The organism is Ignavibacteriota bacterium, from assembly GCA_016713565.1.
In the GTDB taxonomy this organism is placed as follows: Bacteria; Bacteroidota; Ignavibacteria; order Ignavibacteriales; family Melioribacteraceae.
This window is the reverse complement of record JADJOX010000008.1, coordinates 1-57,671: the sequence shown is the minus strand read 5'-3', so window position 1 is coordinate 57,671 and position 57,671 is coordinate 1. Positions and strand designations below refer to the sequence as shown.

The following is a 57,671-nucleotide window of genomic DNA, read 5'->3' as shown; positions in this document are numbered from 1 at the left end:
CTAAGTTTCAATATTTTATAAATTAAAAAACAAATCATTTTTATTTATCTCATTATTTATTCAGCTTATTTCAATAGAATCATTTTTTTTGTAATAACCGATTTATCTGTAATAAGCCGGTAAAAATATATACCGCTCGTAATTCCGTTAATTTTAAACTGTGTTCTATAATTACCCGGATTTAGTTTTTTATCTACTAATACTTCTATAAGTTTTCCTAAATTATCATAAACTTCCAATCTTACTTTACTTGTTCTCGGTATAGTATATTCTATAATAGTAGAAGGGTTAAATGGATTCGGAAAATTAGTCATACTCAATTCAACAATTCTTGGAATTAATTTTTTAGTTGATAATATTACGTTATTAAAAAAAGAAACACCCTTATCGGTTGCTATCCAAAGGTTATTATTTTTATCGACAGAGATATCAAAGATATTATTGCTAATTAATCCATCGGTTTCTGTATAAGTCTGCCAAGTAGATTTATCCGCAGACATTTTGGAAATCCCTTTTCTCGTACCAAACCACATTGCGCGATTTTTATCCCGCACAATTGCCCTTACATAATTCTCGGCAATTCCGCTAGTATAGGTATTGTAAATCCACCAATAATTGATGTCTTTAGTATCAGTTCCAAAATGTGTGGAAACACCTTGAGTTGTGCCATACCAGCGTAAAGTATCATCGGTAACATATATTGTTAAAACCGTATCGGATGCCAATCCGCTCCATGTGGTTATTATATTTGAAGCTGATGATATTCCGTCGACGCCTTTATATTTAAGCCTGTTAACTCCACCTCCCGAAGTTCCAATATATACCCAATCATCGGGTAAAGTTTTTAAAGTATTTACTTTTGGGTTTTCAAATCCGTTTCTTTCGTCAAAATTATAAATTCCCGAATTTGTAATTATTGAAAGACCATCCGCCGTTCCGATCCAATTATTATTTTTTCCATCAATTTCGACAGCACTTACTTTGTTGGAAATGATATTATTGACCGATTTATTAATATATTTTGGTATCGACGTAATATCAGTTTTGTCAACCGTTAAAATCGTAATTCCAGAATCAGACGAAACAAATAATTCTTGAGATGAATGAGGAAGAAAAGAAATTGTGTTAATCATATTACTTTTCAACCCGTCATTTATTTTATAAACTTTCCATTGCACAGAATCAAAAGCGCATAATCCGTCATCTGTTGCAAACCAAATTGTTCCGTCGCCGCTAACTGCAATTGCATTAACTTGATTATTGGATAAACCGCTATTTTCCGATGTATATGATTTCCACATTTGGGCAAAAACGTTATTTATCAGAAATGATTGTATTATAAAAAGGTATATGTATTTTTTTTTCATATTATTTCACTAAGAGCATTTTTTTTATTTCACTGATTTTTTTATTATTTGCAATTACTGTAATTTTGTAGAAGTAAATGCCGCTTCCGGTTTTATCACCAGAATAATTTGAGCCGTTCCATTCATAATTATAATACCCCGATGTTAATTTGCTGTTTACCAATACTTTAACTAATCTTCCAAGAGCATCATAAATGGAAAGATTAACGTCAGAATTTTCACTTAAATTAAAGGAGATATTTGTAATCGGATTAAATGGATTTGGGTAGTTTTGATAAAGCTTAAAATAATTTGGCAAAGATTCCTGGTTTACGCCGACAACAACAATATTTGAAACCATTACTGGCTGCGTATATTTGGAGCTTAATAAATTATTATATGCTTTAATTCTATAATAATAACTGGATACAAACTTACTGCTGGAATCAATATACGCAATTTGATTTGCTGCTATAGTATCTAAAATTATATATTCCGCGTTATCTACATTTTCCTTTCTTTCAATTATGAATCCTTCCTCTTCATTTGAGTTATCATTCCAGTTTAATTTAACTTCATCATTATTAATTACAACTGCGGATAATGAAGATGGCGCCGATAGAATTGATGCTGCATCTTCAATTTTAATTAATTCAATACCGTTTCCAATTCCCAAATTTTTTGAATATTCTTTATCAATCGGATTATTCCAATGTTCATGCACACCGAGACTGCCGATATGTTTTCCATCTCCTTCCGGATCATACTTTATTCCTTCCGGCCAATTTGCGGAATCAGCGGCTTGTTCCAAATAATCACAAACGCCTTCCATTTGAATTACGTCAACAACATTTTCGTAACTTGAAGGATATCTTTCTTTTGTAAATTCAGATCTAATAAAATCATAGCCAACAGATTCAATAGCCACCGGATCAAGAGAGGCAAATAGCGATGAGGTATAGTCGCTATTAAATGGCGGCATCTGCCATTTAGCCGGCGGATTTAATTCGTGATCCGTTCCCCACAATGCGTCCATCAAATAAACAAGATTTTTTTTACCAAGAATATAATGTCCCATCAAATCAACTTGAATTCTGTACAATCCAAATCCTGTTCGTGAAACTAGTCCCGTTTCACCGGGTTTCATAAGTCCATTATGCAAATGATTGGCACCGTCTCTAATATGCGACCCAAAATGATTTTTAGCAAACATTGTTACTCCCGCTCTGACGTGTCCTTTCATTTGAGGAAGGTTAATCATATACTCCATATCTTCATAAATTTTATATAACTTATCTTCATAAACGGGATCTTTACCTACACCTCCGTCGAGCAATACCGTTCCCTTATCTGAATATTTTATAACGGGGACGGTTCCTTTTTCGGCAAGCTCTCTTTTCAAATTTGTATGACCATAGTGATCTAAATAATGTATATTGGGAAATTCCGGGTATAAATATTCATATATATGTTTATAAATTATTTTCATTGGATCGCCGATGTAAATATTTCCCTGCGGAACTTTCACAACGTTAACGAGTTGGCGCAGAACTGCTTTTAACATTGTAGGAGAAGTCTCGGAAAGTCCGTAATATTGATTTGTTCCGCCCCACCATGATTTATAAACTTTTGATAAATCCGAATCGTTATAATTTCCGCCCCATCCGCTTGTGGCGTTCATTTTCAAAAATATTTTTTCAGTAGATTTGTAACCGACTTCGCCTTTGTCTCTTGTTTTATTGTGAAATTTGAAAATGGCGTCCCAAGCCGCGGAATCGGTTGAAGTTTCGGTTAATGATTGAATCGATTGCGACAGCATATTATCCACAATTTCTTGATTAAAGTTTTCTTCATTAAAGTAAGAATGATTTTCGTTCATCGGATCGCAATTCTCATTTGTTGCATTGGGATTATGCACCCAAACAACTCTTCCCGGGAAAATTCCGACAGGAGTTCCCATTGGTTTATTGGCCTCGAGTGACGCTTGTTTCAATTCCGCATTATCGGCAAAGGATAAAGTACCATCATGACTAAGAGTAAATACGCTCAAAATTATTCCAAGCGCAAAAAATAAACTGCTTCTGAAATAAGAAGAATTTGCAAAATTGTATTTCATTTTTGAAAATGCCTTATACGAAGCCGCAATTCCCGTTACCCAAATAAGAAAACTTGTTGCAAACGGAGTTGCCGCCTTAACACAAGGATATGCTGCTCGGCTTGGCTTGGGAATTACTCGAAACGCGATCCATAGTAATGCGGCTAATCCAACAAAAGGTAAAAGCAATCTATAATATCCTTTAGGTAAAATTATTTTTTTAATTTTTCCAGATTTTGGACACACCTTTACAAATTTTTTCAAAAATGCATTCATCTTAATTCCCCGGATTTTAAATCCTTTACTTTTTTCTGTATAATATTTTCATCATTCATTAATATTAATTTTGATTTGTGTAAACGAATGTGGCGGGAAGCTCAAAGTTAATTTATTATCCATAACATCAATATTTTTAACATCGGGTTTATATTGATCTTGTTTCCCAAAAGAAAAAGGTTCTTCTACCGATTCAGCATTTAAAATACTTAATTCGGCAGTGCCCGTTAATTTTCCTTCCATGCAAAAAACATCAGTTTTAATATTTTCATCCTTATTTCTATTTACTACATTTATATAAACAACTTTTTCTTCCTTATTATAAACCGAAGTAACATCGAGGTATGGAATCCCTTTATACTTTTCCGTATTAAAAGTATCGCAATCAACATGCGAGTCAATTGAATTTCCCAAACAATTTGTCGAAAACATTTTAAAAGTATAGAAGAGCGGTGATTTATAAGTTCCGTTTTTAACGTCGTTCGAAAGCAAAGAAGTGAGCATTGTAAAGTTTGCCATTTTCACAACATTCGCATGACGTATAAATGAATTTAGACATTGAGCAATCGGCAATATCGATAAAAAGTTTTGCCCGAATACACCCCATTCGTCAAAAGAAATATAAATTTCGTTTTTAAATCCCTTCATTGCTTTTACGGCTTCAATTTCGGATGCGGGAATTTTTATTTTTTCTTCAAAATCCATCGCACTTTTACCCATATAATCATAATAATCTTTTTCTCTTTCCCAATAACGATGAATTGAAATATATTTGATCATATCGCCAAGTCCGGACAGAATTGTTCTATTCCATTCGATCCATTTTCCGGTAGGCTCATAATAAGAAGAACCGGAAGCGACAAAGTCTATTGTGCCGTCTACGGCTTTCATTGCTTTGGCGGTTTCTCTACCAATTTTTACGTAATCTTCCGCGTCTTTATGCCCAAGCTCCCAAGGATATCCATCGACTTCATTTCCCAAATCCCAAATTTTAACATTATAGGGCTCTTTGTGTCCGTTCTTAATTCTTAAGTCAGAATAATAAGTACCTTTTTTATAATTACAGTACTCAACCCAATTATGTGCGTCTTGTATTGTGCCGAGTCCAAGATTAACGCACACAACATTTTCACTTCCTATTGATTTATTCAGCTGTATCCATTCATCTGTCCCGACGTGATTACTTTCCAATCCGCCCCAAGCCAGATTTATACGAGATGGTCTCTTATCTTTAGGACCAATTCCATCTTCCCAATTATATCCCATCAGGAAATTTCCGCCAGGCCAGCGCATATTTGTAATTTTTAATTCTCTCATTGCATTAATGTAATCTTTCCTAAATCCGTTATCATCAGCCAGAGGCGATGAAGGATTATACAGTGTCCCGTATAGTGTATTAAAATCAACGGTGTCTGGTAATCCCATTCTAGCCCCATTGAAATGTATCGGCTCCATAAATACGCCATAAATTTTCGGATCAACTTCACCAACGATTCGGCTGATATCAAATTTAATTTTCGCATTTTGAGCGAACATCGCTAATGCATAAAAAAGGAACATAATTGTAAATTTCTTTTTCATAATATTTCTCAATTTTAATTAGTTATAACATTGCTGACTTTTTCTTTCGTTATTCACAGCTTTGCTTTTAAATCTGCTTAACTATTTTCCGCAAAGTTTGATATTAAAAATCTCCAACATAAGTTTTCATTTTTTGATTTTGCATTTTCTGCTTCATTCGTATTCTGGTTTTATTTTTCAGTTTAACCTTTCTTATAATTAACTTATTCTTTTATCTCTGAACAATATTTTGCGCCGCATCTATAGCAAACGGCTAGAGGCTTTTCTCTTCGGTATTTTCTGAATATTTCTGCTTCCTCGGAATTCCATACTTCTTCAATTGATTTATCTTTAATATTGCCAAAAACATAATCTGGAAAATCAATACAAAAATTGGCATCTCCATTAGGTTGAATATCAATTAGATTTTCCACATTCAAGCATCTCTCTAATCCGACAACAGAACATGAATTCGAGAACCATTCTTTGTACTCATCAAAACTCAATGGCATAAATGGAAAATTTTCAATACCTCCCAATGTTGAAATATAATTCTGATACTGCGATTGAAATTCCATTAAATCAATTCCCGAATCCTCACTATAAAATCCTTTCCAAGAATAAGCTGAAGCCTTAAAAACATTCTTAAGTTCGCTTTCATATTTTGCGCCGGTTTCAGTATTGAAATAATAAAAAGGCACAATATTAATCGATTTAATTCCCATCTCTCGTGCTGTGTTCGGCATTTCTCCCAAACCTTTATAAGAATATTTACTAATTGTAAAGCAAATACTTTTACTAAGCGGCTTATTATATTTGCATTCAAGTTCATTAAATAATGCAATATTATTTTTTATTTTTTGATAACTTCCTTTAATTCCGCGAACTTCATCGTGTATTTTTTCAGGTCCGTCAACGGAAAAAGTTATATGCATTTTGCCCAATTGCACAAGTTCTTCGGCAAATTTTTCAATCATCGTTCCGTTCGTATCAATTGAAAGAAACAGATTTTTACTATTTGCGTATTTTATCAAGTCCATAATTTGGGGAAAAAGAAACGGTTCTCCTCCCCTAATTAAAACGAATCTAATTTCATGCTGAGAAATTTCATCAATGAGTTTTTTCCATACATTCAAATCTAATTGCGGATTTGTTTCGACAATTTTATTTTTTACATATCCGGTTTCACTCCATTGCCCGCACATTTTACATCTTAAGTTGCACGCATTCAGAAGAGTGAATGAAATAATTTTCGGGAAACTCATATTTAAATTCCTCACAAATTATTTTAATAAATCCTTAACCGCATTTGCCAAGAAAACATAATCTGCGCTTCCCCCGATTGTTACTTCATTTTCTCCCCATAAAAACGGCCAGTCGTCTTTATTTTCCAAGAAATCAGGTTTCAACAGCATAACTCCGGGCACAATTCCGCCGGCAATTGTCGTAAAATCGGCTCTATTATTTCCATAAGCAATTTTTTTAGATTTTGTACCGACCGCATTTACAAAAGAAAGATTTGAATAAGGATGACAGCCGAAAATATAATTTGCGCCTTTTATAACATCGTCTTTTGTCATTATATCCGGATATAATTTATACGCAAAATAATTTGTAATTGCAGTTGCAACAACGTTTCCGCTGCCGCCCCATCCTCCTGTTGCAATTGGCATTCCATAAGGATTTTTCTTTTCTAACTCTGTTAAATATTTTTTATACTTAATAACATATTCTCTTAATTTCATTTTGTAATCGTCACCCATATAAGGTGCCGCTTTTAATGCTACTTTAATGCTTCTGCTTAAGAAAAAACTAGGATCGATTTGAGGATCATTAATTTGAGGCGGTTCAAGAACTGTCCAAATTTTTTCTAAAAATCTATCTGCATATTTTTGTTCTTTTGTGGTAATATATAATTGCAGAACAGCCTCAATATCCGCGCCTCTTGCCCATCTTGTCCACCAAGGATTATCATCTTTAATAGGTTTTTTAAGTATTTCATCGGCTTCTTCTAATAATCTTTTTGAATTTACCAAACTTCTATTTGCAAGATCGTCATTATATCCTTGTAATGTTCGAGCAGCTTCAGCCAATGTTGCTGATGTTTGAAAATCTAAAAACGGTAAACGTGTTGTAAATGCCCAGCGATCGTCCAATGTTCCACTTGATTTTCCATCGGTTTCATAAGGTTTTAAATTCGGATTATATGGAAGATTGTCTGTTTCCGTTATTGCATCACCTAGATGATGATATTGATGTAAATTTGGGACAATAATTCCCATAACCGGATGACCGATATTTTCGCACTGAGCAACAAGGTTTAGTGTTCCATGTTCAATTTGCTGCAGTATATCTATTTTACCATCAGGACGATGAATATCAACGTACCGGGTTTTTTGATCTATAAAAGTTTCATCCCTTTCAATTTTAAAATTCTCCCACGTTTCTACAAAACTTGAAATTACACCGTTATGAGAACCCGTCTGAATATCAAAATCACCCGCATCAAACCATCCTCCGACAGCCATATTGGGAATTCTTTCAAATGGTTTGTATTTCGTATCGGTCGTATCTCCCATTTTATATCCATCGAAGTGCTGATGATTCAGCGGGGCTTGGAGACAATCATCTAAGTAAGGCGCGCCGTGCCATACTCTGTAAGCTTCATTAACAAGCATATGATCCATTTGTACGGGAAACCAAACATCTAGAGTCGGATGCCATACATCGTCATAAACATTTTTATTAATTCTGAATGTATTGGTTTTATAATCGCCATACTGAATGTAATATATTCCGTTTTGCTTAACCGAACTGAAATCAAATTTTGCGTAATTATATCTAAGATATTTTCCCCAAACTTTAACTTCCCCATTATATTTTTCTATTGATTTTCCTTCTTCATTAACCATAAATATTTTTGCACTGTTTAACGGCGTATCATTTTTATCCAATTCAATTACCGCAATTTTTTCTTGATTAGGTGTATAACCGACTTGTGAAAATCCAATATTCGGTTTTCTGATCCAATTGGGAATTGAGTTTGGTTCAAGATACCATTCGAGAACTTTTCCGGTTTTATTTGAGGGAAGCAAACTGCGAACAACGAACCAACCATTTTGCGCAAGATTTCTTCCATCGAACAGCATGATTTCCGAAATTAAACTTTTTATTGATACAAAACTTTCAGGGCATTCGGGCGATAGAACTATGGTTTTACCTTTAGCTAACGGATAAGGAACAATAAATTCACCTCTGCCCCTATCATCAAAAGTCGTATGTCCTGCGAACTGCGGAATTTTATTTTGTATAGGTTCAATCTTAGTATTACCGGAAGGATATCTTGGAAAATTTTCAGCTTCATTATCAATATAGTAAGTTTTTTCAAAATAAGTCGCGGGCAGAAATTCCAAATTGAAGCCGGCACGGCCTTCAAGCTTTTCAGGTAACGGCTTATCAAGATAAACACTTATAAGTACGCCATTATCTTTAGAGGTTACATTAATTTTAGAATCAAAGTCAAACTCTTGATATCTCAATACAACGTCAATGCTATTTTTTTCTTTATCTACTTTTCGTTCGACAACCATCGGAACCAAATCCCACTGCTCTGGTGTGTTTGCTAACCTTACCGCGCCGCCAGTAGAGGTTCTGACGCCGTTTTGAATTATTTCAATCCCCGCAGTTTTTTCATCGAAGAACATCCCGTTATATTGATTGCTATAAACCAATACATTTAACCCTTGCGTTTCGAAATATTCCGATTCGTTAAGTTTTAGTTTCTGACAATATGAATAATTCATAATTGCCGAAAAGAATAAAACGAACAAATTAATTTTTATAATTAAATAACTATTATTTAATTTTTCGGCAAAACCCACGTCAATTAGTAAACATCTCTTTTGAGTAGGATTATTATTTTTCATTTCGACCCCATATTTTATTTATTTAAGAATCATTTATTAAATATTTTTTTTCAATACAGCTCACTCGTTCTAAATGGAGATGCCGGTAATCCTTCTTTATTATAAAGATTTGCGTCTTCGGGATTATTATTCCATGCATATCTAACTGCCACTGGCAGAAGTACTTTACTGCACCAAACAAGAATTTTATTATTTTCAATTTTTGCTTCAGCCGGATAAAACTCATTATCAATTCCGCAAATTTCAAAACTCTTCAGTTTACCGCCTTTAACTACCAAACCACTGCCGGAATTGGAAAAACTTAAAATTACCTTATCTTCAATTATTTCCATCGATTTGTATATAGGTCCAGAGTAAACAATATTTTGCTCGTTATATGCAACTTTACGCGCGGCTAATGCAAGGCGCGCGCCTATGTCTTTTTTGTTTACCGGATGAATATCATTATATTCTCCAATATCAATGGCAACTGCCATACCCGTATTTGGAATTGATAAGGATTTGAGCTGACTTTCGCGGAAAATTGCCCAATCATAATTCGTACGTTCAACGTTTACTTCTACAAAGTTCGGAAGCTGAACAAAGATAAATGGGAAATCGCCTTGTTTCCAATTTTTCCGCCAATCTTTGATCAGTAATTTAAATAGATCATAATGTTCAAAAGCACGACTAGTATTGGATTCGCCTTGATACCACAAAACGCCTTTGATATTATAATTTAGCAAGGGTGCAATACCTCCATTGAATAATCCCGTAGGTATTTTCCCAGTAAATAAATGGTCATCCAATTGTTCGGATGTTGCTCCAATCTTATAATTCCATTCGCCTGCTAAATTTATTTTTTGACCGCTGATCAGTAATTCATATTTCTTACCTGGAACAAACCCTCCTTTATGAATATAATTGATTACTCGAACAACAATGACATTTTTGCCTTCATTTAAAATGTCATTTTGAATTTCATAATTTCTTGGCATATACTGAGAACCTGTAGAACCAATAAATTTCCCATTTATAAAAACTGAATCGCTGTCAACTATTCTGCCTAATTTCAAATACGCTGATCCATTTGTATTTTTGTCTGTCAGATAGAATTCCTTTCTGAACCAAATAACTCCGTTAACATTGCCGACTTTTGTATCCGCCCAGTAACCCGGGATTTGCATGCTTTCCCAATTAGAAATATTTAAGTTTGGATCCGACCATAATTGCTTTTCATCTTTTAGCCCAATATCGTTTATTCTCAACATTCGATTCCAATTATTCGCTCTTTCATCGTCTTGTTTATTTCTCAATTCCAAATACCCGGGGCTCTTAAATTTCAATAATTCTTTATAGTAAATAGGAAATTCTTTCATAGATTCTTCGCTAATCCATGCTTCCGCGGCAGAACCACCCATATTTACATTTAATAATCCTATCGGCACTTTGTAAATTTCGTATATGTTTTTCGCAAAAAAATAACCTGCCGCTGTTAAGCCGTAAATATTATTTGAATCCGCATGCTGCCATATTCCGAACTTAAAATCAGAATCACGGTTTGAAAAGTTTGTTCTTGGAAATGTTGAGAATTGGCGGATCATAGGATTATTTATTTCACTGATCTCATCCTTATAAACATCTTTTAACACGCCAAGCGGTAATCCCATATTGGATTGTCCGGAGCAAACCCAAACATCGCCAACAAGTATGTCCTTAATTTTAATTGAGTTACTTGCGTCTATTTGCATCTCATAAGGTCCGCCGGATTTTAATTCGGAAATATTAACAGACCATTCACCTACCTGATTTGTTTTAGTAATATAAGTTGAATCAATAAAATGAATTTTAACTTCTTCATTTTTCGAAGCCCAACCCCATATTTTTATTTTCGCGTCCCGCTGCAGTACCATTCCATCGCTTATTAATTTGGGAAGCACGACCTGTGAATAAGTTATTTGACTGCAGATAAATATCAGAATCAGAATTATTTTTTTATATGTTAATATTTTTTCATTTTATTTCGTATTTAATTTGCAGCTTCATTTAACCGCGATTATTTTTCCATTTCGCGCCAAATGAAAACAGTTCCGTTTTTTCTATTCGGTAATGTTCCCGGGAAATCTGCGGAATATGCGCTACCGGTACCTTTGGTTATACCTACATATCTGTTTGTTTTAAGCGACATAAGCATGCAGTTTCCATGAAGCAGATCCTGCCACTGGAATAAACTTCCTTCCGATTCTTCCTTTATTAATCTGACATCGGCAGTTAAACCGATTCCCACAACTGTCAAAAATCCCACTCCATTCATCGCTTCAAGACTAACTCTTCCATTCTTGCGGTCATGTACTTTAAATTGACAACCCAGGCCTTCAAATTCTTTTGAGCCCTGTTTTATAGAATGCATCATACCATGCGGATTTGCCCATACATGGGTTTCATCAGTCAAATTTGTTAAAGTAATTATTTTATTTAATGGGATGTTGTTTGAACGATCAGCTAAAGGTTCAGCAAGTTTAAAATCTTCAAAATCAACATAGCCTCCTTCATTGCCGATTGTGTTGTATGCAAAAAGTGCATACCTCGAACCTTGAAATGTTTTCAGCTGATACGGCAGCCGAATTGAGTCTCCAATTTCTATAAAAGTTTTCCCATCAAAACTATAACTTAATTGCGCAATATCTTTTTCATAATTTCCCGAAGCTCTGAAACTTATTTTGCTTGATGATATTTTTTTTTCAATTGTTTTATTTGAATATAAATCATAGTGACTGAGTAAAAATTCTTCTTTCACTTTTTTAATTCCAACATATGCATAAGGAATATTCAGGTAAGCCAAACCGGCAATGTCTCCATTTTTTAAATTTGCCGCATCTAATTCAACAGTCGCGTACGATTCAGGTCCGATTACTCTTTGAGTCAAAGTATTTTTGGCCCGCAAAAAATTTTTTGCAGGTAAAGTATATAAACGCAATGAGCCTTTGTCTTGATTCAATTTCCATTTTTCATCATTTGGATTGTGATTCCATTGCCAAACATTTTGAAGATCAGGTCCGTTAAAATTATCACTTCGCGTATAAGCAGATTTTGGTTTTATTTTTTCACTGTTTATTGGCTTTAACCAAGTCCTTGGCGTTCTGCCGAGATTTCCGGTCAGTCCGAAATACGGCCATCCATCAAACCATGTGACTGGAGATAAACAAGTGGTTCGTCCCATCGATCTGAAATCCATCATTGAGAATCCCCACCATTCGCCATTCGGAAGATCGACAATTCCACCTTGATGCAGAGGTACCGCGCCGTATTCATTTTCCGGCGTTTCATACATTTCTATTTTTTGTCCCGGTTCGGGCAAATTTTTTCCTATGCCCGGATCAATCAGCCACCAACCGCGCTGAAAGCCCATTGTTTCATCAGAACTAATTACAACTGTTTCATATGGTCCGTAAGGATTATCGGCACGTGCACACTGCATTCTTCCCGAGGGTGAAAAATTCGCACTAATTATAAAATATTTTCCATTTACTTTGTAAATGTGATGTCCTTCGCCCATTGCGTTTCCCGCCGATATTATTATGCTATCGGTTCCTTCTACTACTCCGCTTAAATCAGGTTTTAATTCGACAAGGTGCACTTCATTATATTTATATACCGCATAAATTTTTTCGTCATCGTCGAATAAAACGGACAAGTCATATATTTCCGCTTTTAATGATTTGTGCTGCCATGGTCCTTCGGGTTTTGCTGATGTAAATATTTGTATTCCATGTCCGTTAACATTTGAAAAAATGTAAAACATACCTTTGTAATGACGAATGCACGGAGCCCAAATACCTTGTCCATAAGCTTCCTTTTCTTCATCTAAATTGAATTCCGGTCCCAAGTTAAATCTATCAAACGCATAACTTAATAATTCCCAATTGACAAGATCTTTTGAATGTAACACCGGCAATCCTGGCACAGTGTGCATCGTTGTTCCCGTCATGTAGAAATCATCTTCAACTCGAATAATATCCGGATCGGAGAATTCATCATAAAACAAAGGATTTGTATAAGTCCCGTTGCCATTGTCCGCAGTCCATGACTGGCCAACATTTTGAGCATTAATGAGAAAGACAATGCAGACAATTAAAAGTATTTTCTTCATTTTAAAATTACCTAACCTCTAAAATCACTTATTGTTTTTAATTCTTATTACACTGAATGACAATGCAGGTAATTTATATTCAAAATTTGCGCTCACTATATAATTGGATTGCACGTTTTCAATTTTTTTAGGATTTTCAAATGTATTTTCATCTTCAGCATTTCCGGTTATAAGTGTTAATTCCGCGTTGGAATTAATATTTGCAAAATCCGATAAATTTATTTTCATCTTTTTTGATTCACCGTCGGCATTTACTAGTTTAAGTATTATATCTTCGGTTTGAGTATCAAATACTGCAGAAGCAGCTAAAGAACTGTCATTTTTATTCCAATCAATAATATTGTTCAAATACAAATCGCCTTGGTTGTTCATAAACATTTTCTGGACAAAATAATTCGGAGTCAGAACAATTTTGGAATTGTCGAAAAAGATCATATCTATTTTCCATTGAGTGAAATCTTTTTTTGCAAATAAAGGAGCATAAGATGCCATCACAACCAAGTCGCCATTTCGTTCCAAAGATGTAAGATACGATGCTTCAGCAAGAGCATTAAAAAATTTGTTACCCCAGGATGCATATTCACCCAAATAAACTTTCGATTTACTTCTATCATACTTATCGTAGCGATATTGATTTGCGATAAGCCATTTTGGATCGGTATAATAATGTTCATCTACAATAGGGATTTTCAGTTCATCGGCTAATTTCCAGCCTTTGTCAAAATCCTCGCCACTGTGAAAAGGTCCGACAGTACCGATAACTTTTATTTCGGGATGTTTAGCTTTAACAACTTCATAAATCATTTTAAAGCGTTCAATAAATTCGGGAGTCATTTTGTCTTCATTGCCAATTCCAATGTATTCGAGATTAAATGGTTTTGCATGTCCGGCTTCGGCTCTTTTTGAACCCCAAATAGAAGTAACCGGTCCGTTTGCCCATTCAATCAAATCCAAAATTTCTTGAACATAATCCGGCATCTGGCTATTTGGCAATGCTTTTTGTCCGGTTCCTCCGATACGCCAAGTACCTCCTGAATTTTGGCAGCTTACTCCAGCCGGGACAATAGGTAAGGGTTTTGCTCCAATATCCTCGCAAAACTGAAAATATTCGAAATATCCTAAGCCTGCTGTTTGATTGTAACCCCAAATATTTCTTTGCTCCTTTCTTTGTTCAATCGGTCCTATTGTATTTTTCCATCTGTACATATTTCCCAAACCATCGCCGTGTACCAGACATCCGCCCGGGAATCGAATAAATTTTGGTTTCATATCGGCTAAAACTTGAGCAAGGTCATTTCTTAAACCGTTCTCGCGGTTATGAAAAGTTTTTTCGGGAAAAAGTGATATAACATCGATCGCAAATTTACATTTCGATGTGGCAAGAATAACTAAGACCGCGCTATCACTATTTTCAGAAGCAATAAAAGTAGTTGAATATTTTTTCCATTCTTTTGAAGATACCGTAATTTCGGTTTCGGCATATTTTACTGAGCCGGATGTACTCTGCAGGCTTAAATTAAAATTGATCGGTTCTTCCGATATTTGACGGGCGAAGAATGTCAGGATATATTTATCATCCGCATTTATCACCATTCCGCCATATCCGTAATTTTTAATTCCAACACCGGAATCACCAATATAATTAGCTTCATGCCCAACGTGTTCAACATCGATCACAATGTAATGGGGATTATTTTGATGAATAGGAGAAGTTGTTTCTACGCTTATTCTTCCGTATGAAAATCCGGGTGAAATATATTCCCAAAACGAAAGAGGGTTCCAGCTTTTTTGTTCAGTTGGACTATATTCAAAAGAACGGTTTTGTACTAGCTCAGCGTATAGTCCTCCATCTGCCGAGTAATTGATATCTTCAAAGAATATTCCAAATAAATTCGGACTGATTCGTTTCGAATTTTTAATTTGCTGCGCTGTTAAAGAAATTGCAACTAATACAAAAACCGTAAACAGTAAATAACATTTTGACATAAATAAAGACTCATTAATATTTTAAATTAATTACTTGAATAAAAGCTGAGCTATTTTATATAAATCGTGACGCCAAACCGGCCAGGTATGTCCCCCGGAATATTCACTATATTGATAATTGATTTTCATTTCATCAAATTTTTTCAGCATCAATTGACAATTATTATAAGCAATATCTTCTTTACCGCCCATGGATATCCAAAATAATTTCAAATTACTGTTAATTTTATCCGCATTGTTTTTCATGAAATCATATTGAGAATTTGCCAGATCATTTTGCATCGGCTGAATCCAACCCGAACTGAATACGCCTAAGTAAGAAAACAAATCCGTATTGTTAACGCCGGCAAATAATGTTTGAATTCCGCCCATGGATAATCCTGCAAGCGCGCGGTTTTGAGGTTCCGTTTTAACTCTGTAATTTTTCTCTATGAATGGAATTAAAGAATTCTTTAATTCGGCTTCAAATAATTTTAAAGTCTGATCGCCGAACATAGGTGCATCAATATTACCGTCCGGCATTACAATTAGCATTGGAACGGCATTTTTCAAGTCAATTAAATTATCTAAAATTTGGTCAGTTTTTCCTTGTACTGCCCATCCTCTTTCATCTTCACCTCCGCCGTGTAAAATATAAAGTACGGGATATTTTTCATCTACATTTTGATCATATCCGGCAGGAGTATAAATATAGAATTGTCTCCATCTGTTTAACACTTTTGAAAAATATTTTTTTATTCTTATATCGCCATGCGGAACATCCTTAAGTTCATAATAAAAATCATTTTTGTGCGGTATTTCAATACCGGCAGCCATTCTTCCCATACCGTAATATGTTTCACTAGCGGGATCCGCAACTGCAACACCATCAATAAGAAGTGAATAATAATGAAATCCCTCGCTGATTGTGTCTGTTGTAATTTCCCAAATTCCGTCAGTATTTTTTATCAAGTCATATTTTTTACCAAGGTCAATCTGTACAATCTTTGCCTCCGGGGCTTTAATTTGAAATATTACTCTGTTATCTTGAAGTATCTGCGGATATTTTGCCCTTCTGACATTGCTCGAAGCAGGTATTCCTAAAGGACTGTATTCAGAAAATATAATATAATCGACAGGTTTAAATATTAACTTGGAGAACATATATAAGCTGTTTTTCCAAACTTTAAAATCGTGTACTCCGGGTTCGACGTAAAATATATGAGGGACATCAAAATCACGGGCATATTCGTGCGTCCTAATGCTGAATGGAATTAAACCGTCATTATCTCCGCATGATATCCAGAGCAATTTTAATTTCTGTCTTGCTTCTTCGGGATTTGGGAATAGCAGTTCGGGAACTTTTGTATTTGGCGCCGATGAAAATCCACCGACCCAAGCAAACTTATCTAAATTTCCAAGTCCGAAATTTAATGATTGTCCGCCGCCCATAGAAAGTCCGGCAATAGCACGGTTTTCTCTATTTTTGATTACCGGGAATTTTTTTTCTATAAATGGGATAAGGTCTTCAAGTAAATCTTTTTCAAAATTGGCAAACGCTTCAACTTTATCTTTATCGAAGATATTTCCAATCGCGCGGTCATCTTTCATTGCTCTGCCATTCGGCATAACAACTATCATCGGCTCAATTTTATTCTCGGCATATAAATTATCAAAAATAATTTGCGGCTGCGCTCCGTTTTGCCATTCCTTTTCATCCCCTCCTATTCCGTGAAGAAGATAAAGCACCGGATACTTTTCATCATTTGAAAATAAGGGCGGAGTATATATTATTGCTTTTCTTTTTGTCCCCACAGTCTTTGATTCATAAATCACCGAATCAATTTTGCCGTGAGCAATATTTTCCTTATAGACGTCAAACCCAACGGGGGCTTGCTTCTCCGTTATTTGAGCACGACTGATTTGATTCATGTAAACAATACAAATAACGATTAAAATTATTTTTTTCATCTTTCACCTATTGCAAGTATTCAGTTTATAAATCATTTTCATATTCAATAGAAATTATTGAACTGAAACAATTTTGCTTTTTAAATTCTTTGCATCCGAACTATTACCGTAAAATATCTCATAGTTGCCGGATGCAATTTTCATTTTGTCATCCATTCTATCATAAAACTCAAAAGAGTCGGAAGGTAATTCAATTTCAACGTTTACTTTTTCACCTAAAGATATTTTCACCCTTTTAAATCCTTTAAGAGTTTTTATCGGTCCATCCGCATCGTTTACCTTTTTAACATATACTTGAATAATTTCAGTTCCGTCTCGCTTTCCAATATTGGCGACAGGAACATTTATTTTTATCGATTCATTATTTTTTATTGACGTTTTGTTAAATTCCGCTTCACCAATTGAAAATGTTGTATAGCTTAAGCCAAAACCAAATGGGAATAATGCATTATCCATATATCTGTAAGTTCTATTCTGCATTGAGTAATTTTCAAAATCCGGTAGTTGCTCAGAATTTTTGTAGAATGTAACTGGAAGTTTTCCCGAAGGATTTGAATCACCGAATAACACATCAGCTACTGCTTGCCCGCCGATTTCGCCGCCATACCAAGCTTGTAGAATTGCGTCGCATGTTTCGGTTTCGGGTGTAAGTGCAATTGCTGATCCGGAGCAATTAACATATATTATTTTTTTACCGGCTTCTTTCAGAGCCTTAAGGCAATTTCGCTGAACAGACGGAAGTTCAATATTAGTGCGGTCTCCGCCTTTAAATCCTGGATATGAAACGGGCATTTCTTCACCTTCAAGTAATGATGAAAGTCCGCCCACAAAAACTATAGTTTCAACTCCTTTCAATTTTTTTATTAAGTCGGTATAGTCAACGTCAACTTCTTTGCCGAAGTCGAATTCAAGGTTTGCCTGCCAATTATACAATTGTCCGAATCTTAATTCAATTTTATATTTTTTCCCCGCTTCGACTTTATAATGAAACTTGGTCGGTAAGATTTTCCAATTATCAAATTGTGTTAGTTTCTCTTCATTGATGTATAATTCGAAATGCCCGACGGCTCCGTATTTAAAAACAATTTCTTCGCTGATTTTAGGAATAAATTCTGTTTCGAAAACTCCTGTAAATCCTTCAAGTTTAACTCCCGATGCAAACTCGTGCTGCCCGGCTGTTGTTAATTTTATTGGATTGCTGAACTGCTGAACCGCCGCACTTGCGCCTTCGCGGTTTTGATTATTCCAGAATGTCGCGCTAAATCCCTGTTTGCCGTTTATGAAACATTGCGAGAAATAACTTTGAGTTACTTTATCTTCAACCAGATCGCATCCTTTATCATAAATTATTTTTCCATCTGTAATTTTTGATTTAATACCATCAAGTATTGTAATAGTTTTAATTGGAATGCCGTTGTAGTTTCCCCACAGCATCGGTACGTTGTCCGCATTAGGTCCAATGACGGCTACTTTTTCAATTGATTTTTTTAACGGAAGTATATTGTTTCTGTTTTGAAGCAAAGTCATAGTTTCGCGCGCCATTTCCAATGCTAAGTTTTTATGTTCATCATTATTTATTATTGAGGCAGGAATCTTGGTCCATGGCACAATTTCATCATCATCCATTTCTCCCAAATCAAAACGTCCGATCAACACGCGAATCAATCTTTCGTTTATATCTTCTTCACTCAAAAGACCTTTTTCAACAGCCTCCGGTAATTTTTTATAATTATGTTTATTCCATTGACATTCGATGTCGGTACCAGCCAAAACACCTTTTGAAGCGGCATGAGTTGGTGTGGAGGATACTTTGTGGCTGTTATAAAAATCATCAATGGCGCCGCAGTCGGAAACTACCAAATATTTAAAACCCCATTCATCGCGCAGGATATTCTGAAGTAACCTTGTATTTCCGCAGCAAGGTTCGTCGTCGAGTCGCTGATACGCGCACATTACTTCTCGAACATCAGCCTTTTGAACCAATGCTTTAAATGCCGGCAAATATGTTTCCCATAAATCACGCGGATCAACATCAATCAAATTTAATGAGTGTCGGCTCCATTCCGGGCCGGAATGAACGGCGTAATGTTTTGCACATGCTAATAATTTTTTATACTTCGCATCTTCAGGGCCCTGCAGACCTTTAACAACGGATATTCCCATTCTAGACATAAGATATGGATCTTCACCGTACGTTTCCTGTCCGCGCCCCCATCTTGGATCGCGGAAAATATTTATGTTCGGAGTCCAAACTGAAAGACTTAAAAATCTTTTGTTTTCCTGACCTCTTTTCTGAGATATATTATATTTAGCTCGTGTTTCATCCGATACAGCGTCAAATATTTTATAAACTAATTCATCGTCAAATGAAGCAGCCATTCCTATTGGTTGAGGAAAAACCGTAACACTGTCGTTGTTTGCTAACCCGTGCAGCGCTTCACTCCACCAATTAAATTTCTTAATTCCAAGCCGAGGTATCGCGTCTGAAATGTCGCACATCAAAGCTGCTTTTTCTTCTAATGTTAAACGCGAAATTAAATCTTTTGCTCTTTCTTCCGAACTTAAATTCGGATTTCTATACGGCAGTAATTGTCCGTAAATATTAAATGATATTGAAACGAATAAAATTGTAAAAATTAACTTTTTCATCTTTAACTCTATATATTGTTATTTATAATTCATACTTTAATTTGAATTTTCCCACTACCGGTTATTAACTGAATTTTATTTCACTAAATTCAGCTGAATTAATTCCGACTGAAACAACTTTTGTATTTTTTATAATCTGCATTTTTTAATTAATTTTAATTATTTATATTCAACCAATTAATGATTGGCTCCATCCATTTTTCAGTAATTTGAGAAAGTACAAATCCGTGATTTCCTTTTGGATAAATGTGAATTTCCGTGGGAATATTAAATTTCTGCAGCGCTTTGTAATATTCCAAACTGTTATCAACTGTAACAACTACATCATCACCTGTGTGAGTAATATATGCCGGCGGCGTTTTTTCATTTACTTGTAATTCGTTTGAAAACAAATCGGTAATTTCTTCGGTTGGATTATCACCGAGCAAATTATACCTTGAGCCTTTATGCGTAAGTATTTCACGCATGCTGATTACTGGATAAATCAGGATTTGAAAATCCGGACGTAAATTTATGCCTTCTGCATTTTCAATTATTTTCATATCAAAATGAGTTGCAGCTGTTGATGCCAAATGTCCGCCCGCGGAAAAACCCATTATCCCAATTTTGTTTTTGTTCAAATTCCATTTTTCCGTGTTTTCTCTTACAATTTTCATTGCCTGAAGCGCGTCTTGAAGCGGTCCGTTTTTTTTATCTAACATTGAAGAGTCATTTGGAAGTCTATATTTTAATATAAACGCGGCAATTCCATGTTTCGCAAATTCTTTTGCGGTTCTAATTCCTTCGGCTTCATAAACAATAACCGCATAACCGCCGCCAGGACAAATTATTACTCCGGTTCCATTTGCTTTATCTTTTTCGGGTAAGAAGATTTCCAAAGTCGGAATTGTAACACCTTTATAAATCCCATTATCGAATTCTTCTTTAACGCTTGAAATTTTTGAATTGGGAATTTGCGCACTGTACAATTCAATTGTTTCTTGAGCATGCGTTAAAGTAGTTATCAATAAACATATCGGTAAAAATATTTTAACCAATTTCATTTCTATCATCCCGCATTATTTATTCTTTTTAAATAACAATTGAGCAAATTGATATAAGCTTCTTCGCCATGTAAGCCATTCATGAGCTGTTTTTGGAGATTCATAATAAACATGCTCTACACCAGCTTCATTCAGCATTGCCAGAAATGCGCCAATAGAACCGGGAAAAGGGTTTGGTTCTTTTGTTCCCATTCCTAACCAAAAGAGATTTATTTTTTTATTCAAATCATTTCCGTTTTTGAAAATTCCGTTCATAAATGTTTCACGGTCGATTTTATCACTACTCGGATAATTTGATGTTCCGCTGAATCCTCCGATATAAGAAAATTTGTCCAAATTGTTCATTGTGATTCTTATTGTTTGATTTGCGCCCATTGAAAGTCCTGCCATTGCCCTATGATTCCTGTCGGCAATTGTTCTATAAGTTGTATCAATCATTGGAATTATTTCTTGAATTAAAACTTCTTCAAACACAAATTTGGGCGGATTTTTTTTATCGCTGTTTTGAGATGCTTCAAATGCATAACCATTATCCATAACAATAATCATCGGAATTGCTTTATTTTCTGCAATCAAATTATCTAAAATCAGATTTGCAAAGCCTTGATTTTTCCAGCCGGTTTCATCCTCAAAACTTCCATGCTGCAAATACAAAACCGGAAATCTATCAAGTGAATTTGAATTGTAATCCGGCGGTGTATAAACAAAACACCTTCGCCATTTTTGAGTTAAATTTGAAAAGTATAACTTCTCACATACGTTTCCATGCGGAACATTTTTTAATTTATAAAAATCATTATCATTTGCAGGGATTTCAATTCCGCTTCCCCAACGTCCAGCGCCGTAAAAGTATAAACTGCCGGGATCGGGAACCGCGGCGCCGTCAACCCAAATTTGATAATAATGAAATCCTTCATCTTGCGGATCAGATTCTCCAATCCAAATACCTTCTGTATTTTTTTTAAGATCATATTTTACGGCGCTAATATCGAGCTGAACACGTTTAGCTTCAGGAGCCGAGATTGAAACTCTAACTCTGCCTTCCGAATTTACCTCAGGAAATTCTTTCCCCGGCTGAACTGTTGACGATGGTTTAAAATCTTCAACAATATTTTGCGCAAAGTTTATATTGTTCGATATAACTATCAGCGTAAGAAATAACGCTAGCTGAATATTTTTCATAAAATTTTCCTTATTTCTTAAATACTAACTGAGCAAACTCATACAAACTTCTTCTCCAACTTTGCCATTCATGCGCTGTTTCTGGAGAAACATAAAAATGTGTATTTACACCTTCTTTAGTAATAGCATTAGTATTTTCAACCGGATCACCCCAGAAATTTCTATTACTGTTTTTCATCGCATCGATTTCGCGTCCGCCAAAACTGACAAAAACAAGTTTGACTTTTTCTTTAAAATTAGGTGTGTTCTTTACATCTTCAAGGCTAATGCTTCCGCCGCTAAAAAGGCCGATATGCGAAAAAATATCTAGATTTTTAAGTGTGATTAGTCGAGTTTCAAATCCGCCCATAGATAAGCCGGCCATTGCTCTGTTCGGCTGATCTTTTAACGTTCTAAAATTTGAATCAATGTAAGGAATGAGTTCGTCGACCAACACAGTTTGAAACGGCGTAATGTCAAAATCTTTTAGTCCGCCAATTTTAACTTCGTTTGTCATTCCGTATGTCATAACAATTATAAACGGTTTTGCTTTACCTTCCGCGATAAGATTATCCATAATAAAATTCGTCTTTCCCTGATTAGGCCAGCCGTATTCGTTTTCTCCCCATCCGTGCTGCAGGTATAAGACAGGATATTTATCATTTAGATTTTTTTCATAATCTGGAGGCGTATAGACAAAAGCTCTCCTATCGCAATTTGTGCTTTTTGAAGGGAAATAAATTTCTCTGATTTGTCCGTGCGGAACATTTTTAATTTCATAAATATTTTCATCATGCGCTGGAATATCGATTCCGCTGCCCCATCTCATGGCGCCGTAATAATATAAACTGCTAGGATCAGGAACAGCGGCTCCGTCAATCCATAACTGATAATAGTGAAACCCTTCATCTTGCGGTGCAGATTCGCCGGTCCATATTCCGTTTGCGTCTTTTTTGAGATCATATTTTACCGCGCTGATATCGAGCTGAACCGTATGCGCGTCGGGCGCAGAAACACTTGCTCTAACTCTTCTTTCAGAATTAACCATCGGATAATCTTTGCCGGGCTGAGTATTTGAAGACGGTTTAAAATTCTCTATAACCGAATTCTCTTCTGATTGAGCAAAATAATTTGTACCGGATGTTATGATTAAGAGTAAAACGGCAATTATTATTTTCATTTTCCTACCTCATTTAATAATGATTAAAATCTTTATTTTTATATATCGTTTTTTATACGTTAAAACCGGTTCAATTTTTTGCAAATAATTTCAGTATCACATAACTAATTATTAACTATTTAAAGAAAAGCTGCAGCGTTTCCGTCAGATAATGTCTGGCGTTCATCCAAGTATGACCGCCGTCGGTAATAAGCGACTTATATTCAATATTATATGATTTAAGAATTTCCGCAAAAGTTACAGCTTGCTTGTAAAGAAAATCTTCTCTGCCAACACCAAGCCAAAGCAGATTTGTTTCTTTATTTGTAAAGGCAGAATTTCCATAGATATTTTCAAAGTATTTATCAAAAACTTCTCGGGTTAAAAAAGCGCTGTAAGAGCAAATCCACGAAAACTTATCAAAGTTCATAAAACCCGCAAAAAGTGATTGACCTCCGCCTCGTGAAAAGCCGGCAATTGCCCGATGTTCCCTATCGCCGATAACTCTATAATTATTTTCAACATAAGGAATTATGTTAGTGCTTAGATCATCGCTGAATAACTTGTACATATCTGCAGCTTGAATTGTATTCGGGTCAGGAGTTCCGCACAGCATGTTTCCGTAAGGCATAACAACAATCATAGGAACTGCTTTGTTTTGTGCAATTAAATTATCAAGTATAAAATTTGTTCTTCCAACTTTGAACCAAGTCTCTTCAGTATCGGTAGTGCCGCTCACTAAATAAAATACAGGATATTTATTTTTATTTTCATTATAGCCCGGAGGAGTATATATTAAAAGAGGCCTAACGGTCTTTAATGTTTCCGAATAATAATAACAATACGTTACATTTCCATGAGGAACATTTTGTGAAACATACAATTCAGTTTTTCCTCCCGGAATATCTACTAAACTGCTCTTAAATCTTTCATTTGGAAATATGTTTATGTTATTTGGATCCGCGACTAAAATTCCATCAACGATAAAATTATATGGATAAATATCAGGTTCTATAGGGCCCAAGGTAATTGTCCATATTCCAGATGTATCCTTTTTTAAAATTTGACTGCCTTTAAGAAATTGAGAGCTTATTTCAACTTTTTTTGCATCGGGAGCTTTTAAATTAAATGTTACAGTTTTATCAGAATGCACAATTGGCGATTCAATTGTTTGAGTCCATGGGCGCTGCGCAAAAACAATACATGATAAAAATGTTAAAGAAATAACAATTATAAAATTCAAAGAAATTTTTTTCACTATTTCACCAAAATTATTTATTAACAAATTGAATGAAATTTTTTAATAAATGTTTTATGGAACTATTTTTACAATAACTCTCTTATAAGCTGACAAACTTGGTTCGCCTTTATCAGTAACTTTTAAAATAAAATGCACTGTTTCTTCCTTTTCAGCTTTTGGAGCAATAATATAAGCTCCATGTGAATTTTCAGTTCCTTCTATTTTTACTTGTTCTTTATAAGTTCCGGCTTCTTGATAATTAAACCATAAAAAACTAAAACTATCTCCATCTGGATCTGTTGTATTAAATGCATCCAACGTAAATCCCTCACCGGATTTTACTGTAATTTGTTCCTGATTGCTTAAAACAATAATTGGAGCATGGTTTGCGTCTGCGTATGATTTTGTACACCAATCCATTCTGGCTGCAAAATCGTTTTGAAAATCATCCCTCCACCGCCACAATGAAACTTTATAATCATTAAAAGAATTTGAATCATATTTTACAGCTCTTCCATAATCATTAAAGATATATGGCGTATATTTATCTATTGCGTTTGTCCATATTTTTCTTGTTTCAGGTTCAAACGGAACTCCAGAACCGCCTTTTTTTTGAGTAGAATAATCAGGTTTATAAAGTTCATATCTTCCGCCCCAGCCGCCATATTCAGGGTGTTCCGCATCGTTTAATCCATTTTGAATTAAAGATAAAAATGAAGGAGTATCGCCTTCCATTCCCCAAGCAACATCCGGATAAACTGCACCAAGAGGACCGTGCGACTGTTGAATATTTTTTGAAATCCATGAATTACTTATTGTAGTATTATCAATATTTTTTATGAAAGTATTAATTGCGCTCCAAGTCGCACTTCCATAATCATCTCCTGGACTAACAATATAAAATAATTCGGGAAAATTATTTCTTATCCAAATTCCGCTGTCATCTTGATCTGATATTGTATAAACTCTCAACTTAGAAATTAATTTTTCCAACTCATTTTTTGATTTTATTTCTTTTAATTTAAATAATGATTGCGCAAGTGTGTTAGCTCCACCCCAAACACTAATCCATAAAGGACGATCATCATTTTTTTCAAGTTCACTAATTATCCAATCAGAACCTTCTGAATCCTTGTTAGCGCCAACACCCAGCATTCCGTATTCAGGAAGTCCTTGTTTAACGATTGAAAATAAAACATCTGCATTCGGAAATTTTTCATCATGAATTAAAAGATTCGGCTGTACTTGATCATAAGCATTTATAATCCTTTTTATCGATTCCGGATTAACTTTTGATTTGAGCCAGCAAGAAGTTGTTGCAATTATTCCCTTTATATCAATTTCATTTGAATAAAGTAGTAATCGCACTAAAGATTGAGTATCATCCGGATCAGCTTCAATATCCGTTAGTATTATTACTCTGTGTTTTTCAACATTTTGCGAATATAAACTTTGCGATATTAATACAAACAATATTGCTATTAAATATTTCACTTTTTTCTTTTTCATAATTTTTTAATTACATTTTATAAAATTCATAACTTTTATCAGCTTCAGTCTGAATATCATATAAGTATGTTTTTTTTATCTCTATTTTATTGAGTTTAGCTTTTCCCGAAATAATTGGTTCTTTAATTTTTGGCGCTTGATAAAATGAATTTTTGTTCTCTCCTTCCGCAAGTTTTAGAGAATTTTTATCATAAGATTTTAAACTATTGTAAGAACGAATTCTACAGTTGCCGCCTAATGTTGATTTAATTATAAGTTTAGAAATTTCACCATTTTCCCATTCTAATTTTTCGATCAAAAATCCGCCGCGCGCCCTAAGTCCCATAATACTTCCTTTCTTCCAATCAACCGGTAAAGCCGGTAAAATAAAAATTGCTCCGTCATCGCTTTGCATTAACATTTCCGTAACTCCGGATGTAAAACCAAAATTTCCATCAATCTGGAATGGCGGATGAGCATCAAACATATTTGGATAAGTACCGCCTTTTTCAAATCCATCTTTCTCAACTAAATTTATTTGGTCTTTAATTAATTTATAAGCATGATTTCCATCTAAAAATTTTGCCCATAAATTTATTTTCCAATTCATCGACCAGCCCGTTGACGGATCGCCGCGATAAATTAAAGAAGTGCGTGCAGCATCAAATAATTCCGGTGTACGAAATGGTGATATTTGATTTGACGGAAAAACACCGTATAAATGAGAAACATGTCTATGTTTATCTTCAGGGTTATCCCAATCTTCAATCCACTCTTGCAATTGCGAATGTTTTCCAATCTGCATAGGCGGTAATTTGGAAATTACTATTTTCATTTCATTAATTAATTGTTCATCAGTTTTCAAGATTTCTGCAGCCTTAACAGTTTTTGAAAACAAATCAAACAATAATTGATTGTCCATTGTTGTACCATAAGTAATAGAAGATTCCGGATGAATTGAAGGAGAATTTTCAGGAGAATTTGAAGGTGAAACAACTAACCAATTATTTTTTGGTTCTTCAATTAAAAAGTCCAAATAAAATTGTACTGCACTTTTCATAATTGGATAAATATCTGCCAAATATTTTTTACTACCGTTGTATTCATATTTTTCAAACAGATGCTGACAAAACCAAGCACCGCCCATTGGCCACATTCCCCAATATGCGCCGTCAACGGGTCCATTTATTCTCCACAAATCTGTGTTGTGATGAAGAACCCAGCCATTTGCTCCATACATATCTTTTGCAGTTTTTTTACCGGTTTCAGAAACTTCTTTAATCATTTGAATTAATGGCTCATTCATTTCAGATAAATTTGCCGGTTCCGAAGGCCAATAATTCATTTCCGTATTTATGTTAACTGTATATTTACTGTCCCATGGCGGATAAAGTTGGTTATTCCAAATTCCTTGCAGATTTGCGGGCTGCCCGCCTAAACGCGATGATGATATTAACAAATATCTTCCATATTGAAAATATAGTGCAGCTAAATTAGGATCATTGCCTTTTGCAAAATTTTTAATTCTTTTATCCGTAGGATTTTTTACGGAATCTGTAATCCCCAAATCAATATTTACGCGCTTAAAATATTTTTGATAATCCGCAATGTGATCTTTTACAATTTGATCATAATTTTTACTTTTAACTTTTTCAAGATAGGAATCAGCCAATAAATTCGGGTCGCCGCTAATATCATTATAGTTTTTATAGCTTGATGCAATAGAAATATAAATTATTGCTTCATTGGAATTTTCTACAATTAAACAGCTATCAGCAGAAATAATTTTTCCGCCATCAATATTAATTTTTACATTAACTTGAAATTTTAATGCACCTTTTATTGAATCGCAATCAGTTGTTATTCCGGACATCACTAATAAATCAGTGCCAAAAGATTTTACATCAACTTTTGCAGGTCGATTCATTTTTGCTATAAAATTAATTTGCCCTTTTTTATCTGCCGATAATTTTAAAACAATTAATTGATCAGGCGCTGAAGAAAATATTTCACGTTTATAAGTAACATCATCAACATTATAAATAGTTGTTGCAACTGCATTTTCAATATTTAATTCTCTGTAATAGTTGTTATATTTTTGATGATTGGGAAAAGTTAAATTCAGATTCCCAACAGTTTGGTAAGGCATTCCATGAGAATTTTTACTAATAAATTTTTTATTTATAATTTCTTGAGCTTCTTTGGATTTTTCTTCAAACAATAATTTACGAACAATTGGTAATGCTTCTTTTGCTTCTAGGTTATCATTTCTGTGCGGTTGTCCGCCCCATACTGTACTTTCATTTAATTGAATTATTTCATTTTCCGGATTACCGTATACCATTGCTCCAAGTCTGCCGTTGCCAATCGGAAGTGCTTCTACCCATTGAGCCGCCGGCTTATTATACCAAAGTTTATTATTTGTTTCAGATTGAGCGAATATTAAATTTCCAAAAAGAAAGATATGAAGAAATTGTAATGTATAAATTCGATTTCCAATTTTTTTAATTTTCTTCATTTCAAATAATATTGTATTTACTAATAAACTTATTTTACTATCTAATTTTATAGTTAACATTTTCTTATCGATTTAATATTTCTCTTTTCAGATATATTGCCTCAGCATATTTATTATCAACAGCTAAGCATTTATTTATCATTTTTAATGCGGATTTAAAATCTCTCTTTTTATAATATGCCACAGAAAGATTATAGATAACTGAAAGATCATTTGAATTATAATTATAAGCGTCAGTCAAGTATTTAATTGATTCATCAAATTTTTCTTGGTATAATTTTATTATTCCAATTCTTTTTGGCGTATAATCAGAAAGATCTAATTTATTTTGGTTATAGAAATATGTTATTAGTGTATTTAAATCTTTCAGAACAGGATATTGATAAAGAATTGTATTTATATGTTTTAAGTAATTTTTAATATCATCTCTTCTCAAATACATTTTCGCTGCAAGTAAATGAGCGTCGGTCCATGATAAGCCTTCTATCTTGTATACGGCAATAGAATCGGATAAATCTTTAGGCTGAAGCATATTTAAGAAATCATCGTGTCGAAACTTAGTCATTGGGATACTTTTCTTAACATAAGGCCAATTGTGTTTTAAAAGTGTAATATTGTAATTGCCGATAGCTGAATCGAGTTTTGTAAATACAAAATTTGCTTTAGTTACACTATCTTGTTTAGCAAATGGAATATTGGCATTTTCTGTTTTGGGAAGAAATCCTTTCTTTTCCATGCAATTGTAAAACGCTTTTCCAATAAGCTGATATCCTTCAACATTTGGGTGAAGATGATCTACAATTAAATTGCCGCCAACTATTCCGCCCTGGCTAGCGGAATTAAATATTGAATCAATTGGAACAGTCGCAACATTATATTCCTTTCCAAGTTGATCAATAATTAAATTCATTTTTGAAGGCGCTCTAAACCGAAGTGCATCCAGATCCTTTGCTAATCTAAAAAGTGAATCCGACTTTTTAAAATTATCATTCTTAAAATTTTCCCAAGCTTCTTCGTAAATTTTATCAGCATTAAAATATCCTGGTGTTTCAGCAGAAATAAAAGGTTTTTGATCTTTTAAATTGCTTGCCAATTTACCAATAATTACCGGAATACCTTTTTCTTCACATAATTTTAAAATGTCAGAAAGGTTTTCTTTAAATTGCTGAAGTCCTTTATTATACACATCTGAATCTAAAATAATGTTTTTGTCTTTTACCATCTGCGACATCAGCGTGCCGGATGATTTTACATTTTCCGACGAAATAAAAAATGATGTTACCTGCTGAATTGAATTACGAACAAATTGAGTGATTTTAAAATTATTCAGATACAATATTAAATTTATCAGATTACGAGAAGAGCCAAATGATTGAACCGAGCCAACTCCCAAAGCTCCATAGTATTCATTATGCCCTGCATAAATTAAAATTAAATCGGGGCGTTGATCCAATACACCGGGTATAAAATCTAACAAAGTGTAAGTGTTAATTGCAGTCATACCCAAATTAATTACCTCAACGTGAGTATTCGGGTATACTAATTCCAATCTTTTTCTAACATAACGTGAAAATGAGCCCATTGGACTATAAGGATATCCTTCGGCGCTGCTTCCGCCTAAAACAAATACTCTAAATGAATTTGCCTTTTTCTGTATGTCAAAATAATCTTCACTTGTTGTGGGATTGAAATCTCCATTAGTAAAATATTTTTTACTGATGTTTGAGTTAATTACATATTTACCTTCGCCTGCATCTATCCATTGAGTATAATCATATCCATAATTTATGTTTCTCAATAATATTTCAAAAAGGATCAAAAATATAATTGGTAAAAAGATTAAAACCGCATAAAACCATTTATGCGTTTTTTTTTCAGAAGAATTAATAATTTTTTTAACTTCATAAATAGGGACATTAAATTTCTTTGCGATTTCTTGTACCGATAGCAAATCTTTATCTGCAAAGATTTGTTTTTTTGTTTTTTTTGATATACTATAATTTTGCATCATATTCTTTTAGCTTTTGAGATTAATAAAACAAAAATGATTAAGTACATACTTAATCCTGTAAAAAAGCTTAGAGTAAAACCAAAAATCATAGAAAAAATAACTGCCGATACCGAACCGAGAACTGAAAAAATTCCATTCACACCGTACATCCATGGAATATATATAATAAGATTTTTCTGCTTTAATAATTGTATTGCAGTCGGGAAAGGAATTCCAAGAAAAAATCCGAACGGCAGTAATAAAACAAAACTAACAATTGCACGTATTGTCATTCCATAAAAAAGCAATGGATTTAAAATTAAGGGATGCACAAAAAACAAAATTACTCCCGTTGCAACAATAAGTCCGGTAATCAATTCAAGGCGTTTTATAATATTATCAGGAATTATTTTTGCGCCAAAAAAACTGCCGATTCCCATTCCAACAAGCAAGGAGCCAAGAAGAATTGATAAGGCAATTGTGGGTGAACCCAAATAAAGTATAAATTTTTGAAGTAATGCTATTTCCAAAACCATGAAGCCGAAACCAATACTTATAAAAACAAAAAGCGGAAGAAAAATATTTTCATCCTTTTTATTTTTTTTCTGTTTTGATGAAATTTTCTTTAAAGGGATAAGAACTGATAAAACGGCAAAAACAAAAACCGCAAATAAAAGATATTTTAAATCGTCCGGAATGCCTTTTTTCACTTTGTAAAAATATGGACTATCATCAAGCACCGGAGAAATATCTGAACTATTTTTTGCTATTAATTCTTCGAGAGAACTACTTCCGTCTTTTATATTTTTTAATAGAATATTTTCGATTTGATTGTTTCCCGGAATATCTATAATTGGTAAAAATGAAATCTTTGGCAAATCTGCGGGAAATAAATTTGCGATTTTAATAATATTGTTAATTTCTTCCGATTTATACTGAGATTTCTTTATTACCAATGTTGGTGAATGTTCTTCTCCAAGAATTAAAAAATGATTAACACCATTTGAATAATTTATTCCGTTTTCTTTTAACGCATATAAAGTTGTAACTATAAGTCTAACAAGCTCCCACTTATTATGAACGGTAAAAATCATTTGTCCGTTTTGGGTTAAAATTTTTAAATAATCTTTTATTGCCTCAACGGTCAAAAGATAATTTTCATTTGAAGCGATTCCGTCAATAATTTGCATTTGTTCTGTTGAAGGAAGAGCTAAAACAATTACATCGAAATTTTTTTTTGATCTTTTTATAAAATGTCTGCCTTCAGCAATTTCAATTTTTACATTCGGAAAATCTGTGTATATGCCGCCGTTATAATCCTTATACTTTTTTACTATATCAACAAAATCCGGATTAATTTCTATACCGGTAATATTTTTTACATTACTGAGAAGTCCGGTTAAAATTTCTTTTCCTCCGCCGGGACCAATAACCAGCATATTTTCTTTTTCTTCTTTTTTCAGAAATAATAATGGAATTGTTGTTGATTGTCTAACCAAAATATCATTAATCAATTTGTCATGTTTTTCAATATTTCCATTAAACTCATACATTTGAGTTCCGGCAGCGCCATCTATTAAAAGATGTTTAACAAATTTTTGATTTTCAAATTCAACTAAATCAGATCTTCCGTTTATACTCCATCTGCTTTCAACAATTCCCGGAGCAATATTTGAATTATCTAAAATATGATAAAAGTCTTTTTCTGGAAAATTACCGATAGGAATTTTTCCGAGGAATTCATTTTTTCCGAAAACAATTAGCATAATAGCGATTAATGAAAGACTCAAATAATACAGCATGCGTTTTTTTCTTTCAATAAATAGAAAATCAGCCGCTGAAAAAAATAAAACCATTGCTAGAAATAAAACTACATTTGGCACATTGAATAAATTGAAGATAAAAATTGATAGAATAGAGCCCAACGCAGCACCAATTAAATCTGCGGCATAAATTTTATAACCGGAATTTGCAAATTTCTTAAAAAATTCCGAGTAAACTATTCCGGCAAAAAAAAATGGTATAAAAAGCAGAGTAAAATAAATAAGAGGATTTGTAATTAAGAAAAGAATAACAGCACAAACAAATAATACTAACGAAAAGCCGGTAAGAGTAATATATAAACTAAATATTTTCCGATTTTCATTTTTTGTATCATCGGAATTAAATTTATAAAAGGAGAAAATACCGCCGCAGCCTAAGCCTAGAATGGATAATGATAAAATTATAAATGCATAATTTTGAACGAATATTACGGAAGAAATTCTTGTAGATATAATTTCAAAACAAATAACAACTGCGGAGATTATAAGGATATTTAAATTTATAATTTTAGAATTGTTCATCTCTAATCAGCTTTAATTGCCTGAGATAATTCTTTTTCGAATATTTTGACATTATATTTTTTCATCAAATCCGCACTTACTTTATCGGATATTTTCTGACGATAGTAATTTTTAAATTCTTCTTCTATTCTTTTTCCTTTTACTTCGTCAAATGTGAGTTGTTTTTCCGGCATAATGTGAATTGCTTTTATAACGGCATATTGTTTGCCTTTTTCAATATCATCAAATTCTATTGGTCCGTCAACTTCATTTAACTCCAATTTGAAAGCGGCGTCGGCAAGATACGGCGGTTCAATACTTTTATAAGATTTCAGCGAACCATCCCGTTCACGAATAAATGTTTTAACAAACCAAGTATCAGAAATTTTTTCGAATGGAATACCGTTATTTATATCTTTAATTTCCTTTTCAGCTTTTTCTTTATCGGAATATATTCTGGTGTAAATATTTATTTTTTTTAACTGATAGAAAATTGAATCTTTTTGCTCATCATAAAATTTCTTTAAAGCCTCCGGTGCTGCTTCGGGAATACTTCCTTCTATAATTGCGAGATTGTACAAATATGTCAGTTTACTTTTAACAAGTAAATTATCCGTATAAGGATTAATAATATTTTTATCCAAACCCATTTTTAGAGATGCCGTTAAAACATTATCATCATAAATGGCTTCAGAAATAAAATCTTTTACGCTTTTCGAATTTAATTGGATATTTGGATTTAGCATTACAACTTCATCCAGCAGTCTAAGGAATTCTTTTAAATCAATTTTCCCTTTATTGTATGTAAGAATTTCGAAATTGTTACCGCTTGAAATTGCGTTTTGCATTGTATCTTTATAAGCGCCACCGAAAAATTTATCTGTATTGGACCACTTAACTATTTGATCTAATCCGCTTTCATTCCATAAAATAGTGCTGTAATTTATAAGATTTTTCCTATATTCATTGAACTCATCATTATATGTCTGAAAATATCCCTTTCTTAAATTTGAAATAATATCTTCTTTCAATTCTTCAAACGGCTGCAATTTTATTTTTTTTGTGGCGATTGCTTTTACTATATGAAAACCATCTAAATTATACAGCGCTTGAGTTGAGCCAGTCTGCATCTGAAATGCAACAAAAGCTAACGGATCGTTCATACTTTGCGACCAAGTAAAAGTCTTTTGTGTTCTTGTAATTATTTTTTGCAGCGAATATTTTTTAATAAGTTCATCTATTTTTAAATTGCCGCTAATATTCTTTTCTATTTCCAATGCTATCGCTTTCAGTGAATCAAGTTTCTGTTGAGACGTATTTTCAGGAACTGGCAATAAAATATCGTCGCAGACAACTTCTTTATCCATTTCTTTATAAGCCTTAGCAGCCGAACTGTCACTTACATACTTTGAAACAAACTCTTTATTAAAATAAGTATTTATTATTTCACCATTTATTGAACGCATTTCTTTGCTCATTAAATCTTTGTTTTGATCTAATTTTCTGTCAAAGAAATCAAACCTTTTTAATTGATTGGTAACTAAATCATTTAAGGCGGTTCTATAAATTTTATCTTTTTCTCTAAATTTATGAATGTAATTCCAATCTTTAATATATTGCTTCAAATCACTTAACGTAACATTATAATCATTTCCAATTTTAGCAATTATTGTTTCTTCTTTAGCGTAATTAGAATCAGTATTATTATTAAAACAACCGATAATTATAAAAAATGATATCAACAGATAAAGATATTTTCCGGCTTTAATCAGTTGTTTGGTTTTACAGATTGGCATAATATAAATCTCATTTTGTAAAAAATTTTGAAACCATTAACATTTAACATAAAACCTTGGCAAAGTTTAATTACCGGGGTAATTTTGAATTGAAACGATAAAAATAAATAAATTATTTGATTAACAACATTTTCTTTGTTTGCAATAAGTTGTTAGCTTCCAATCTATAGAAATAAACTCCAGTTGTTAAATTTGAAGCATTGAAATTTATTTTATAGTTAGCAGCAGGTTTAAATTCATTTATTAAAGTAGCAACTTCTTGACCAACGGCATCAAAAATTTTCAATGTAACATTTCCGGATTTTGGAATTGAAAAGTTAATTTCTGTTGTTGGGTTAAATGGATTTGGATAATTTTGTTCTAAGCTGAATTTAGCCGGTAATCCTTCAACTTTTTCAACGCCAACAATTCCATTAAGAGTATTATGTATTAAAGTATATTCTGCATCTCTTTGATTCATCCATTCTGAATATTTTGCCGGGAACCATGCTAAATCACCAACCGGGAAACCACCAAGTCCTGCAGTCAATAAATCTGCATCGTCATATGAAAGATCAATTGGAGTCGGCCAATCTGCATAAATGAAATTATCTGCTTCTGGGTTATTTGGTTGACGCCAAGCGGCTAAAGAACCAGAAAATGTAGTATCAACAGTTGCAATTGAAAATTCTTTTAATACTTGAAGTTGAGTAGTAAATAAAACATCAGTTTCAGCAAAATTTGGAAGTTTTGAATACCATGTTCCATTTGTTAATTTAGGATAAGTTGCATCATCAGCAAACATTGCTGCGGTTCTTGTATTCATAGGAATCATTTGTGAAACCCAATCAGTCTTACCATTTACTGCATTATTATTTAAGGTTGTTGCAATATCACTTAAACTTGGATCCCAATAAGTTAAATTTCTATCAGCATAGAAAGATGCACCGTTTGCCAAAAATGTAGAATCGGCATGTAAATTAACAATACCCATTGGTAAACCTTCGGGATCAACTTCACCGGCATCGGCACTAATTAAAACGGATGAGAATCCTTGAACATTTGTATTTACAAAAATATTATTTGTAACACTGTAATTTGGATGACCGCCTCTGTTCATAAGTGGATACGAGCTGCAATTTATAAAGTTATTGTGATTGAAAACTTGTCTATTAATTACGTAATTATCTCTTGATTTATACAAAAGACCTTGAACGTTAACATGAGTATTATTTTCAACCCAAATTGTATCTTGGTTTGAGAAGAAATCCAATACACCGCCATTTCTACGGCATGTATGACCTAACAAGTTTACAAAATAATTATTTATAAAGAATATTCTTGAATTTGCAGGCTGTCCACCAATAACTGTCCAAAGGTTGTGTTCAATAATACAGTTTTCAACTTGTATTCTCATACCAGGTCCAGCTAAACCGAAGCAGTTCCAACCAAGACCGCCGGCAGCATTGCCAACAGCCATATTAATATTTTTTACAAGAAGATCTGAACCACTAGTAATAAATGGAGTAGTATTTCCACCTTCCAATACAGCACCGGAAACAACTGGCGGAGCATCACCTTTGCTAGTTTTTACAGATTCGGTTGTTTCACCCATAATAATTGTTTTTCTGGTTGCAGATGTTGTTGGGTTATTTGCCAGTGAATAGTTTCCAAATGCTTTTAATATATAAACACGTCCAGCAGGAACATTCAGTGTATCAGCATTTATTACTGAAAATAACGTATTTGGAGCACCAAAATCGATATCATCTTTAATTACGAGAGCATCTCCACGATGTTCTAAAATGTAATCTTCCAATGTTTGTGAAAATACAGTAGTTAACGGTAATAATGTTGTTACCGCCAGAAGTAAAAGTAACTTTCTCATAAATTTCTCCTTATTTAAATATTTGATTTAATGAGCAAAAAAGGTCATAAAATATTTGTTTACTAATAACTAACTCCTCCTTTTTTCAATTTATTATTATTTTATTATTTAAAAATTGTACCTTAAATTAAGTTGGTAAATTGATGGACCATATAAAACTGATTCTAAGTTTTCCGTTATCGGCGCATCTTTTGTTAACCTAAATTTCCTGAATGATTCAATTCCATTATGGAATATATTTAGCCCATTAAGCGATAAACTTAATCCCTTTAACGGTAAATCTTGTTTTATTGTAAAATCCCATCTATAAATATTTCCGGTATATGAAGTTTCTTCAGGTCTTGTACCCACATAGTTTAACACATTCCCTCTCATATTAAATGATAAACGGCTTGAAAATCCTTTATAATCAACACCAAGAGCAATATTAACCACATCGTCCGCTTGTTGAACCAATCTGCCGCTGTAAACAGTATCACTTGTTGTAAAATATGTTATAGTTTTGCGGGGATTATTTGGATCTGGAACCGTTTTTGGTATATTTCTAATTATGCGATAATCAATATTTGATCCGGATTTTGTATAGTTCACATTTAATACAATGGAATTTAGCGGTTGAGGTAAATACCAAAAATTTGTTTGCCAAGATAATTCAACACCTCTAATAAAACCTAAGTTCGGATTGTTCAGCGATGTATTTACAATATCCGAAGATTTAGTTTTATAATTGAAATTGTTCCACAAAAGCGCTGAATCGGGCATGAAAACATTATCGCCATACAAACCTATATTTCCATAATATATTCCTGTACGGTATTGAGCATTTTCCAACTCTTTATAGAATCCATTAACTGTAAAAAGACCAATAACATTGCTGTAAAAAGAAGCGATAACATCTAAGTTTGTAGCCGTTGTCGGTTTTAATTTAGGATTACCAATTACATAATTATTGCCGGGGAAAACAGTCATTTTAGGAATAATTGCGGAATAATCCGGGCGTACAATACTATTTGTAAAAGCTATTCTAATATCCGACCAATCATTTACTTGATATTTTAGGTGTACGTTTGGGAAGTAATTTATATCATATCTATCAACATTGTAATAATCATCTGGAACATCTGCTGTTCCCACCTTTGTACTAATTGCATCACCATAAACATTATGTGTAACAAAAGTAAATTGAGCACGATAATTCATGTTATAATTTTCATAACGGAGGCCGGCAATTAAAGTAAGGTTTCTGTAAAAATTAAAAGTACCCATAATATAACCTGCCGCAAAAGCTTCTGATCCGTTCCAATCATCTCTCCAACTGTCATCTTCCTTTTTTGAAGATTCCCAACCTGTTTGAGCTAAGTAAAGCCAATCGTCATATATATCGGCATTTATAACATTTTTAAACCCATTTTTAAAATTATATTGATCACTTAAATAATTTTTTCCTCTTTCGAAATCATCATCCAAAACGTCAGTTAATCTCATTCTATGCTCAGCATCTCTATGTATTGGAAAGAAATTTTCTACCTTATTATATGTATCATCATCAGATGAACCTGAGAAAGTTCTGTCAAAATCATTAATGCGAACTGTTTTTACATATTTTCCGCCTGCTTTAAATGTTGCGGTAATATCCGTAGAAAAGTTAACTGGTTTGGAAACATCAAGAGAGGTATTATATAAATGCTGATTAAATCTATTTTTAACAGATGATACCCAGCCTTCCAAAGTCGCACTATCAGCATCGGCAGCATTAAGATTATCAAAAATTGCATAGGTCCTTTCTAAAGTTAACCCAGCCTGAGCAGCTGCTGAATTATATGTTATTGGTAAACCATCGGAACCAACTCCAAAAGGAGCTTTAAAACTACTGTTATTAGTAAAGTCAGTCCAGCCATTACCAGAACCCCAAGGCGAATAAGCATTCCTTGTATATTGATTAGTACTTGAATGAGCTAAACTTGCTTCAACTTTAAAGTCGCCAAAATTATTTTCAGCTTGTAAAGCATTTATCCATAAATCTCTTCCGAATTTATTGCGGTCTACTGTATAATGCACAGCAGTACCATTAAAATCTAGTCCAATTGAATTATTGCGTTGATCCGTAAAATTGCCCGCATAAGTATTTTGTAGAATAATTTTACCATTTGGCAGCTTATAATCCATAATAACACTACCGCCGGCAATATCAATAATGCTTCTATAATAACCGAAATTTGCACTATTTGTTAAATAAGCAGACTGTCCATATGCCAAATTACTACTTCCGTCTCGAGTAAGAGCAATTGAAGCAGTTTGATTTCCGCCATCAGAACGGTCAGCGTTAGCTTGAACAAATACACCGAATTTATTTTCAAAAAATCTATCACTTACACTAGCCCAAAATTTGTAATTGTTATAATTTCTATCTGAATAATTATAATTTCCTTGTGTTAGAACGTCAAAGTGGAGGTCGGCAGGCGCTTCCATTAGTTTTAAATTTATAACACCGCCAATAGTATTTGCATCCATATCGGGTGTAATGGCTTTTATAACTTCAATACTGGAAATCATACTTGACGATATAAAGCCAAGGTTTGTAGAACGAGTTTCCATATTTGTTGATGGTAATTGAATGCCATTAATTAGCACCTGATTTAATTTTGATTCCACACCACGAATAACAACTTCATCTCCATTCATAAGAGAAACACCAGGCAAACGGCTAAGGGCTGTTGCCGCATTATCATCCGGTAATTCGCGGATTTGGTCAGAGGAAACAACATTTGTAATAGTATTAGAAGTTAACTGCCTATTAATTGCTTCCAATTGACCAGAAGCCTGACCGGTTACAGTAACGGTGCCGCTTTCAATAGTTTTAAACTCCAAATAAAAATCCTGAGCCAGAGTTTTGTTTTCAACAATGTTAACTTCCAGCGTTTGTGTATTGTAACCTATATACGAAATCTCAATTGTATATTTTCCAACCGGAATATTTCGTATAATATAGTTACCTTCCATATCGGAGGCAGAACCCAAACTGGTTCCTTTTACCAGTATATTCGCGCCGAATAAATCTTCTGAAGTTGATTTGTCGAATACTTTTCCCTTAATGGAACCGGATTGGGCGAGCATGATTGATGGAATAGTAAAAAAGATAATGAGACAAATAAGCGGTATAAGCTTATTTTTATAAATAATAAAGTTTATGCTCATTTTTCCTCCAAGATTTTATTTTGTTCTTATTTATTTTCATTATTTTTTAATAAACATTAAAAAATTTTGTATTTTCTACAATTCATCATTTCTTCTTAATTCTAAATCGCTTTCAATTTTTTGCATCATTTTATTTGTTAAAGGATAGAACAACATCATCAATGCGCCGATGATTCCAAATACTGCCGGGAAGAAGCTCATAAGCAAAACGATTCCGTTTGTGGTTTCAACAGATTGAGCTTCGTTAGCCACAAATCCATAATAAGCTAAAATATATCCGACAAATGCGCCGCCTATAGTCAAACCCAGCTTAAGTGCGAACAATGAAGCAGCCATCAATAATCCTGTCGCTCTTCTATTATTTTTCCATTCGGAATAATCAGCCGCGTCTGTATACATTGCCCATTGTAAAACTGAAACTGGTCCCCAAGAAAATGATATTAAGATATTAATTAGATATATCAGAATTACATTTTGAGGTTCTAAGAAATAAAATGCACCGCTGCCTACGGCACTCATAAGTAAACAGCCGACATAAGTATTTCGTTTATCAAATTTCTTGGATATCCATTTAGTTAAAATTGCGCCGATTATATTGAAAATTGTTCCAGTGAGTAAAAATGATGAAGTAAAAGTAGCATAAGGTAAATCTATCGTACTGCCAAAAATATTCAGCTGCTGGTCCAAAACATAATATTTGAAATAATAAACGATCGAAGAACTTCTAACAACGATAAAGATTAATTGAAAAATGGTAGCGCCGCCTATAAGCAGCCAAGCTTTATTAGAAAATAAATCTCTTAAATCTTTTTTTACTTCAATCTTTTGATTCTTTGGAGGCTGTACTCTTTCTTTTGTAGTAATAAATGTAATGAATAAAAACAATAATGCAAGTAATCCTAATATACCCATTGCGTACTGCCAGCCTTTTGCGTCGTTTCCGTTTCCAAAATATTTAACAAGATATATTGTTGAGCCTTGAACAATCAAGCCGCCAATAAATGCGGCGACAAATCTAAATGACGACAATTCTGTGCGTTCAAAAGAATTGGGGGTAATTACAGCCATGAGCGCTGAATATGGAACATTTACAATTGTATACATCACCATTAATAAGTTATATGTGATATATGCATATATAAGTTTTCCGCTGATGTCGTAATCAGGAGTGGTAAAAGTAAGAACGCCCATTATAACCATTGGAATTCCGAAGAAGAAAATGAACGGTCTGAATTTTCCCCATTTTGTATTTGTCCTGTCTGCTATTGCTCCCATTAAGGGATCATTAACTGCGTCAAAAATTCTGGTGAATAAAAACATTGTGCCTACAGCGGCGGCAGGAATTCCGAAAACATCCGTATAAAAGTTCAACAGAAAGATTATAAATGTTTGGAAATAAATATTTGAAGCAGCATCTCCCAAACTGTAACCAATTTTTTCTTTCAATGATAAAATTGATTTGGAGGCATATCCATTTGAAATAGCTGCTTCATTAAGGGAGTTTTTATCCATCTGTAATCTTCTTAAATTTGATTTTAATTAATATTTATTGTACAACAATTACATTTTTAAGTAAATCTTCGTCCCTGGATGAATTTCCTACCATCAATTCAAATTCTCCGGGTTCCACAACATAATTCATTTCAACATTGTTAAATGCGAATGCTTTCTGTGTAAGCGTAAATGAAATCGTCCTTTCTTCTTTTGGCCGTAAACTAATTTTCATAAAACCTTTTAATTCTTTCACCGGACGCGTTACCGAACTTACTTTATCTCTTATATAAAGCTGAACAACTTCCGTCCCTTCTTTTTCACCATCGTTTCTAACATCCACTTTAACCACAACGTCTTCCTTTAATGAAATTTTTTCTTTTTCAACCCTAAGATTTGAAAATGAAAATTTCGTATAGCTCAATCCGAAACCAAAAGGATAAAGTGCCGTGATGTCATCGAATAAATATCCGCGTCTCGATGAAGGTTTGTGATTGTAATGACAAGGAATATGACCAACCGATCTGGGTATTGAAATGGGCAATTTTCCGCTTGGATTATAATCTCCAAAGATAACGTCCGCAATCGCATTTCCGCTTTCTTGCCCCAAATACCAACATTCTAAAATTGAAGGAACTGTCTGCGATATATAACTGATTGATTTTGGTCTGCCGTTAAAAAGAACAACCACAATCGGTTTTCCCGTTTTTTGAATTTCTTTTAAAAGTTCCAATTGATTTCCGACCAATTCCAAATTCGGTCTGTCGCCTAGATGAGTTTTACTCCATGCTTCTCTTGATGTTTGTTCGTTTCCGCCTATAGCTAAAATTACTGCGTCCGCATTTTCCGCAGTTTTTACCGCTTCTTTAATTAATTTTTCATCTTCATTTTGATCAGAAGGAGTCACGGTATCTTCATTCCACGATCCGCCGATAGTTATTTTACATCCTTCGCTATATACTACATTGTATTTTTCAACGACTTTTGCTTTTACTCCGTTTAAAACTGTAGAAAAATATTTGGGTCTTCCGCTATATCCACCAAGCATTACTCTATCAGCATTCGGTCCTATTACGGCAATTGTACTTTTTTCGGCTAATTTTAACGGAAGAAGATTGTTTTCATTTTTAAGCAAGGTAATTGTTTCATGAGCGGCTTTTAACGCAAGCTCTCTGTCTTTTTCCAATTTAATTTCATTTTGGATTAGTGCCGGGTCAACATATGGATCTTCAAACAATCCCAATTGAAACTTTGCTTCCAGCATCGGCAGAACCAATTCATCAATTTCACTTTCGCTAATCTTTCCGGATTCAATTAAGATTTTCAGATTCGGATAACAATCTATTTCGGGAAGTTCGATATTTACTCCGGCTTTTACAGCTAAATATGCGGCATCGACTTTATCTTTTGCCACATTATGACTAACCGTTTCCTCCTTGCTTCCCAATTCGGTTATGGCATAATAATCGGAAACAACGAATCCTTTAAATTTCCATTCGTCTCTCAATATTTTTCTTAATAACCATTTATTTGCGTGCGACGGAATCCCGTCGATTTCATTATACGATGCCATTAATGAATAAGGCTGCTCTTCTTCAATAACTTCTTTGAAAGGTGAAAGAAAAACTTCCCGCAGAACACGTTCGGAAAAATTTGCTGGTCCGCAGTTTGAACCAGATTCAGGCTGACCATGAGCGGCAAAATGTTTTAAAGTAGCTAAAACTTTATCTTTACTTTTAAATGTTCCGTCGCCTTGAAAACCTCTGATCGCACCTTTACTCATTTGCGCAATTAAGTGCGGATCCTCGCCAAATGTTTCTTCTACTCTTCCCCATCTCGGATCTCTTGCAACGTCCAAAACAGGAGTAAGCGCTTGATGCGCTCCACGTTTCCTAGTATCTTCCGCAACTGATGAATAAATTTCTTCAATTAATTCGGGATTAAAAGTTGCCGCCAATCCAATAGGCTGCGGATAACTAGTTGCGTCTTTTCCGGCTAAGCCGTGCAGACATTCTTCATGTATTATTATTGGAATTCCAAGTCTCGTTTCTTCAACGAAAAATTTCTGAAGCGCGTTTGCAAACTCAGCCATTTCAACCGGAGATAAACCGCCGTTGGTATCGCTAATTCTTCCTACTTGTCCCAAACCGTTTGCGAAATTTTTTCTCATCTTTTCGAAATCAATATTTCCTTTTTCATCTAAAATCATTTCTTTCTTCTGATTCCAAACACATAGCATTTGTGAGATTTTTTCATCGAGATTCATTTTATTCAATAAATCTTCAGCTCTTTCTTTAGACGATAAACTGGAATCTTTATAATTTCCAATTTCAATATTGTTCAGCATTTCTATCTTATCGTTCATAAAGTCTTCCATAGTTTTATATTTTGGTTAACACAAATTATTTGCATATCAAATAATTGATAATGATCTGCAAAAAATTTATTTCCGAGCGATGAGAAATGCTTAAGTACTTTTATTGATGTATCAGCAGTAGAAAAATAATTAAATAACATTTCCAGAAAATGCTTAACTCTTCCGGAAATAAAAATTTCATTATAGTTTTTGCCAGTTTCGTACTCATTTAACATTTTATTCACTCTGATTTTCTTTCTTTTGCAAATTACCAATTCACTAAATTTAACTTGTTTTTATAATTTTTAACTATTTCAAACAGTTTCATTATATATTGAAACGTTTCAATTTTTTATACAAAAAAAAACAAACTTATCAAAAAACAATAAAACACTATTAATATTACTTGGATGAAACGGAACAAAACTTTTTATTTTGCAAGTCATTCAATTGTATCATTAACTTCATGATCCCAATATTTGCATCTTATATATTTGTTATGCACATAAAAATTAGCTTTAATAAATTTACAAAAAAAACCATTTCGCGAAATTTATTAACCATTTCGCGCAAACAATATAACACTTCAAAATGACAAATACTTCCATCAAATATAAAAATGATTTTAATTATTTAAATACTGTTATTATACATTAATAAAATAAAAATTACTTTATTGAAAATTTATAAATTGTTTTTTGCTTATATGTTTCATTCGGATTCAGCCGAGCGTTTGGGAAATTCGCTTTATTCGGCGAATCAGGATAGACTTGAGCCTCAAGGCATAAACCCGTTCTGTAATTATATTTTTCTCCGTTTTTGCCGACCGAAGTTCCATTTAAAAAATTACCCGAATAAAATTGCAGCCCCGGCTGATCTGTCAATATTTCCATAAATCTTCCGGAAGTAGAATCATACAAGTTTGCTATCATTTTTACTTGTCCCGTATAATTATTTATTACCCAGTTGTGATCATATCCTTTTCCAAATGAAAGCTGTTCAAATTTATCATTTATTCTTTTACCGATCTTTTCAGGTTTTGTAAAATCCATTGGAGTGTTTTTTACTTCCGCCAACTCGCCAGTAGTGATCAGTCCATTATCAACCGGTGTAAAATAATCAGCGTCGATCATCAGTTCATTATCAAGAATCGTATTTTGAAAATTGCCGCTTAAATTGAAATAAGAATGGTGCGTCGGATTCATAATTGTAGGTTTATCTGTTATCGCGGAATAATCAATTATCAATTCAATATTTTCTGTCAAGGTATATGTTACCGTTATATCCGCGTTTCCAGGATATCCTTCTTCGCCGTCTTTACTTTTATATGTTAACTTAACTGATTCACCCAATTCACTTTTAACACTTTCGCCTTTCCACAATACTTTATTAAATCCAACTTTTCCGCCATGAAGATGATTTTCTCCGTCATTCACGCTTAACTGATATTCTTTTCCGTCAAGAACAAATTTTCCTTTGCCAATTCTATTACCATATCTCCCAACTATTGCGCCAAAATAAGAAGTACCATTTACATAGTCTTCAAGTTTGTCATAACCTAAAACAATATCTTCTATTTTCCCTGAACGATCGGGAATTTTCAACGACGTTACAACGGCGCCGAATTCTATTATTTTTACTTCGGCTCCGCTTGTATTTTTCAGCACAAATAAATTCACTTCATTTCCATCCGCAAGTTTGCCAAATAATGTTTGATTTTCTGAGTTTACTTTTTCCGTTTGATTGCATGAGACAAGAGTCAACGCTATAATAATAATGAATATGATTTTCATGATAATCCCATAATGTTTTATTTTAAAATAAACCGATTAAAAATTAAGTTAAAACCCAATCAAGTAAATAAATAACCATTTTACGCAAAAGTTGTGAAAATGAAATTTTAGAGATTATACTTTTTGTGAAATTTTTCTGAATTGGATTAAACTTTGTCCATTCTCTTTTCTGAAATATCTGGCGATGTGTTCTATGCTCGTGAAGTCGAACATGGAAGTGATTTCCGAAATTGATAAATTCGTTTCGAGAAGCATTTGTTTTATCATTTCGGTTCTTACTCTTCTAATTTCCTGATTGATTGTTCTGTGCAGCGTCTTTTTAAATCTGTTTTCCAAACTACGTTTGCCCAAACACGTTTGTTTAACTACGTCTTTAATTTGAATTTTGTTCTTCGCGTTATTTCTTATAAATTTTATTGCTTCGGCAACTTCTTTATCATTAACGGCAAGGATATTCGTCGATTGTCTTTGCACAATGTGAGTTCCTAGTACAATAATGTCGTTGAAATTTTTTTGTTTTTCATTCATCATATGATCAAGTTGTTCTGCTGCCGCATAACCAGCTTGTTCTGTATTTAAACATACACTGGTTAACGGAGTATCCGATAAATCACAAATAAGCGCGTCGTTATCTACGCCAGTTACTGCAATTTCTTCCGGTACATTAATACTAAGCGATTTGCATACTTCCAATACTTGCTGCCCTCTATCGTCATTGCACGCCATTATCCCAATCGGCTTAGGCAGACTTTGAATCCATTTTCTCATATTAATCTGTTCTTGCTGCCATGAAATTTGTTTTACATGCGTAACCTGGTTGTATAAAAATATATTAAATCCGGCTTCTTCAATTATCTTTTTAAAATAATATTTTCTGTCATTCGACCATTCTATATCATCATAACCGCAAAACGCAAAATTCTTCAATCCAATATCAATTAAATGATTGGCAGCTAGTCTTGAAATAGATTCTGAGTTTGTACAAATTGCTGGCATATTTGCGGGTCTGTTTGTATCGTGAAGTGCCAAAATAGTAGGTAACTTCAAATCCAATAATTCTTTTTTAATTAAAGAATTTCGCATTATAATTCCATCAGCTTTCCATTTGGATAAATGCGGTATGGATGATTTCAATCCGCGCGGTTCCCAATAAAATGACCAAGGCCCGTTAATTCTTGAATATTTCCCTATGCCAAAAAGTAAATCTCTGCCGAAAGCTCGTGATGATTCCAATAATAAAATAACTTTTTTTAATTTGGCCATGGTATACGGATCTAGACTTAAAATTTTTTCTAAAAAATATTTACACTAAAATAAAAAAATTATTATTTGATAATTATTAAAAATTTATAGTATGTCTTAAATAAAAAGAAATGAAAAATAATACTTTTAAAATCATAATCGAGAACTATCTCCTAACAAATTATTACAATTAGAACTGTTCAAATATTTTTGTTGAATTCACTAATCCATGATTACGTGAAGTAATTTGTCCATTTGGACTTAAAACAATTGTTGTTGGAACAGTAATTATATTAAATTTTTCCGCAAATTCGTTTTCCAATAACGCGTTGACTTTGCGAAAATTTACTTTACCTCCGCTGTTTTCCAATTTTGAAATTGATTCATTAATGTAAAGTTCCTGCAATTTACATTGCTTACATTCAGGTGACCAAAAATATAATATTGTAGGCAGTCCGCTAAAAATTTCCAAAGTATTAAAATTTGATAAATTTTGCTGCGATTTAGTTTTAAGATTATAATTGAAATATTTCCAAACTGAGTATAATAAAAGAAATACTGTAATTGAGATAATAATCCTAAAAAGAATTTGTTCCATAATTTATACCTTTTGCGTTTGTTTATTCAAGCCGCCAACTTTAAGTCTGTGAAGCTGATAATAAATAAAGCAGCCCATGCAAAAATTAAACGCGACATTTATAAACGCCAATAAAATTACAACCCAGACAAAAATCCAGCCTATTGCGGAAATGTTAAGCAAAAATAAAATGCCCGCTATTGCCAGAACAATTCCGCCTAATAATTGTGCAAAGTTATGAGGCGCCTGAGAATCTTCAATGATATTAGGTTTTATCAATTTGTTCTTCAAAACAATATTTTTATAGATTTGTTTAAACACCGCAAATTTCGGTATTATTGAGCCGATGATCATTATTAGCGCGGTAAAGTAAACCAATATTTCCAGATTTAAGATAAATCCCAACAGCAAAAACGTAATAATTGATATTTGGTTAAACTTCAATTGGTTTACATCTATTAAATTACTTTTGTTAGTCATATTTTTCCTTTTATTATAATTTTAATTTTCCTTTAAAACAAAAAAGCCCTAAAATTTAGGGCTTATCAAAACAATTGTATATTTAAAAATAATTATGCTAAGTCCTCCGCAAGAAAATTATCGCATCTACAACAGCACATTATTTTTATTAAATTTTGATTCATAAAAGACTTTATATATTATTTAGGGGAAAGTTATATTTTTTACTGCAATGTATCAAGCAAAAAATCAAATTATTTTATATTTATATACTTTTTTGTAAGTTAAAATTACAGAAAGAAGCTGTTCGCATTAATCACAATTACTATTACTTATTGGAAATAAAATGAAACTTAAGACAAATACCGTACACGCCGGGGTTGACAAAGATAAAGCATATAACAGTATAATAACTCCAATTTATCAAACATCAACATTCAAATTTGAAGATATAGGAACAACAAAAGGTTTTGATTATACTCGCAGCGGAAACCCGACAAGAACAGCTTTAGAGGAAAATATCGCGTCACTTGAAAACGGAACTTTGGCAAGAGTTACAAATACCGGAATGTCAGCAATAACAACAGTAATGCATTTCCTTAAATCAGGTGACCATATAATTTGTACAAATGATTGTTACGGCGGAACGGAAAGATTGTTAAGACTTTACAAAGAGCTTTTCAATATTGAAGTAAGCTACGTAAATATGAATAGTCAAAATGAGGTTAAAGATTCATTTAGAAAAAACACCAAAATTGTTTGGGTTGAAACGCCAAGCAATCCGTTGCTGAATATTTATGATATAGAAAAACTTTCTCAATTGGCACATGAAAACAACTCTTTGGTTGTAGTAGATAATACTTTTCTTTCTCCGGTAAATCAAAGACCATTGGATTTGGGAGCGGATATTGTAATTCATTCTACAACAAAATATTTGAACGGACACAGCGATGTTGTAGGCGGAGCGATTGTTGTAAAAAATGCCGCATTGGCGGAGCGATTGAGTTATCTGGTAAATGCTTTGGGACAGGGTGAAGCTCCGTTTGATTCTTGGCTGGTTTTAAGAGGAATTAAAACGCTTGTTCCGCGAATGAAAGCACATGAACAAAACGCAAATGAAATTGCTACTTTTTTATCTTCACATAAAAAAGTAAAAAAGGTGAATTACCCCGGTTTGCAAAATCATCAGCAGCATGAACTTGCGAAAAAACAGCAATTTGGCTTCGGCGGAATGATGTCATTTGAAGTGAATGGAAATATTAATGAAGTGAATCACGTTTTAAAATCAACGAAAATATTTTCACTCGCGGAATCACTCGGCGGAATTGAATCGCTTATTTGTCATCCCGCAACAATGACTCATGCGTCTATGGATGCGGAGTTAAAGAAAAAAGTTGGAATAAATGATAATCTAATTAGACTTTCAATAGGAATTGAAGATGTTGATGATTTAATTGCAGATTTAGAATACGCGCTGAATTTCTGAAATTATCAATATCAAAGTTCTTCATTAAAAAAATAATGAAATCTGAAATTTGTGATTAGCATAAACTGAGTTAAAACTTAATTCAATATTTTTAATAACTGTTCGGTTCTTGCGTTATTAAGTTTTCGTATACGATTTTTTTTAAGGTTTTCTCTCAGTATTTTATCAATAATTTTATTTTTTCCAATCCATTTTTCAAATAACTTAAAACCTGTTTCCTCATTTGCAGCAGTAAAAACACTGATGGTAAATTCTAATCCTTTTTTTAAAACGTCAATTCCATCTTCATTATTTAATCCGCTTAAAATATTATCCGCGATCTTCAAACAATAAACGGCGTTTTGTTTATTTAAGAAATTTGGATGCGCAAGGGAAACCAATATTGCCCGCTTTTCATAATTATTTGAACTGATTATCCACTCATCAAAAATTTTGCACAATTCGCTAAAATCCGACTCACCAATAATTTGAAATCCAAAAGCGACACCTTCTCTAACTCGCCACCTTCCGTCATTCGCTAATCGCATTAATATTTTAAGTAATTTTTTGTCTTTATTTTTTGCGTAAATCATGCCAAAGCAAACGAGCGAGCAAACAACCAGGAAAGATTTTGGATCATTAGTATCTGCCTGTTCTTCGGAAATTTGAGACCATTCTATTAATACTTTTTCATTCTCATAAATTTCAGATAACGCAAATATTAATTCTAAATTTGATCTTGGTCCGGTAAATTGGAATTAAGCAGAAGAAATTTTTCTAATTTTTCTTTGTTTTTAATTAATGGAAGCAGTATGTTTTTTAAATCATCTTTCTTTGACATAATCTTTTTCCGCTTTATAATTTTACGGATCATAAAATAGTTTATTTATTTCCCGCCAAGATTGATCATTCCCATAATTATTTTTTATATGAACCGTATGTCAATAAAAACTGAGCGGGAAAATATGTGCCCAAAATCCAAAAACTTGAATGAGGAATTTTTATGTAAAACATATTAAATGCAATTAGCGAATCTGATAGAACAAAAAGAAACGCGCCTAGAATTGCCAAATAATTATTTTTCCCTAAAGCAACAGAAACTGCCATTGATGTAATTATAATTAAATATATGATAACGGGAATAAGCATTTTACCCAAATACGGTATTAAAATAATTGCCGCGGTTATTCCATATAAAATAAACAGCAAAGCAAATACCAATTGAATTTTATGCAATTGCTGTTTTGCAAAAAATGCCAATATATAAAAACAATGTGCAATTGCGAATGATATTAGTCCGAATATAAAAAATCCTTTACCATTTAAATCAAGAATTATGTCGCCTATCGCGGAAAAGATTAATGCAGTAATTATAAGCGATTTTTTTTTGCCGATGAGATTATTATAAGCTAAACCTAATATTGCAATAATTGGAATTATTTTTGCGATATAAGAAAAAGGATACGGTCTTAAATTCAATGTGGAAAAATAAATCAAAAAGAAAAAAGTGAATGTAAAGTAAAATAATCGATTTAAACGTAATTTATTCATTTATAAAATAACCGTAAATTTGAGTTTTATTTATTGCGGAATTTTCCTTTCATTTCTTTAATAGAAAATGTACTAGTTGATTTAAAATGATATAAAAGAAATAGTTCGATATATCAATTCCGCATAATTTATTTAATAAATTAAATTTGGTTCAATTCTAGATAAAAATGATTACAAAAATTTATTATTTCATTTACCAAATTACACTAATAATAATTTTTTAACTCACACATAATTGATATTCTTTTGCAATATTAATTCTAAAATTTATTTAAATGCATCCGATAAACTTTGTCTCTAATTTCTTCTAATGATCCAATAATGATATAATAATCATACTCAAAAATGGAATTTTTATATAAAATTTCTTTTTTAATTGGCGCGATATAAGAAGTTGATCCATCATTTGATTCACAGCCGGGTTTGCCTGAAATTCCCGCCAGAAATTCTGTGCAGCGAGAATTATAGACAGCCATTCCCCATTTTGACGAATCAGTATACGCCATCCAGTTTTCAGTTACCGTTGGATATTTTCCCCAAAATCCGCTTGAAAGAAAAACCGATTTTGGATTTGAAAGTGTATCGTAAGAAAATGGCTTTTCACCAAAATACGAATATAGATTTGATAATGAAGAAATTGGGTAAACAGCGGGCAATTCCTGATCTACCGGATTTCCTTCGCCGTAAATTGTATCAGTCCTATGGCAAGTTATTCTGCATAGTACCTTTATAACATTTTCGATTAAAATTACTTTCTGTTCAAGTTCAGCTTCCGCGGGCTTATTGTTCATGTCCCACTGCATTGGAACGCATTTAACATAAAGAGTGTCATCTGTCTGCTTATAATCTAAAATATTAGAACGGTTCTTAAATTCATCACCGACCTGTATCGGATTCCAGCACCAAGGCGACCAATTGGGAGATTGTCCATCTAATTTTCGGTCAATACTTTTTCCCGCATAATATGACTGCTGAATGTATCGGCCTTCATCATGAACATTTACAAGATTTCTTTCACTTCCGGATTTTGAAATATATGAAATGGCGCCGCCGCGAGTTAAATCAAATTTGACTTTTAATATTCCGTTGTCAACGCTAATTTCATTCGGCTGAGCAAACATATTTGAAAAGAAAAATAAGACAATTAGGATCAAAATTTTATTCTTCATTTTAAAGTAATTCATCACAAATATTATATTCCAAATTAATTTTTAATAGATTATTTTTTTACAAAATATTCGTCAATAAATCTAAATACAAATCTAAAATTATGTCTTATTTCTATATTTTGATCAATTAAAAATATTTTTACGCAAACAAATTATTTACCAAATATAATTTATTATGAGAATTTTTTATTTAACTTATATTTTGTTAGAGTTTTTTGTCCGGCATTTGTTAAAATAAGTATTTTTAATCTTAGTTTTTCAAAGCGTTAAAATGCAATTATTTACAGAATAAATTTTATAATTTTATTCATAATCAAAAAGGCGAATTTCATATAATGATAAATTACAATCGTTTTATTCAATTGAAAAAGAATTTTAAATATGTTTTAATTTTTCTGGTTCTAATAACTAACAATCAAAAATTTGGACAAACATCCTGCAGCGATTCTTTTATTTCAAGACCTTCAGATAAGCTGATTGATGAAAAACCTGAAGCTTATTGGATTTGGGATAACAGTGAAATTTCAGAAGATTATCATTTACTTGTAAGGAAAGTTTTTACTCTTAATGACAAACCGGTCAAAGCTTCAGTTTATATTTCTGCTTATTCATTTGCTGATGTATATATAAACGGAAAACTTTTGGATAGATGTCCGGTTAATTGTGATCCCGAATTTCAAGTTTATGAAAATTATGAAATTTCAGAATATTTAAGCAGCGGAACAAATATTATTAGCGCTCATGTTTACAATTATGGAATTGGGCTCCATCACAGATTAAAAGGACGCGGCGGGTTTTTCTTTCAAGGGAAAATTGAATTAGAGAATGCGGCGGAAAAAGTTATTTTATCAGACAAAAGCTGGAAAGTTTTTCATCCATCCGCATGGGAAAATACGGGCAAGCTGAGATCCGGTAATGGTGAAAAGAGACCTAACTTAATTGGATTTAATGAAAGGTTTAATTCTAATTTAATGCCGGATAATTGGTTAATAACTGATTTTAATGATTCCAATTGGGAGAACGCTTACGAAATTGGAATTCCTCCAATCAATCCATGGAACAGTATTGTTTCGGTTAAAAGACCTCCGCTTGCTAGAATAGAAATCACTCCAATTAAACATTGGCGTACAAAGAACGCGGATGTTTTTGATTTCGGAAAAGAAATTACAGGTCATCCAAAATTTGAAATCAAATCAAAATATTCCGGTGTTTGTTTAGAAATTGGAACCGGTGAAAGATTGGAATCTGATAGCACAGTTAATTCAACTAAGAGAATAAATTTTACCGATGAATATATAACAAAAATCGGAGTGCAAAATTGGTCGCCCTCTACGTGGCGGGGATTCAGATACTTTTCAATTCAAAGAAATGATAGTGTAGAAATAATTAAAGTCTCGGCAATAAGTAAAAATTATGATTTCCGCGAGGAAGGCAGCTTTGAATGTTCAGATTCATTATTAAATAAAATTTGGGATATCGGAAGAAACTCGGTAAAATTATGTTCGCAGGATACTTACATGGATACTCCATGGCGTGAGCAGACACAATACATCGCGGGTGATTCTCGATATTTACAAAATTATTCTTTTTATTCATTTGGATGCAGCTCAAACTTTTTAGCAAAATATAATTTACTTTCCGGCGCCGAATCACAAAGATGGAGTAATGAAGGAGCGATTCGAACAAGATATCCAACCGACTGGCTTCTTGGTGTAAATTCTTCGACTTACCTTTTTGATTATGAAATTGAATGGATAATTATGCTCGGTGAATATTACAATTATTTTGGCGATAAAGATTTTATAAAACAAGTATATCCAAATATGCTTAAACTTTTAGATTATATTGAAAAATTTGTAGAACCCGAACACGGTTTAATTAAAGACGCTCCGGGCTGGATAGTTTTAGATCATCCCGATACATATCCGATGGATCAAAAAGAAGAAATAACCGGATTGAACTGCCTTTATTATAAGGCTTTGCTGCAAAGCGCGTTTTTATCAAAGTCGGTTCTTAATAACGAAAATAATTACAGAAAATTTACATCTAAGGCGGAAGAAATTAAAAGCAATGTAAACAAATGGCTTTGGGATCCAAATAAAAAATTATATAAAGACAGTTTTGGAAGTAATAAATACAGCCAGCAGACACAAGTCTACGCGCTGCTTTACGGCTTGGTTGAAGATTCTCTAAAAACAGATCTAGTTAATTATATTGTTCAATGCGGAAGAAACAGCGAACAATCTTTTGCGTATTACGTTTTAAAATCCGTTTTTGATTACAATCCGGTATGGGCGGTTAATTATATCAGAGAATATTGGGGCGCGCAAATTCAATCTCCATTATTTAACGGAGCTTGGCATGAAGCGTGGAATGTGGATGTTTGGACAAGCGATCAAGGATCAACGTCACACGCATGGTCATCGGGACCAACGGCTTTACTTCCTCAAAAAGTTCTTGGAGCGGAACCATTAGAAAACGGATGGAAATATTTTAAGATACAGCCCAATACTGCGGATCTATCGTGGGCTAAAGGCATTGTGCCTACTCCAAACGGTAAATTAAATATAGAGTGGAAGAATTTGCCGGATGAATTATTATTGGATTTAACAATACCGGAAAATTCCGAAGCAATAGTAATTATTCCATCGACAAATAAAACTATCAAGATTAATGGCGCTGACTTTTTGGATTTGAATATAAATAATTCTTTTGATCAAATAGAAAATAAAGTAAAATTCAAATTGACTTCGGGAAGTTATAAAATAATTTCCAACAATTAAATTTAAGTTTTTATAATCGTTCATCATTTGTTTTTTTATATTCGGCTGATGCTGTATTAATTGGTTTATATAAGTTTCAATTTTGGGAAAGGGAGCGGAAGGAACAATATAATAATGTCCTTCTTTGTTCTTATCCCAACTATTCGAGCCATCATCCTCAACAATTATTTTTCCATGCTCAACATTATACCACTCTTTATATCCTTTAACGGCAATTATAACGGCGACTTCATCCCAGCTCATTCTTCCCAATGAATCACTTATTGATTTTGGAATACAAATACTAAATACGTCTTTTATAGGACTATGATTAATTTTTTATTCTTAATTAATGGAAGACCAGATTTAATATTCACACCTATTTCAAACCCGTTGAAAATTATTTCAGAAGGCCAATTTTCAAAAACAATTTTCGCCGCCTCAGAATCTGTAAATAAATTAAATTCTTTTCCGTTTGGAAATTGGCCCGCCATACATACTAATTTTGCAACTTTATCCTTTATTAAATCCAAACCTGAAAGCGGAGAATATTCATCTGCTTGTGAATTAAGTAAACCGGCAAGATTTGTTAGAAAACCGACTGTAACTATCGTTACGCTATTGTTTGCCTGCGAAGCAAGAGCTTTTCTATAAACCGAAACCGCGTCATTTACTTCATTATTATTTTTAATAGAATGCGGATAATTTGCAAGAATAAAGTCCGTCCATTTCTGCGGATCCTTTTGAATCGACGCATTTCCTTTTGGAACTCCGATTAATATGCCGGGTCTTCCAAAATATGTATTGAAAACATTCATAACTCCCGCAACGCCTTCGTATTTTGTACTTGCACAAATCGCAAGAATATTTACATATCCACTGTCAGCATATGAATGGAGTATTGCAATTGCTCCGACATCATCATAATCGGGACCCATATCACTATCAAAAATGATGGGTATTTTTTTTCTGCTGAGCAAAATAAAACTGAGTTAAAACCAAAAACACAAAAAATAAAATCCTATTCATATTACAAATCCGTTTCGCTTTAAATTTCCAATTTGTAAAAGATAAATAAAGTACGTATTTAAATTAAATTACTAAATTAACAATTTTAATATTGACTAAAAAACCTCCGAGGTTTGTAAACACTTTTCGAGTTGCAACCTCGGAGGTTTAATAAAATGATTGTATTACAATTTTAAATTATAAAGAATTGTTTCGGTAAGCTAACCCGACTAAATAAAACTTTTTCTGATTAAAAATAATTGAAAAAATATTTTATCCGCTTTAATGAACTGCAGCAATTTAACATTAACAAATAAGTATTATTGTTGCCGAATATTTCTCAACAAAGAATTCAGCAAAATATTATTGCCCTACTTCTCAATCTTTTCGGCAAGCGCGATAATGATTCCTTCCGGACCGCGAAGATAACAGAGCAAATAAATATCTTTATAGTTCACAACTTCGCCGATAAGCTCCGCTCCATGTTTTTTAAGTCGCGCAAGAGTTTCTGTTATATCTGAAACGGTGAACATAACACGCAGATAGCCAAGCGCGTTAACCGGCGCGTTTCTATGATCTTCCGAGATTGACGGAGTAATGAATCTGGAAAGTTCAATCCGGCTGTGTCCGTCGGGTGTAACCATCATGGCAATTTCAACTTGCTGAGTTCCAAGTCCCGTAATGCGACCTGCCCATTCTCCTTCTATCATAGCTCGACCTTCAAGCTTTAGTCCAAGTTCTTCAAAAAATGAAACCGCGTTGTCGAGGGATTCTACCACAATTCCGACATTGTCCATCCGCAATAATTGATTTGTAGTCATTGTTTTATCTTTCTTTAAAATTTAGTTTGAATGTATCTGTAACAAAGAGAAGAAAGCACATTATTATACTAATTATTAAATAAAGAAATATCAAATGCGTCACAATTAATTTTTTTTAGAATTTGCGGCGTGAATAAAATGAACACTTGAATTCTGCAATATAAAAACCTCCGAGGTTTGTAAATACTTTTCGAGTTGCAACCTCGGAGGTTTATTAAATATGCAATCACTTATTATTTATTCGGATTAAATTCCACTATCCATTCAATACCGAATTTGTCTCTGAACATCCTCAAATAATAATAAAGTAAAATTCAAATTGACATTCGGAAGTTATAAGATAATTTCCGAAAAATGATTTTTGAAGGTAAATAAAACAAGGGTTTGTAAATACTTTCAGCTGCAACCTCGGAGGTTTATTAAATACGCAATCGCTTATTATTTATTCGGATTAAATTCCACTATCCACTCAATACCGAATTTGTCTCTAAACATTCCGAAATATGAACTCCATGGCGCTTCACTCATAGGCACTTCAACAATTCCGCCGGCTGAAAGTCCGTTAAATATTTTGTCCGCTTCTTCACGACTTTCTGTGCTTACTGAAATTTTTGATCTGTTTTCATTTTCATTCACTTTGCCCATAAATTCCGGCACATCATTAGCAATTAATGTGTTTTGACCTATTGGCAAAGCAATATGCATTAGCTTATTCGCTTCATTTTCTGTTACCGCGTTTCCAAGTTCGGGAATATCCTTGAAACGAATGATCTTTGTAAATTCACCGCCAAAAACAGATTTGTAAAAATTGAAAGCTTCTTCGGCGTTTCCGTTGAAATTAATGTGCGGATTGATTTGTGCCATATTTATTCTACCTCCAAATTAATTTTATTTCTTTTAAGTAATTGAAAATTGATTTTCACTAAAATAATATCGTTAAAAAAATTTTATAATTGCGGTATAAATACGTCAATGTATGATACCGGTTGCGACAAAAAATATAATTAGAAAATTTAATTAAAGTTCAACGCCGATAAATTAACCTATTTTAAGTTATTCCAAAATGATATTTTCTTTTGTTAATTACTAGCCGGCAGCTCCCGGTTTTACTTCTTTTGGTCAATTTCAATATTAAGATTTCTGAAGAGATTTTTCAGTTTGTAAGTACTTATACTTACTGTAAGTATTTGTACTTATTTACAATAAGATAAAATTCTTATATATTTAAATAAAAAATTGTTTAGTTATATAAATAATTATAATTTATGTAAGTAAACTG

At 33.1% G+C, this 57,671-nt stretch carries 37 protein-coding genes (1 of these 37 running past the window's edge); 2 read left to right on the top strand and 35 right to left on the bottom strand.

Annotated elements, in window-relative coordinates; genetic code table 11:
* The 29 genes from IPK06_14895 to IPK06_14755 all read right to left on the bottom strand — a co-directional run.
* Positions 1 to 38, bottom strand: partial view of an SMP-30/gluconolactonase/LRE family protein gene (locus IPK06_14895; protein MBK7981261.1) — the 5' end (the start) only. 1,177 nt of this gene lie to the left of the window's left edge; the window shows 38 of its 1,215 coding nt (coding positions 1-38); its start codon is at positions 36 to 38; its stop codon lies beyond the left edge, outside the window.
* A gap of 27 nt (positions 39 to 65) precedes the next feature.
* Positions 66 to 1,367, bottom strand: coding sequence for a T9SS type A sorting domain-containing protein (locus tag IPK06_14890; GenBank protein ID MBK7981260.1), 1,302 nt, complete (start codon positions 1,365 to 1,367; stop codon positions 66 to 68).
* A gap of 1 nt (position 1,368) precedes the next feature.
* Complete coding sequence (locus IPK06_14885; GenBank protein MBK7981259.1) at positions 1,369 to 3,717, bottom strand: DUF362 domain-containing protein; 2,349 nt, start codon at positions 3,715 to 3,717, stop codon at positions 1,369 to 1,371.
* A 51-nt stretch (positions 3,718 to 3,768) separates the two neighbouring features.
* On the bottom strand, positions 3,769 to 5,298 hold the full coding sequence (locus tag IPK06_14880; GenBank protein ID MBK7981258.1) for an alpha-N-arabinofuranosidase: 1,530 nt from the start codon (positions 5,296 to 5,298) through the stop codon (positions 3,769 to 3,771).
* A 203-nt stretch (positions 5,299 to 5,501) separates the two neighbouring features.
* Positions 5,502 to 6,542: a radical SAM protein gene (locus IPK06_14875; GenBank protein ID MBK7981257.1), complete on the bottom strand. Its 1,041-nt coding sequence runs from the start codon at positions 6,540 to 6,542 to the stop codon at positions 5,502 to 5,504.
* Positions 6,543 to 6,560: 18 nt separating this feature from the next.
* Positions 6,561 to 9,080: a glycoside hydrolase family 9 protein gene (locus IPK06_14870; protein MBK7981256.1), complete on the bottom strand. Its 2,520-nt coding sequence runs from the start codon at positions 9,078 to 9,080 to the stop codon at positions 6,561 to 6,563.
* A gap of 173 nt (positions 9,081 to 9,253) precedes the next feature.
* The gene (locus tag IPK06_14865) at positions 9,254 to 11,095 is read right to left on the bottom strand and encodes a beta galactosidase jelly roll domain-containing protein (GenBank protein MBK7981255.1); all 1,842 of its coding nucleotides are present in this window, start codon (positions 11,093 to 11,095) and stop codon (positions 9,254 to 9,256) included.
* Positions 11,096 to 11,238: 143 nt separating this feature from the next.
* Positions 11,239 to 13,332: a glycoside hydrolase 43 family protein gene (locus IPK06_14860; GenBank protein ID MBK7981254.1), complete on the bottom strand. Its 2,094-nt coding sequence runs from the start codon at positions 13,330 to 13,332 to the stop codon at positions 11,239 to 11,241.
* Positions 13,333 to 13,356: 24 nt separating this feature from the next.
* On the bottom strand, positions 13,357 to 15,318 hold the full coding sequence (locus IPK06_14855; protein MBK7981253.1) for an alpha-N-arabinofuranosidase: 1,962 nt from the start codon (positions 15,316 to 15,318) through the stop codon (positions 13,357 to 13,359).
* A gap of 30 nt (positions 15,319 to 15,348) precedes the next feature.
* Positions 15,349 to 17,268 carry an esterase gene (locus IPK06_14850; GenBank protein MBK7981252.1) on the bottom strand — a complete coding sequence of 640 codons (1,920 nt, stop codon included), beginning with the start codon at positions 17,266 to 17,268 and terminating at the stop codon, positions 15,349 to 15,351.
* Positions 17,269 to 17,322: 54 nt separating this feature from the next.
* On the bottom strand, positions 17,323 to 19,917 hold the full coding sequence (locus IPK06_14845; GenBank protein MBK7981251.1) for a glycoside hydrolase family 3 C-terminal domain-containing protein: 2,595 nt from the start codon (positions 19,915 to 19,917) through the stop codon (positions 17,323 to 17,325).
* Between the two features lie 155 nt (positions 19,918 to 20,072).
* On the bottom strand, positions 20,073 to 20,960 hold the full coding sequence (locus IPK06_14840) for an alpha/beta hydrolase (GenBank protein ID MBK7981250.1): 888 nt from the start codon (positions 20,958 to 20,960) through the stop codon (positions 20,073 to 20,075).
* A 15-nt stretch (positions 20,961 to 20,975) separates the two neighbouring features.
* Positions 20,976 to 22,142, bottom strand: a complete 1,167-nt coding sequence (locus tag IPK06_14835; protein MBK7981249.1) for an esterase — start codon at positions 22,140 to 22,142, stop codon at positions 20,976 to 20,978.
* A 10-nt stretch (positions 22,143 to 22,152) separates the two neighbouring features.
* On the bottom strand, positions 22,153 to 23,301 hold the full coding sequence (locus tag IPK06_14830; protein MBK7981248.1) for an esterase: 1,149 nt from the start codon (positions 23,299 to 23,301) through the stop codon (positions 22,153 to 22,155).
* A gap of 115 nt (positions 23,302 to 23,416) precedes the next feature.
* On the bottom strand, positions 23,417 to 24,541 hold the full coding sequence (locus IPK06_14825) for an esterase (GenBank protein ID MBK7981247.1): 1,125 nt from the start codon (positions 24,539 to 24,541) through the stop codon (positions 23,417 to 23,419).
* 51 nt (positions 24,542 to 24,592) lie between these two features.
* The gene (locus IPK06_14820) at positions 24,593 to 26,029 is read right to left on the bottom strand and encodes a DUF1593 domain-containing protein (protein ID MBK7981246.1); all 1,437 of its coding nucleotides are present in this window, start codon (positions 26,027 to 26,029) and stop codon (positions 24,593 to 24,595) included.
* Between the two features lie 10 nt (positions 26,030 to 26,039).
* Complete coding sequence (locus IPK06_14815) at positions 26,040 to 28,526, bottom strand: glycoside hydrolase family 95 protein (protein ID MBK7981245.1); 2,487 nt, start codon at positions 28,524 to 28,526, stop codon at positions 26,040 to 26,042.
* Positions 28,527 to 28,590: 64 nt separating this feature from the next.
* Positions 28,591 to 30,534, bottom strand: a complete 1,944-nt coding sequence (locus IPK06_14810) for a hypothetical protein (protein ID MBK7981244.1) — start codon at positions 30,532 to 30,534, stop codon at positions 28,591 to 28,593.
* On the bottom strand, positions 30,534 to 32,861 hold the full coding sequence (locus IPK06_14805; GenBank protein ID MBK7981243.1) for a hypothetical protein: 2,328 nt from the start codon (positions 32,859 to 32,861) through the stop codon (positions 30,534 to 30,536). The genes IPK06_14810 and IPK06_14805 overlap by 1 nt, the downstream gene beginning before the upstream one ends.
* Before the next feature lie 2 nt (positions 32,862 to 32,863).
* Positions 32,864 to 34,636: a peptidyl-prolyl cis-trans isomerase gene (locus IPK06_14800; GenBank protein ID MBK7981242.1), complete on the bottom strand. Its 1,773-nt coding sequence runs from the start codon at positions 34,634 to 34,636 to the stop codon at positions 32,864 to 32,866.
* Positions 34,637 to 34,748: 112 nt separating this feature from the next.
* The gene (locus tag IPK06_14795; protein MBK7981241.1) at positions 34,749 to 35,096 is read right to left on the bottom strand and encodes a T9SS type A sorting domain-containing protein; all 348 of its coding nucleotides are present in this window, start codon (positions 35,094 to 35,096) and stop codon (positions 34,749 to 34,751) included.
* Between the two features lie 1,515 nt (positions 35,097 to 36,611).
* A complete protein-coding gene (locus IPK06_14790; GenBank protein MBK7981240.1) occupies positions 36,612 to 39,698 on the bottom strand; it encodes a TonB-dependent receptor in 3,087 nt (1,028 codons plus the stop codon).
* Between the two features lie 75 nt (positions 39,699 to 39,773).
* Positions 39,774 to 41,210 carry an MFS transporter gene (locus tag IPK06_14785; GenBank protein ID MBK7981239.1) on the bottom strand — a complete coding sequence of 479 codons (1,437 nt, stop codon included), beginning with the start codon at positions 41,208 to 41,210 and terminating at the stop codon, positions 39,774 to 39,776.
* Between the two features lie 34 nt (positions 41,211 to 41,244).
* On the bottom strand, positions 41,245 to 43,536 hold the full coding sequence (locus IPK06_14780; GenBank protein MBK7981238.1) for a glycoside hydrolase family 3 C-terminal domain-containing protein: 2,292 nt from the start codon (positions 43,534 to 43,536) through the stop codon (positions 41,245 to 41,247).
* 14 nt (positions 43,537 to 43,550) lie between these two features.
* A complete protein-coding gene (locus IPK06_14775) occupies positions 43,551 to 43,781 on the bottom strand; it encodes a hypothetical protein (GenBank protein MBK7981237.1) in 231 nt (76 codons plus the stop codon).
* A 432-nt stretch (positions 43,782 to 44,213) separates the two neighbouring features.
* Entirely contained in the window at positions 44,214 to 45,338 is a 1,125-nt protein-coding gene (locus IPK06_14770; protein ID MBK7981236.1) for a galactose mutarotase, read from the bottom strand.
* A 114-nt stretch (positions 45,339 to 45,452) separates the two neighbouring features.
* A complete protein-coding gene (locus IPK06_14765; GenBank protein ID MBK7981235.1) occupies positions 45,453 to 46,601 on the bottom strand; it encodes a DNA-binding transcriptional regulator in 1,149 nt (382 codons plus the stop codon).
* Between the two features lie 169 nt (positions 46,602 to 46,770).
* Complete coding sequence (locus IPK06_14760; GenBank protein MBK7981234.1) at positions 46,771 to 47,178, bottom strand: thioredoxin family protein; 408 nt, start codon at positions 47,176 to 47,178, stop codon at positions 46,771 to 46,773.
* A 3-nt stretch (positions 47,179 to 47,181) separates the two neighbouring features.
* Positions 47,182 to 47,637 carry a DUF4395 domain-containing protein gene (locus tag IPK06_14755; protein ID MBK7981233.1) on the bottom strand — a complete coding sequence of 152 codons (456 nt, stop codon included), beginning with the start codon at positions 47,635 to 47,637 and terminating at the stop codon, positions 47,182 to 47,184.
* 325 nt (positions 47,638 to 47,962) lie between these two features.
* Between IPK06_14755 and IPK06_14750 the strand changes: the two genes are divergently transcribed.
* Entirely contained in the window at positions 47,963 to 49,102 is a 1,140-nt protein-coding gene (locus tag IPK06_14750) for a PLP-dependent transferase (GenBank protein MBK7981232.1), read from the top strand.
* 77 nt (positions 49,103 to 49,179) lie between these two features.
* On the opposite strand, the gene IPK06_14745 is transcribed toward IPK06_14750, so the two are convergent.
* The 3 genes from IPK06_14745 to IPK06_14735 form a co-directional block, all read right to left on the bottom strand.
* The gene (locus IPK06_14745; protein ID MBK7981231.1) at positions 49,180 to 49,629 is read right to left on the bottom strand and encodes a hypothetical protein; all 450 of its coding nucleotides are present in this window, start codon (positions 49,627 to 49,629) and stop codon (positions 49,180 to 49,182) included.
* Positions 49,630 to 49,999: 370 nt separating this feature from the next.
* Complete coding sequence (locus IPK06_14740) at positions 50,000 to 50,560, bottom strand: lysoplasmalogenase (protein ID MBK7981230.1); 561 nt, start codon at positions 50,558 to 50,560, stop codon at positions 50,000 to 50,002.
* Positions 50,561 to 50,892: 332 nt separating this feature from the next.
* The gene (locus tag IPK06_14735; GenBank protein ID MBK7981229.1) at positions 50,893 to 51,786 is read right to left on the bottom strand and encodes a hypothetical protein; all 894 of its coding nucleotides are present in this window, start codon (positions 51,784 to 51,786) and stop codon (positions 50,893 to 50,895) included.
* 377 nt (positions 51,787 to 52,163) lie between these two features.
* On the opposite strand from IPK06_14735, the gene IPK06_14730 reads away from it, so the two are divergent.
* The gene (locus IPK06_14730) at positions 52,164 to 54,584 is read left to right on the top strand and encodes a family 78 glycoside hydrolase catalytic domain (protein MBK7981228.1); all 2,421 of its coding nucleotides are present in this window, start codon (positions 52,164 to 52,166) and stop codon (positions 54,582 to 54,584) included.
* Between the two features lie 296 nt (positions 54,585 to 54,880).
* Here the strand turns inward: IPK06_14730 and IPK06_14725 are convergent, their stop codons facing one another.
* The 3 genes from IPK06_14725 to IPK06_14715 form a co-directional block, all read right to left on the bottom strand.
* Positions 54,881 to 55,543, bottom strand: coding sequence for a nucleoside hydrolase (locus tag IPK06_14725; protein ID MBK7981227.1), 663 nt, complete (start codon positions 55,541 to 55,543; stop codon positions 54,881 to 54,883).
* A 399-nt stretch (positions 55,544 to 55,942) separates the two neighbouring features.
* Entirely contained in the window at positions 55,943 to 56,392 is a 450-nt protein-coding gene (locus IPK06_14720) for a VOC family protein (protein ID MBK7981226.1), read from the bottom strand.
* Positions 56,393 to 56,830: 438 nt separating this feature from the next.
* Positions 56,831 to 57,256, bottom strand: coding sequence for a VOC family protein (locus tag IPK06_14715; GenBank protein ID MBK7981225.1), 426 nt, complete (start codon positions 57,254 to 57,256; stop codon positions 56,831 to 56,833).
* Positions 57,257 to 57,671 lie beyond the last annotated feature (415 nt).

Excerpts from the sequence above, each read along its gene's own strand:
- IPK06_14785 (MBK7981239.1), bottom strand. The coding sequence starts at position 41,210 with ATGGATAAAAACTCCCTTAATGAAGCAGCTATTTCAAATGGATATGCC.
- IPK06_14865 (MBK7981255.1), bottom strand. The coding sequence starts at position 11,095 with ATGGTACTGCAGCGGGACGCGAAAATAAAAATATGGGGTTGGGCTTCG.
- IPK06_14755 (MBK7981233.1), bottom strand. The coding sequence starts at position 47,637 with ATGACTAACAAAAGTAATTTAATAGATGTAAACCAATTGAAGTTTAAC.
- IPK06_14770 (MBK7981236.1), bottom strand. The coding sequence starts at position 45,338 with ATGAAAATCATATTCATTATTATTATAGCGTTGACTCTTGTCTCATGC.
- IPK06_14715 (MBK7981225.1), bottom strand. The coding sequence starts at position 57,256 with ATGGCACAAATCAATCCGCACATTAATTTCAACGGAAACGCCGAAGAA.
- IPK06_14805 (MBK7981243.1), bottom strand. The coding sequence starts at position 32,861 with ATGAACAATTCTAAAATTATAAATTTAAATATCCTTATAATCTCCGCA.
- IPK06_14830 (MBK7981248.1), bottom strand. The coding sequence starts at position 23,301 with ATGAAAATAATAATTGCCGTTTTACTCTTAATCATAACATCCGGTACA.
- IPK06_14870 (MBK7981256.1), bottom strand. The coding sequence starts at position 9,080 with ATGAATTATTCATATTGTCAGAAACTAAAACTTAACGAATCGGAATAT.
- IPK06_14765 (MBK7981235.1), bottom strand. The coding sequence starts at position 46,601 with ATGGCCAAATTAAAAAAAGTTATTTTATTATTGGAATCATCACGAGCT.
- IPK06_14855 (MBK7981253.1), bottom strand. The coding sequence starts at position 15,318 with ATGTCAAAATGTTATTTACTGTTTACGGTTTTTGTATTAGTTGCAATT.
- IPK06_14760 (MBK7981234.1), bottom strand. The coding sequence starts at position 47,178 with ATGGAACAAATTCTTTTTAGGATTATTATCTCAATTACAGTATTTCTT.
- IPK06_14800 (MBK7981242.1), bottom strand. The coding sequence starts at position 34,636 with ATGCCAATCTGTAAAACCAAACAACTGATTAAAGCCGGAAAATATCTT.
- IPK06_14875 (MBK7981257.1), bottom strand. The coding sequence starts at position 6,542 with ATGAGTTTCCCGAAAATTATTTCATTCACTCTTCTGAATGCGTGCAAC.
- IPK06_14780 (MBK7981238.1), bottom strand. The coding sequence starts at position 43,536 with ATGCTGAACAATATTGAAATTGGAAATTATAAAGATTCCAGTTTATCG.
- IPK06_14835 (MBK7981249.1), bottom strand. The coding sequence starts at position 22,142 with ATGAAAAATATTCAGCTAGCGTTATTTCTTACGCTGATAGTTATATCG.
- IPK06_14820 (MBK7981246.1), bottom strand. The coding sequence starts at position 26,029 with ATGAAAAAGAAAAAAGTGAAATATTTAATAGCAATATTGTTTGTATTA.
- IPK06_14840 (MBK7981250.1), bottom strand. The coding sequence starts at position 20,960 with ATGAAATTGGTTAAAATATTTTTACCGATATGTTTATTGATAACTACT.
- IPK06_14880 (MBK7981258.1), bottom strand. The coding sequence starts at position 5,298 with ATGAAAAAGAAATTTACAATTATGTTCCTTTTTTATGCATTAGCGATG.
- IPK06_14775 (MBK7981237.1), bottom strand. The coding sequence starts at position 43,781 with ATGTTAAATGAGTACGAAACTGGCAAAAACTATAATGAAATTTTTATT.
- IPK06_14850 (MBK7981252.1), bottom strand. The coding sequence starts at position 17,268 with ATGAAAAAAATAATTTTAATCGTTATTTGTATTGTTTACATGAATCAA.
- IPK06_14890 (MBK7981260.1), bottom strand. The coding sequence starts at position 1,367 with ATGAAAAAAAAATACATATACCTTTTTATAATACAATCATTTCTGATA.
- IPK06_14810 (MBK7981244.1), bottom strand. The coding sequence starts at position 30,534 with ATGCAAAATTATAGTATATCAAAAAAAACAAAAAAACAAATCTTTGCA.
- IPK06_14860 (MBK7981254.1), bottom strand. The coding sequence starts at position 13,332 with ATGAAGAAAATACTTTTAATTGTCTGCATTGTCTTTCTCATTAATGCT.
- IPK06_14720 (MBK7981226.1), bottom strand. The coding sequence starts at position 56,392 with ATGACTACAAATCAATTATTGCGGATGGACAATGTCGGAATTGTGGTA.
- IPK06_14750 (MBK7981232.1), top strand. The coding sequence starts at position 47,963 with ATGAAACTTAAGACAAATACCGTACACGCCGGGGTTGACAAAGATAAA.
- IPK06_14790 (MBK7981240.1), bottom strand. The coding sequence starts at position 39,698 with ATGAGCATAAACTTTATTATTTATAAAAATAAGCTTATACCGCTTATT.
- IPK06_14795 (MBK7981241.1), bottom strand. The coding sequence starts at position 35,096 with ATGAATCAAAGAGATGCAGAATATACTTTAATACATAATACTCTTAAT.
- IPK06_14745 (MBK7981231.1), bottom strand. The coding sequence starts at position 49,629 with ATGCGATTAGCGAATGACGGAAGGTGGCGAGTTAGAGAAGGTGTCGCT.
- IPK06_14885 (MBK7981259.1), bottom strand. The coding sequence starts at position 3,717 with ATGAATGCATTTTTGAAAAAATTTGTAAAGGTGTGTCCAAAATCTGGA.
- IPK06_14815 (MBK7981245.1), bottom strand. The coding sequence starts at position 28,526 with ATGAAGAAAATTAAAAAAATTGGAAATCGAATTTATACATTACAATTT.
- IPK06_14845 (MBK7981251.1), bottom strand. The coding sequence starts at position 19,917 with ATGAAAAAGTTAATTTTTACAATTTTATTCGTTTCAATATCATTTAAT.